General features: G+C 66.7%; 50 protein-coding genes and 2 pseudogenes (1 of these 52 running past the window's edge). 30 read left to right on the top strand and 22 right to left on the bottom strand.

All coding sequences use genetic code 11. The features are described 5' to 3' along the window. From EJI01_RS21665 to EJI01_RS21655, 3 genes are all read right to left on the bottom strand, one after another. A protein-coding gene (locus tag EJI01_RS21665; RefSeq protein WP_126839198.1) for an NAD(P)/FAD-dependent oxidoreductase crosses the window boundary here: on the bottom strand, nt 1-667 show its 5' portion. 659 nt of this gene lie to the left of the window's left edge; 667 of the gene's 1,326 nt are visible here — the first part of the coding sequence; the start codon lies at nt 665-667; its stop codon lies beyond the left edge, outside the window. Between the two features lie 76 nt (nt 668-743). Then, nucleotides 744-2,183, bottom strand: coding sequence for an aldehyde dehydrogenase family protein (locus EJI01_RS21660; protein WP_126839197.1), 1,440 nt, complete (start codon nt 2,181-2,183; stop codon nt 744-746). A 52-nt stretch (nt 2,184-2,235) separates the two neighbouring features. Further along, nucleotides 2,236-2,589, bottom strand: coding sequence for a cupin domain-containing protein (locus EJI01_RS21655; RefSeq protein WP_126839196.1), 354 nt, complete (start codon nt 2,587-2,589; stop codon nt 2,236-2,238). A 199-nt stretch (nt 2,590-2,788) separates the two neighbouring features. On the opposite strand from EJI01_RS21655, the pseudogene EJI01_RS29385 reads away from it, so the two are divergent. After that, a pseudogene (locus EJI01_RS29385) lies at nt 2,789-2,866 on the top strand (integrase); the annotation flags it as partial. A 33-nt stretch (nt 2,867-2,899) separates the two neighbouring features. Here EJI01_RS29385 and EJI01_RS21645 read toward each other — a convergent pair. The 4 genes from EJI01_RS21645 to EJI01_RS21630 all read right to left on the bottom strand — a co-directional run bounded on the left by EJI01_RS21645 (nt 2,900) and on the right by EJI01_RS21630 (nt 8,278). After that, nucleotides 2,900-3,724 carry a phosphatase PAP2 family protein gene (locus EJI01_RS21645; RefSeq protein WP_126839194.1) on the bottom strand — a complete coding sequence of 275 codons (825 nt, stop codon included), beginning with the start codon at nt 3,722-3,724 and terminating at the stop codon, nt 2,900-2,902. Further along, nucleotides 3,714-4,544, bottom strand: coding sequence for a metallophosphoesterase family protein (locus tag EJI01_RS21640; RefSeq protein ID WP_126839193.1), 831 nt, complete (start codon nt 4,542-4,544; stop codon nt 3,714-3,716). The genes EJI01_RS21645 and EJI01_RS21640 overlap by 11 nt, the downstream gene beginning before the upstream one ends. Continuing rightward, a complete protein-coding gene (locus EJI01_RS21635; protein ID WP_126839192.1) occupies nt 4,541-5,500 on the bottom strand; it encodes a diacylglycerol/lipid kinase family protein in 960 nt (319 codons plus the stop codon). Before EJI01_RS21635 ends, EJI01_RS21640 begins: the two co-directional genes overlap by 4 nt. 432 nt (nt 5,501-5,932) lie before the next feature. Beyond that, complete coding sequence (locus EJI01_RS21630; protein WP_126839191.1) at nt 5,933-8,278, bottom strand: DUF6351 family protein; 2,346 nt, start codon at nt 8,276-8,278, stop codon at nt 5,933-5,935. 196 nt (nt 8,279-8,474) lie between these two features. On the opposite strand from EJI01_RS21630, the gene EJI01_RS21625 reads away from it, so the two are divergent. Beyond that, nucleotides 8,475-9,215 (top strand): Crp/Fnr family transcriptional regulator, encoded by a 741-nt coding sequence (locus EJI01_RS21625; protein WP_126839190.1) that lies wholly within the window; start codon nt 8,475-8,477, stop codon nt 9,213-9,215. Between the two features lie 404 nt (nt 9,216-9,619). Here EJI01_RS21625 and EJI01_RS21620 read toward each other — a convergent pair whose 3' ends face one another. Next, nucleotides 9,620-10,831, bottom strand: a complete 1,212-nt coding sequence (locus EJI01_RS21620) for an MFS transporter (protein ID WP_126839189.1) — start codon at nt 10,829-10,831, stop codon at nt 9,620-9,622. A gap of 78 nt (nt 10,832-10,909) precedes the next feature. On the opposite strand from EJI01_RS21620, the gene EJI01_RS21615 reads away from it, so the two are divergent. After that, nucleotides 10,910-11,527: a TetR/AcrR family transcriptional regulator gene (locus EJI01_RS21615; protein WP_126839188.1), complete on the top strand. Its 618-nt coding sequence runs from the start codon at nt 10,910-10,912 to the stop codon at nt 11,525-11,527. A gap of 16 nt (nt 11,528-11,543) precedes the next feature. On the opposite strand, the gene EJI01_RS21610 is transcribed toward EJI01_RS21615, so the two are convergent. The 3 genes from EJI01_RS21610 to EJI01_RS21600 form a co-directional block, all read right to left on the bottom strand. After that, nucleotides 11,544-11,756 (bottom strand): hypothetical protein, encoded by a 213-nt coding sequence (locus EJI01_RS21610; RefSeq protein WP_126839187.1) that lies wholly within the window; start codon nt 11,754-11,756, stop codon nt 11,544-11,546. A gap of 227 nt (nt 11,757-11,983) precedes the next feature. Continuing rightward, on the bottom strand, nt 11,984-14,473 hold the full coding sequence (locus tag EJI01_RS21605) for a hybrid sensor histidine kinase/response regulator (protein ID WP_126839186.1): 2,490 nt from the start codon (nt 14,471-14,473) through the stop codon (nt 11,984-11,986). Next, complete coding sequence (locus EJI01_RS21600) at nt 14,470-16,173, bottom strand: SpoIIE family protein phosphatase (protein ID WP_126839185.1); 1,704 nt, start codon at nt 16,171-16,173, stop codon at nt 14,470-14,472. Before EJI01_RS21600 ends, EJI01_RS21605 begins: the two co-directional genes overlap by 4 nt. A 219-nt stretch (nt 16,174-16,392) precedes the next feature. On the opposite strand from EJI01_RS21600, the gene EJI01_RS21595 reads away from it, so the two are divergent. After that, on the top strand, nt 16,393-16,614 hold the full coding sequence (locus EJI01_RS21595) for a hypothetical protein (protein ID WP_126839184.1): 222 nt from the start codon (nt 16,393-16,395) through the stop codon (nt 16,612-16,614). A 40-nt stretch (nt 16,615-16,654) separates the two neighbouring features. Here EJI01_RS21595 and EJI01_RS21590 read toward each other — a convergent pair whose 3' ends face one another. Further along, nucleotides 16,655-17,431 (bottom strand): hypothetical protein, encoded by a 777-nt coding sequence (locus tag EJI01_RS21590; protein WP_126839183.1) that lies wholly within the window; start codon nt 17,429-17,431, stop codon nt 16,655-16,657. A 139-nt stretch (nt 17,432-17,570) separates the two neighbouring features. Between EJI01_RS21590 and EJI01_RS21585 the strand changes: the two genes are divergently transcribed. Continuing rightward, nucleotides 17,571-17,840, top strand: coding sequence for a GlsB/YeaQ/YmgE family stress response membrane protein (locus EJI01_RS21585; protein ID WP_126839182.1), 270 nt, complete (start codon nt 17,571-17,573; stop codon nt 17,838-17,840). A gap of 76 nt (nt 17,841-17,916) precedes the next feature. Here EJI01_RS21585 and EJI01_RS21580 read toward each other — a convergent pair whose 3' ends face one another. The 4 genes and pseudogenes from EJI01_RS21580 to EJI01_RS21565 form a co-directional block, all read right to left on the bottom strand. Next, a complete protein-coding gene (locus tag EJI01_RS21580; RefSeq protein WP_126839181.1) occupies nt 17,917-19,665 on the bottom strand; it encodes an adenylate/guanylate cyclase domain-containing protein in 1,749 nt (582 codons plus the stop codon). Between the two features lie 99 nt (nt 19,666-19,764). Beyond that, nucleotides 19,765-19,926: pseudogene (locus EJI01_RS21575) on the bottom strand (cupin domain-containing protein); the annotation flags it as partial. 114 nt (nt 19,927-20,040) lie between these two features. Then, a complete protein-coding gene (locus EJI01_RS21570; protein WP_260602572.1) occupies nt 20,041-21,000 on the bottom strand; it encodes a tripartite tricarboxylate transporter substrate binding protein in 960 nt (319 codons plus the stop codon). Between the two features lie 156 nt (nt 21,001-21,156). Then, nucleotides 21,157-22,401, bottom strand: a complete 1,245-nt coding sequence (locus tag EJI01_RS21565) for a CaiB/BaiF CoA transferase family protein (RefSeq protein ID WP_126839180.1) — start codon at nt 22,399-22,401, stop codon at nt 21,157-21,159. A 107-nt stretch (nt 22,402-22,508) separates the two neighbouring features. On the opposite strand from EJI01_RS21565, the gene EJI01_RS21560 reads away from it, so the two are divergent. After that, nucleotides 22,509-23,390, top strand: coding sequence for an SMP-30/gluconolactonase/LRE family protein (locus tag EJI01_RS21560; RefSeq protein WP_126839179.1), 882 nt, complete (start codon nt 22,509-22,511; stop codon nt 23,388-23,390). An 8-nt stretch (nt 23,391-23,398) separates the two neighbouring features. On the opposite strand, the gene EJI01_RS21555 is transcribed toward EJI01_RS21560, so the two are convergent. Further along, nucleotides 23,399-24,310, bottom strand: coding sequence for a LysR family transcriptional regulator (locus EJI01_RS21555; protein WP_126839178.1), 912 nt, complete (start codon nt 24,308-24,310; stop codon nt 23,399-23,401). 100 nt (nt 24,311-24,410) lie between these two features. Here EJI01_RS21555 and EJI01_RS21550 point away from each other — a divergent pair, with 100 nt between their 5' ends. The 12 genes from EJI01_RS21550 (at nt 24,411) to EJI01_RS21495 (ending at nt 36,966) form a co-directional block, all read left to right on the top strand. Continuing rightward, on the top strand, nt 24,411-25,502 hold the full coding sequence (locus EJI01_RS21550; RefSeq protein WP_126839177.1) for an LLM class flavin-dependent oxidoreductase: 1,092 nt from the start codon (nt 24,411-24,413) through the stop codon (nt 25,500-25,502). 18 nt (nt 25,503-25,520) lie between these two features. Next, nucleotides 25,521-26,483, top strand: coding sequence for a flavin reductase (locus EJI01_RS21545; RefSeq protein WP_126839176.1), 963 nt, complete (start codon nt 25,521-25,523; stop codon nt 26,481-26,483). A gap of 20 nt (nt 26,484-26,503) precedes the next feature. Beyond that, nucleotides 26,504-27,691 carry an acyl-CoA dehydrogenase family protein gene (locus EJI01_RS21540; RefSeq protein WP_126839175.1) on the top strand — a complete coding sequence of 396 codons (1,188 nt, stop codon included), beginning with the start codon at nt 26,504-26,506 and terminating at the stop codon, nt 27,689-27,691. Nucleotides 27,692-27,700: 9 nt separating this feature from the next. Next, nucleotides 27,701-28,834: an acyl-CoA dehydrogenase family protein gene (locus tag EJI01_RS21535; RefSeq protein WP_260602571.1), complete on the top strand. Its 1,134-nt coding sequence runs from the start codon at nt 27,701-27,703 to the stop codon at nt 28,832-28,834. Further along, a complete protein-coding gene (locus tag EJI01_RS21530) occupies nt 28,831-29,592 on the top strand; it encodes an enoyl-CoA hydratase/isomerase family protein (RefSeq protein ID WP_126839173.1) in 762 nt (253 codons plus the stop codon). Before EJI01_RS21535 ends, EJI01_RS21530 begins: the two co-directional genes overlap by 4 nt. Nucleotides 29,593-29,595: 3 nt before the next feature. Next, a complete protein-coding gene (locus EJI01_RS21525) occupies nt 29,596-31,722 on the top strand; it encodes an acetate--CoA ligase family protein (RefSeq protein WP_126839172.1) in 2,127 nt (708 codons plus the stop codon). After that, a complete protein-coding gene (locus tag EJI01_RS21520) occupies nt 31,719-32,477 on the top strand; it encodes an SDR family NAD(P)-dependent oxidoreductase (RefSeq protein WP_126839171.1) in 759 nt (252 codons plus the stop codon). Before EJI01_RS21525 ends, EJI01_RS21520 begins: the two co-directional genes overlap by 4 nt. Continuing rightward, complete coding sequence (locus EJI01_RS21515; protein ID WP_126839170.1) at nt 32,474-32,854, top strand: VOC family protein; 381 nt, start codon at nt 32,474-32,476, stop codon at nt 32,852-32,854. Before EJI01_RS21520 ends, EJI01_RS21515 begins: the two co-directional genes overlap by 4 nt. Further along, nucleotides 32,851-33,381 carry a nuclear transport factor 2 family protein gene (locus EJI01_RS21510; protein ID WP_126839169.1) on the top strand — a complete coding sequence of 177 codons (531 nt, stop codon included), beginning with the start codon at nt 32,851-32,853 and terminating at the stop codon, nt 33,379-33,381. Before EJI01_RS21515 ends, EJI01_RS21510 begins: the two co-directional genes overlap by 4 nt. A gap of 4 nt (nt 33,382-33,385) precedes the next feature. Next, on the top strand, nt 33,386-34,555 hold the full coding sequence (locus tag EJI01_RS21505) for an acyl-CoA dehydrogenase family protein (RefSeq protein WP_126839168.1): 1,170 nt from the start codon (nt 33,386-33,388) through the stop codon (nt 34,553-34,555). Between the two features lie 129 nt (nt 34,556-34,684). Further along, nucleotides 34,685-35,743 carry a DUF3500 domain-containing protein gene (locus EJI01_RS21500; RefSeq protein WP_185879002.1) on the top strand — a complete coding sequence of 353 codons (1,059 nt, stop codon included), beginning with the start codon at nt 34,685-34,687 and terminating at the stop codon, nt 35,741-35,743. Nucleotides 35,744-35,826: 83 nt separating this feature from the next. Next, nucleotides 35,827-36,966: a hypothetical protein gene (locus tag EJI01_RS21495; RefSeq protein ID WP_126839166.1), complete on the top strand. Its 1,140-nt coding sequence runs from the start codon at nt 35,827-35,829 to the stop codon at nt 36,964-36,966. On the opposite strand, the gene EJI01_RS21490 is transcribed toward EJI01_RS21495, so the two are convergent. Continuing rightward, nucleotides 36,947-37,960 carry an AraC family transcriptional regulator gene (locus tag EJI01_RS21490; RefSeq protein ID WP_126839165.1) on the bottom strand — a complete coding sequence of 338 codons (1,014 nt, stop codon included), beginning with the start codon at nt 37,958-37,960 and terminating at the stop codon, nt 36,947-36,949. The two genes, EJI01_RS21495 and EJI01_RS21490, sit on opposite strands and share 20 nt — an antisense overlap. A 201-nt stretch (nt 37,961-38,161) precedes the next feature. On the opposite strand from EJI01_RS21490, the gene paoA reads away from it, so the two are divergent. From paoA to EJI01_RS21445, 9 genes are all read left to right on the top strand, one after another. Then, nucleotides 38,162-38,809: an aldehyde dehydrogenase iron-sulfur subunit PaoA gene (gene paoA, locus EJI01_RS21485; RefSeq protein ID WP_126839164.1), complete on the top strand. Its 648-nt coding sequence runs from the start codon at nt 38,162-38,164 to the stop codon at nt 38,807-38,809. Then, nucleotides 38,806-39,756 (top strand): FAD binding domain-containing protein, encoded by a 951-nt coding sequence (locus tag EJI01_RS21480; RefSeq protein ID WP_126839163.1) that lies wholly within the window; start codon nt 38,806-38,808, stop codon nt 39,754-39,756. Before paoA ends, EJI01_RS21480 begins: the two co-directional genes overlap by 4 nt. Before the next feature lie 2 nt (nt 39,757-39,758). After that, nucleotides 39,759-41,969, top strand: coding sequence for an aldehyde oxidoreductase molybdenum-binding subunit PaoC (gene paoC / locus EJI01_RS21475; RefSeq protein ID WP_126839162.1), 2,211 nt, complete (start codon nt 39,759-39,761; stop codon nt 41,967-41,969). Between the two features lie 160 nt (nt 41,970-42,129). Then, the gene (locus EJI01_RS21470; protein WP_126839161.1) at nt 42,130-42,702 is read left to right on the top strand and encodes a hypothetical protein; all 573 of its coding nucleotides are present in this window, start codon (nt 42,130-42,132) and stop codon (nt 42,700-42,702) included. A 16-nt stretch (nt 42,703-42,718) separates the two neighbouring features. Continuing rightward, entirely contained in the window at nt 42,719-43,621 is a 903-nt protein-coding gene (locus tag EJI01_RS21465) for a helix-turn-helix domain-containing protein (protein WP_126839160.1), read from the top strand. A gap of 130 nt (nt 43,622-43,751) precedes the next feature. Next, the gene (locus EJI01_RS21460) at nt 43,752-45,434 is read left to right on the top strand and encodes a thiamine pyrophosphate-binding protein (protein WP_260602570.1); all 1,683 of its coding nucleotides are present in this window, start codon (nt 43,752-43,754) and stop codon (nt 45,432-45,434) included. Between the two features lie 30 nt (nt 45,435-45,464). Beyond that, nucleotides 45,465-46,442 carry a tripartite tricarboxylate transporter substrate binding protein gene (locus EJI01_RS21455; RefSeq protein WP_126839158.1) on the top strand — a complete coding sequence of 326 codons (978 nt, stop codon included), beginning with the start codon at nt 45,465-45,467 and terminating at the stop codon, nt 46,440-46,442. Nucleotides 46,443-46,483: 41 nt separating this feature from the next. Further along, complete coding sequence (locus tag EJI01_RS21450; RefSeq protein ID WP_126839157.1) at nt 46,484-46,801, top strand: NIPSNAP family protein; 318 nt, start codon at nt 46,484-46,486, stop codon at nt 46,799-46,801. A gap of 75 nt (nt 46,802-46,876) precedes the next feature. Then, nucleotides 46,877-47,692 (top strand): SDR family NAD(P)-dependent oxidoreductase, encoded by an 816-nt coding sequence (locus EJI01_RS21445; RefSeq protein ID WP_126839156.1) that lies wholly within the window; start codon nt 46,877-46,879, stop codon nt 47,690-47,692. A gap of 40 nt (nt 47,693-47,732) precedes the next feature. On the opposite strand, the gene EJI01_RS21440 is transcribed toward EJI01_RS21445, so the two are convergent. From EJI01_RS21440 to EJI01_RS21430, 3 genes are read right to left on the bottom strand one after another with little or no spacing between them, the layout of a single operon-like run. Further along, nucleotides 47,733-48,722, bottom strand: a complete 990-nt coding sequence (locus EJI01_RS21440) for an alpha/beta hydrolase (RefSeq protein WP_126839155.1) — start codon at nt 48,720-48,722, stop codon at nt 47,733-47,735. A 6-nt stretch (nt 48,723-48,728) separates the two neighbouring features. Beyond that, nucleotides 48,729-49,496 carry a coniferyl-alcohol dehydrogenase gene (locus EJI01_RS21435; protein WP_126839154.1) on the bottom strand — a complete coding sequence of 256 codons (768 nt, stop codon included), beginning with the start codon at nt 49,494-49,496 and terminating at the stop codon, nt 48,729-48,731. A 33-nt stretch (nt 49,497-49,529) separates the two neighbouring features. Beyond that, the gene (locus tag EJI01_RS21430) at nt 49,530-51,005 is read right to left on the bottom strand and encodes a benzaldehyde dehydrogenase (protein ID WP_126839153.1); all 1,476 of its coding nucleotides are present in this window, start codon (nt 51,003-51,005) and stop codon (nt 49,530-49,532) included. 369 nt (nt 51,006-51,374) lie between these two features. On the opposite strand from EJI01_RS21430, the gene EJI01_RS21425 reads away from it, so the two are divergent. The 3 genes from EJI01_RS21425 (at nt 51,375) to EJI01_RS21415 (ending at nt 55,126) form a co-directional block, all read left to right on the top strand. Beyond that, nucleotides 51,375-53,093 (top strand): sigma 54-interacting transcriptional regulator, encoded by a 1,719-nt coding sequence (locus EJI01_RS21425; RefSeq protein WP_409513975.1) that lies wholly within the window; start codon nt 51,375-51,377, stop codon nt 53,091-53,093. A gap of 129 nt (nt 53,094-53,222) precedes the next feature. Further along, nucleotides 53,223-54,257, top strand: a complete 1,035-nt coding sequence (locus EJI01_RS21420; RefSeq protein ID WP_126839151.1) for an RNA methyltransferase — start codon at nt 53,223-53,225, stop codon at nt 54,255-54,257. A 26-nt stretch (nt 54,258-54,283) separates the two neighbouring features. Then, nucleotides 54,284-55,126, top strand: a complete 843-nt coding sequence (locus EJI01_RS21415) for an ATP adenylyltransferase family protein (protein WP_260602568.1) — start codon at nt 54,284-54,286, stop codon at nt 55,124-55,126. Nucleotides 55,127-55,131: 5 nt separating this feature from the next. On the opposite strand, the gene EJI01_RS21410 is transcribed toward EJI01_RS21415, so the two are convergent. After that, a complete protein-coding gene (locus EJI01_RS21410) occupies nt 55,132-55,992 on the bottom strand; it encodes a hypothetical protein (protein ID WP_185879001.1) in 861 nt (286 codons plus the stop codon). Nucleotides 55,993-56,291: the final 299 nt, after the last annotated feature.

Raw genomic sequence — 56,291 nt, 5'->3', positions numbered from 1 at the left:
GACAGAACGAGGATGCCCAGGCTCCTCCGGCAAGCACCGCGACCTTGGTGCGGATCGTTCCATTCTCGGTGACCACTGCCGAGAGCCGACCGCCCTCAGTCTCGACGCCCCGCGCCGCGCAGCCCTGGTGTACCGTGCCGCCAAGTCTCATGACGGCCCGCGCTACGGCAGGGGCAGCACGGGATGGGTCCGCAATGCCGTCGGTAGGAGCAAAGACACCGCCTTTCCAAGGCTTGCCGGTCGCCCGACCGCGTTGCGCCGCCTCGTCCGCGGTGAGCATCTGGGTTTTCACGTCGACGGTGCGCGCAAACTCCCCCCAGCGAGCCCAGCCGGCCAATTCCTTTTCGCTGTTACTGAGATAGAGCAATCCGCATCTCTGGAACCCCGTCACTTCGCCGGTTTCTGCCGCGAATTGTTCCCACAGGTCCAGGCTCTTTGTTGCCATCGGCAATTCGCGAGCATCTCGGTTCTGCTGACGGCACCAACCCCAGTTCCGGCTCGATTGTTCAGCGCCGACACGCCCCTTTTCCACGAGCGCGACCTTCATCCCGCGCTTTGCCATGTAGTAGGCAGCAAAAACTCCGATGATGCCGCCGCCAATCACGACCACGTCGGCGTGCGTCGGCAGATCCAGACTGGACTCGACGGGAAATAGAGGTGCAGGCATTCGCGGGATGTCCGTTAAGGGTCAGTGAACTGAAAACATGTTTGCTTTCACTTGTCGACAGATCTTGGAGGCGAGATCAATAGCCAATGACTGCCTTGGTTTCAAGATATTCCTCGAGCCCGTGAACACCGTATTCGCGGCCGTTGCCTGACCGCTTGTATCCGCCGAACGGGGCATGGCTGCTCCATGCCGGGTAGTTGATATGCACTTGGCCGGCGCGGAGCTGCGCCGCCACCCGCTGTGCCCGCTCCCGGTCACCAGACTGCACGCTTGCACTGAGACCATAGACCGTATCGTTCGCAATCGCGATGGCTTCAGCCTCATCTTGGTAAGGCATGATGACCAGCACGGGGCCGAATATCTCTTCCCGCGCCACTCTCATATCGGGCGTCACATCGGAAAACACCGTCGGCCGAACAAAGTAGCCTTGCGCCAAACCGACAGGCCTGCCCAGACCGCCGCAGATCAGCTTGGCGCCGTCGTCGATTCCGCTGGCGATCATCGCCTGCACCCTTGCGTATTGCGCGGCATTCGCAATCGGACCCATCGATGTCTTTTCATTGCGCGGATCACCGACCGTGATACCAGCCGCGGCTGCAACTGCCAATGCTTCCACCTCGGCCAGGCGCGACGCGGGCACTAGCATCCGCGTCGGTGCACTGCATGACTGGCCTGCGTTGCGCATTCCTGCCAGCACGCCCTTTGCTACTCCTTGTTCGAAATCAGCGTCGTCGAGAAACAAGTTAGGCGACTTGCCGCCCAATTCCTGCACGACGCGCTTGACCGTCACCGCAGCCGCCTGGGCCACGAGGACACCCGCACGGGTCGATCCTGTGATGGAGATCATGTCGATATCGGGATGCGCCGCCAACGCGGCACCGACGACCTCACCCGTGCCACCGACCAGGTTGAACACACCGGGCGGCGCGCCGGCATCGTGCATCACTTGCGCGAAGAGCTGCGCGCTGTACGGCGACAGTTCGCTGGGCTTCAGGACAATCGTGCAGCCGGCAGCGATCGCCGGCGCGACCTTGGCGGTGAGCTGATACAGCGGCCAATTCCATGGCGTGATCAGCGCGCATACGCCGATCGGCTCTTTCGAAATAGCGATGCCGCCCTCGATGGAAAGAAATTTGTAGCGTTGCAGCACTTCCATCTGAGCGCGAACATGCGCGATCGCAAAAGGCACATGGGCGGTTCTGGCGAATCCAATGGGCGCGCCCATCTCCGTCACGATGGCTTGCGCGAACAGTTCCGCACGCTCTTCCAGCAGCGCCAGAATTCGGCCCAGCAGCGCAAGCCGCTCGTCGACCGTGCTTCGTGAGAACGTTTCAAAAGCGCGTCGGGCTGCAGCGACGGCAAGGTCGACATCCATCGACGAACCGGCTGCGACATGCCCAACGATCTCTTCGGAAAACGGATCGACGACCGCGATGCTTGCGGCACGGGTACGGTCCTGCCAGGACCCATCAATGTAAAAACGGGAGTCCTCCCAGCTGTGCTTATCGGCTGCCATGGTCAAGCTTTCCGTCCATGGATAGGTTGGCTGTCAACAGAGCACTTTCCGGTCAGGCGGTAACCCACACCTTGCGGACGGTTTCGATGGTGCGCCACGTCCCGACATAGCCCGGCTTCATGATGAAGCAGTCGCCGGCCTTGTAGGTCAACGGAGGTTGACCTTGCTCCGTGATCTCCACCACGCCAGAAAGGATCAGGCAGAACTCCCACGTGTCTCCTTTGATGGAGTGATTGACGCCGACTGTCGACTCGAACACACCCGCACGCACCTTGCCGTCTTTCGCACTGTCGATGTCCCAGTTGCGGCATACGACATCGCCCTCGATGACGCGTTCCGCCGGCGGGCGGTATTCACGCGGCTCGCCGAGTTGGTCGAAGTCGAAGGGGACAAGAAGCTTGGACATGTGAAACCTGTTCGCATTGGTCGGATGGTGGGCCTATGCTAAAGAAAGCACTGCCGCGTTGATGCCGAAGCAGGTACCAGGAAAAGTGAGATATGCGTGATTGCGAGCGTCCATCAGTGGATCGTGCCGCCCATGCCATGGACTTTCTCGAAGCTTCGCTTCGGGTACGCGATATTTGCCATGGCCGAGCAGTGGACCAGGACACACCAAGCTGGAAAGCACGGTCCGGTACCTGAGGATCGAGGTCGACGACGCGCTGGAGATTTCAGAACAGACTGCAAGAGCAGGGCGTCAAGGCGCCGCGATGCGCTCAGGGTTTCGCGAGCCGCCGTTGTCTCGCGAACTCCAGGCTCGCCACGCAGACACATAGCCACGACAGGCCCGAGAGCAGGCCGGCTGCCACGTCGCTCGCAAAATGCACCCGCAGGAACACACGGCTGCAGGCGGTGGTCACGACCAGTGCCACCGCGAGCATCGCCGCAGCCGGATGCCAGCGGGCGGGCAGCACGCGCAGCAGGACGTAGAGCAGCATGCCGTAGGCCACCATCGCGCCCGAGCTGTGCCCGCTCGGAAAGCTGAAGCCGGTGGCCTGCGCCAGTGCGGCGTCGTGCAGCGGCCGCGCACGCTCGAACACCTGCTTGAGCAGCGGATTTAGCACGGCATTGCCTGACAGCGCGACCACCCAGCCCAAGGCAAGCAGGCGCTCCCTCTTGTGCCACAGCCACGACACCACCAGCGCACCGAGGAAGACCAGCACCAGCGGATCGCCGAAGTGCGTGAGCAGGCCGAACGCACGGAGTGCGGCGGCAGGCGTGTGCTGCGCAATCGCATCGGCGAGCACCTGGTCGGCCAGGCCCATCGTGCGACCCGGGCCGACCCGATCGGCGATGGCAGCGAACAGGCTCGCGGTGCCGAGGACCAGCGCGAAGCCGATAGCGAGGCCGGCGAGCAGCCACGCGAAGGTGGGCGCGCTGCCGGCCTCGGCCCGGCTTCTCCTCGCATCGCGCCAGCGCAGCAGCACCCCGGCGAGCCCGCCCGCCAGCACGGCCACCAGCAGCCCGGCCAGGAACGCGGCCAGCGCATGCTGCCCCAGCTGCTGCGCGAAGCCGATCAGCGGCGATGTCTCAACCGGCATGCTTCGACGCCGGCGCCTCGGCAAGCGCGAGGGTGTGGGTGGCCGCGATCTCGAAGCGCGCCCCGTCGGCTGCGCAGTCCCAGCGCTCTATCACGCAATGGCGCGAAAGGCGGTCGGTGCAGCGAATCAGGTTGACCGAATTGGGTGCCCCGCGGCGTACCCGAGAGGACACCGCCGTGCCGGCCTGGATCGCCCACAGTGCACGCGTGCAATCGGGAAAGGCCTCGTGCAGCGGCCGCACGAAAGGCAAGTGGATGTGTCCGCCGAGCACCAGATCCGCCCCTGCCGCGGCCCAGCGCGGCACGGCAGCATCGCGTCCATGCAGGCGGTTCTTCGCATCTTCGGGCAAGGTCACTGCCAGTGGCTGGTGCACCACCACCACACGCAGCTGCTGCGCCGTGGCGCCCGCCAGCCGCGCCGCCACGCGCTCGATCTGCGCGGCCGAGACCTCACCGTCCTCGTGACGGTACCAGCGCGTGGTATTGACCGCTACGACCATGCAGTGGGCCGACTCGAACTCGGGTTCCAGCTCCGGACCGAAGGCTTCCCGGTAGCGGCCGTAAGGGTCCAGCAGCCGCGTGCCGAGCGCGAACAGCGGAATGTCGTGGTTTCCCGGAATAGCCAGTACTGCCGGCGCGCCGAGCCGATCGACGAAGGCACGAGCCGCACGAAACTGGCCCCGCGTGGCGCGCTGCGTGATATCGCCCGACAGCACCACCAGCTCGGGCCGCTGCGCGCGCGCGAGCTGCTCGAGGGCCTGCATCACCGGTCCCTGCTCGGTGCCGAAGTGCGTGTCGGAGATCTGCAGCAGCACGCTCATTGGCGCGTGACCTCCAGCTCCGGCGAGACCGCCGGACGCACCAGCCACAGCGGCTCGGGCGAGACGCGGAAGTGAAGCGGCATCTCGAGCCAGCCGATCTCGCCATCGGTCGCGACCTTGACGCGACGGCGGCTGCGCATCGGCCGCACCGTCATCGACTCGAAGGGAAAGCTCAGCACGCCGTCGACCTCGCCGAGTCGGCCGAGCGCACCGCGCGCGAGCAGTCCGAGCATCGCAAAGACGCCCAGCGGCTTGAGGGCGACGGCCGCCAGCTGCCCCCGCTCCGGGGCATCGGCTTCGGGCAGGCCGACCTGGTGCAGTTGCAGCGCGTTGTTGGCCACGAACAGGGTCTGGGTGCGGATGTCGCGCTGCTGCCCGTGCCACGACATGTGGAGGTACCACGGCCGGTGGCCGCGCACCAGCGTGAGCAGCCCCGACCAGAAGGCCACCCAGCGATGCCGGCCGTATTGGGCCTTGAAGGCTTCGCGGTCTTCCAACAGCTTGGCATAGAGGCCGAGGCTCGCGTTGACCAGGAACACCCGGTCGTTGACCAGGCCCACCTGAACGGCGCGCGGCACTTCGTTCAGCAGCACCTGCAGCGCCTGGCCGGTATCGCTCGGAATGCCATGCGTGCGGCTGAAGTAGTTGAAGGTGCCCTGCGGCAGCACGCCGAACGCGCAGCCGCTGCCCAGCGCGGCCTGCGCCACCGCGTTGATGGTGCCGTCACCGCCCGCAGCCACCACCACGCCCTGGGATGCGCGGGCGCTCTCGACCGCCTCGCGTGCACACGCCTGCAGGGCGCGGGGGCCGTCAACCTCGTAGATGCGGTGCTCGCGGCCCGCTGCGGCGCAGCCGGATTCGATGGCCCGACGGGCGTCGCCGGCCGCGCCATTGCCCGAACCGGCGTTCAGCACGATGAGCAGTGGCGGATGGAGGGCGATGGCGAGCGGGGTCATCGAGCGAGGGGCATTGGCGGGAGGTCGCGCAGTTCACTGCGGTGTGGAAGACGCTTTTTAGCGCATCGGCGCTCCTGACTTCGCCGGCAGGGCAGCATCGGTCATCGTAGGAGCCCGCGCACGCCGGTTTCGCCGCGACGCTGAGTTGCCCTGATGTGCCCGACAACATCCTTCACGACTCGCTGCGCTTGATCTGAATAGTCGACCTGGTCCGCGGCCGCGGCAGCCAGGAAGTTCTCGAGGCCGACGCCGAGGGTTTCGATATCGCCGGTCTCAGTCCAGAGCTTCCAAACGACAAAGCAGGTTGTGATCGCATGGGCGCACAGCTCGCCGCAGCGGGATGCCCTGAAACACGGCGCGGCCCGCCGCCTGCAATCGATTGTTGCCTTGAGGCTTCCTGCTGAGAGGTCCAGTCGATGCCCAGGCAGGTGGTCAGAAGGCCACTGAACTCGGCTCGGGACCGATCGGCACGCCACTCGGTCCAGCGTTGAAGTTGGTGAACTGCCATTCAGGGGTTTGGCCGACGCCCGGCTTTGACCAGTCGCAAACGCCGAGCGGCAAGACCGCCGCCAGTCTGGCCTGTTGCGCCGGCGAAAACACGGTGGCGCCGTAGTCAGGGTCAGCAAGGGTCAGGGGCTTGAGCTGACATTGATAGATGTCCTCGGACACGGGGCCTCCTGCAACCTGGCGCGGCGAAAGCGTGGGCCTCAATGGGCAAGCCGGGTCGTTCAATGCAAGCTCTGCCGCCAGCTCCGCATCGGTGCCGCCCGGTGTTGCGAAGCAGCCATCCTTGGCATCGGCAGGCTTGTTGGCAAGAACTTTTGTCTCGAGGGACGCGGGGCTCTTGTCCGCCTCGATAGAGGCGAGCCAGCGATCCATCATCCTGAACGATTGCGCTGCAAGTGCCGCCCCGCCGAAACCGCTGCTGCCACGAAGGATGTGGTTGCCATGCCCGCCATTTGCCTGATCCAGACGCGCCCGTGCCTGGAAGCTGCGCCACGTCATGTGGATGTCCGCTCCTAGTTCAGGACGAAGGTCGATGATTGGAACCTTGGCAAGATTCCTTGCACTGCTGTGCAGGCCACTTCGATAGATCTGCGGAAAGACATCAGGCGATGATCTGAATCGAGCGGCGGGGACCGTCGGCGCAGTGACCACGCCTCCGGTCCATGCCATGTCGGCGGTAAAGGCACCAATGCCTTCATTCAATTGAACGAACTCTTCCGCGGTGATGGCGCCCTCTCGGAGTGCCTTGAGGCCGTATTGAACGCCGGTATTGTCGTAGGGAAGTTTCGGCTTGATGCTGCCGTCGATGTCCGTCACCGTACCAAAGATCGCGATCATCATGTCGTGGATAGAGCAGCGAACGCCGTTGGGGCGCGTTCCGGGCACATAGACCAGAGATGCCGGAAAGCCGGCCCCGCAATTCGCTGGAAGAGTCGGGTTTTGCGGGTTGATGAACGAGTTGTTCCAGGTCTTGCAGTAGGTCGAAGGGTGTCCATTGACGGCGGCACGCGCCGCATCGGCCAGAGCGCTGCCGCTCGGCGTCTGATAGTAGCGTTCCAGCAGTCCGCAGTCTCTGGTCTCGATCCAGGTAGACACTGCGTCCGGGTAGCTCACTCCTGTTTGAAGGCCTTGAAGCAGCCCAGGCATCACGGAGGCGATGACCGTCTGCATCATCGATCCGCCGGAGCCGCCATCAGACATCGTGTACCGGATCTCGCCATAGGTGTCGATGATGTGCTCCTTCACCATCATCATGTTCTCTGCCGCCAACAGTTCGTTGTTGTTGTCGTTGTGATTCGTGAGCTGGGCACTCGCGACCATGAAACCCGCTGCGAGCGCGTTTTCATCCCATACGAATCCGCCGAACGGGCTCAGCGATGCGTCTTGCTGGAATCGATTGCCGGATGCCGATGCCCCGAACTTCCAGTGAAGCTTGCCGTTCCAGCCCGCCTGCGGAGCCCAGGGCTCCCAGGGTTGGGCGGGATCGAAGTACGCGAGCACGGAGTAGGTGCCGCGGCCGAAGGTTCCTTTCTCGAGCCGCAGCAGCCGCTTCGCGACAACGCCGCGATCATTTGTGAAGTCGGCGATCTCCGCGTTGGAAGGCCGCGCGGCGGGCTGGTATTCGACAAAGCAGGGATTGGCCCCCGATATCGTCAGCGTGCAGCCGGAGCCCTGCTTCGCCTGAGGTTCGTAGTAGTAGATGAACTTGGCCGGGGCGTTGCATTGGTCGTCCGTAGGATCCGAGTCAAGGCCGTTGACTCGCGTGGGAACGCTGTCGGAAAGACCTGTGCCTTCGACGGTAAGCATCACTGCCTTCCCATCCTTCGTGCCGCAGATCCACGGCTTGACCTGGGGGCCGGCGAATATCGGCCCGCCACGAGGGTGGTTGGTGAGCGAAAGCCTTGCCCCCTTGCCGTTTGCACCCGTGGCGGTAACGGTGTTGCTGCCGTTGTTAAGCCCGGTCAGCACCCCCAGCATTCTGCCGCTCGATCGGATGGCGAACTTCGATGTCACGTCCGCGCCGTTGAGGTCGACCTTGATGCCCGCGGCGCTCGAACCGGCGGGCACAACCACCTCAATGTAGGCGTCGCCGTCGCTGACGAGGTCGGCGCGATTTGAAAGTGTCTTGACGGCGGACGGAACGGCTGTCGATGAAGCCGGCGGGTTCACCGGCGGAAAGAAGCCCCCCGAGCCGCCCCCGCCGCAACCGCCCAGCAGCGCGGCTGCTGCAGCCAGCGCTGTTGTCCATCCAGTAGGTAAGTTGCGTTTCATCAGCGTCTCCGTATAGGTTGGCAACGCTCAGGACGCGTCGCTACCGGCATTGAAGTGATCTACACATCTGCCGTCTGTTGCCGCGTTGACATTTCGAGGGTAAGTCCCATGTCTTCGATGCGGCGAAATCGCCGGCGCGCTCCCGCGGAACCGCACCGGGCAGGGCAGAATAGTTCCGCTTGCTGGGAGTCCGACCATGTCTGCCGATGCCGAACTTTCGATCTTTTTGCGCGACGCCAGATGGGCGAATGGACTCAGGCCTCAAGAGCTGCTGCTTGTGCAGCAGAGCCTCGTCGACCGATGCTTCGATGCGGGCGCCATCGTGACGATGAAGGGGGCGCCTGCCGATCATTGGATCGGCGTGGTAAGCGGCATGGTGAAGGTCGACACCATGGAGGTCGATGGCCGCACCACCACATTCATCGGGGTATCGAAGGGCGGCTGGCTAGGCGAAGGATCTGTACTGAAAGACGAGCCCCGTCCGTACGAGATCGTGGCTCTTCAGGAGAGCCGGATCGCCTTCATGCCGCGCTCGACCTTCCTCTGGCTGTACGAGAACAGTCTCCCCTTCAACCACTTTCTGATCGCCCAGCTCAATGCGCGGCTGGGGCAGTTCATTTCCTTGGTTGAGAAAGCACGGATGGCAGAGACGCCGGCGCAAGTCGCATTCGGTTTGGCGAGTCTGCTCAACCCGCTTCTCAATCCGGCAGCCGACTGCAAAGTGCGAATCTCCCAGGAAGAACTCGGAAAGCTGTGCGGCTTGTCTCGTCAGATCGTAAGCGGTGCATTGAGGCGCCTGCAAATCGCCGGGGTCGTTTCTCTCGAGTATGGCGGCGTGAGAGTACTTGATGTTCCAGCACTCAATCGATCTGCCGGCATCATCCCGCCGGCGTCAGAGGCGGGCGCGAGACCGAACTTGAGCACCCTCGATAGTTGACTGGCGCGTTCAAGAAGGTTCGGTGCGGTTGATGATCTGGACTAGCAGACGACGATATCGTCGAGCGGCGCCCGTCAAAAAAGGTCCGAAGGCCTAGGGCCTGTTAACGCTATTTGCGGGGATCGCGTTGCCCAGCCAAGGGGCTGGATGCAAGGCGCCCGTGCGCAGCAAGGCTTGCGCCTTGTAAGCGCGGGCAACGCCGCAGACGGCCCCTTGGCTGGGCAACCCGAAGGGAAGGCCTGCCAGGGCGCGCCACTCGGCGTTGCGCTCCTTGTGCGTGCCGACGCACGCACGGCGTCGCGCGCCTTGATTGGCCCGCCCTGGCAGGCCTTCGCGACCCCGCAAATAGCGTTAACAGGCCCTAGTCGTGGAGCGCGTCTCACGTTCCGAACGTCACCGCAGTATCAGGCGCATGCCGGGAGCCGGTCGCCGATACGGTGCGAAACCGCAAGACTGCGCTGGCCGCACAGCGCGGTGAGAAAGGCAACGCCGCCGGCCGCAACCGAAACCCAGAATCCCTGACCGGGGCCGAAGGCGTCGATGACCCAGCCGGAAGCGAAAGAGCCGATGGCCATGCCGATGCCGATCCCTGTCATCACCCAGGTGATGCCTTCGGTGAGCTTGGCGGCCGGGACCAGCCGCTCGATCAGACCGAAGGCCGTGATGAAGGTGGGCGAGATCGCTGCGCCGCTGACGAACAGGGCGAGTGCCAGCATCGGAACGTTGCCCACGAAGAGCAGGGGCACGGTGGTCGCTGCCGCGACGGCGATCGCGATGGCGAACTGGCGCGAAAGCGGCATCTTGGGCTTCAGGGCGCCGTACACCAGGCCGACGAACATGGAGCCGAGGGCATAGCCGCCAAGCACCAGGCTGGCCGCGGCCGCGTTGCCGAATTCAGCCGTGAGCGCAATGACGGTCACCTCCGCCGTACCGAAGATCGCGCCGATGGCCACCAGCGCCAAGGTCAGGATCTGGACCGGGCGCAGTTGGATGGTCGCCGTGCCGCCGCTCCTGGCCGCCGGTTGCACCTTGGGCTCGGTGCTCTTCTGCAGGATGAAGGCCGCGGAGCCGAAGGCCAGGAACAAGGTCGATGCGAGCGGGCCGGCCTCCGGGAACAGCGAGACGCTGAGACCGACGGCCAGCGCCGATCCAGATATGTACACAAGCTCGTCGGCGACCGACTCGAAGGCGAAGGCCGTGTTGAGCTGGGGGGTGCCGCGGTAGAGCTCCGTCCACCGCGCCCGCACCATGGCCGGCATGCTGGGCATCGCCGCGGCGAGCAGCGCGAACGCGAACAGCATCCAGGCCGGTCCGCCGAGATGCGTCGCGGCCATCAGTCCGATGAAGCCCATCACCGAGAGCGTGGTCGCCGGCGTCAGGATGCGGCGTTGGCCGAGCCGATCCACCATGCGGGATATCTGCGGCGCGACGAGTGCGTTGGTGAGCGCGAACGTGGCGGCGACCGCACCCGCGAGCCCGTACGCGCCGTACGTCTGGGACAGCATGGCGACGATGCCGATCGTGGACATGGCAACCGGCAGGCGGGCGATGAAGCCGGCCGCTGCAAAGCCCTTGGCTCCCGGCGGCTTGAAGATCTCGCTGTAGAAGTTGAGCATCGGCAAACTCCTGGAATGGCATAATGACATACGCAGTGTATGTCAAAAACATACGCCGCGTATATGAAAGGAAAAGCAATGGCGCACAGACCGCGCAAGGAGATGCTTGCCGAAACCCGGGCCAAGCTCGTGGATGCGGCGCGCCAGGCGTTCGGTTCGGTCGGCTATGCGGCCGCTTCGATGGACGACTTCACGGCCGCGGCCGGGCTGACGCGCGGCGCGCTCTATCACCACTTCGGCGACAAGAAGGGGCTGCTTCAGGCAGTCATCGCCGAGATCGACGACGAGATGTCGCAACGCCTGCGCGCCATCTCTGCCAAGGCGAAGGATCCGTGGCGCGGCTTCGTCGACGAGAACATCGCCTACATCGAGATGGCCCTGGAGCCCGAGATTCGGCGCATCGTGATGCGCGACGGCCCCGCAGTGCTGGGCGACCCTTCGACATGGGCGAGCCAGAGCGAATGCAACCGCTCGATGACCGAGAGCCTCAGGGCGCTGAAGAAAGACGGCTTCATCATCGACGTCGATCCCGAAGGTGCTGCCCGTCTGCTCAGCGGCGCCGCGCTGCACGCGGCCCAATGGATCGCCAATGCGGACGATCCGGCGGCCACGTCGAAGCGCGCTGTGAAGGTGTTCAAGGCTTTGCTGGACGGGCTTCTCATCAAGGGCGCCAAGCCGTCGGGGCGGCAGCGGTAGTCAAGGCCGCAACGGTCTACTCCAACGCGGCGTTCCGGTACTCTGCCAACGTCGTGCGGCGGAAATCGATCACCGGCACCAGCTTGTCATCCGAATCCGGAAAGCGGGCGCGGATGTTGGCTTCTTCGCGGACCCAACATCCGCGGGAAGTCGTGCCATCCCACGACGTCAGGTAGCAAAGTCGATAGGGTGCAATGCATTCGTCATGGGCATCGGTCAACTGCAGCATGTGGAACCGGCTTCCCTGCGCCACGAATAAAACGCTGGGCTGCGTGTCGCAGCCGAGAACGAGTGTGCAAGTGGCGACACACGCCACGACTGAAGATGCCTTCATACCTGGCCCCAGTCGATGTCGGGAAAAGATCGATTGAGCGCTTTGGTATTGGGGTAGTCAACCCCTCGATATGACGGGGCCACGCTGCCGTCCTCAGGCCGTAGGCACTCAAAGCTTCGGCTTCACGAGCCCGGCTGCGTTCTCGTCCGCGTTCCCTTGCGCCCCTCGAGATAAGCAGCCAGGCGCATCCGTTCCTGCTCGAACGCGGGCATGCCGGCGAGCACCGCCTTCCAGTCGCCGATGCGGCTGGCGCGCTCGATGTTCTCGCATGCGGCTGCGAACGCGGCCGCACCGACCATCTTGCCGGCGCCTGCCATGCGGTGAGCGAACTGGGTGACTTGCGCGAGGTCGCCGGCGGCCACCGCTTGCCCGAGTCCGGCCGAGTCGTCCTCGCAGGTTCGCCGGAAGGCTGCAAGAACCTCGCCCACCATCGACGCGTCGCCGCCGCATGTCGCCGTAAGGAGCGCCTGGTCGATCGGGCTGACCGAAGGGGCGGCCTCCGGAATCGAGCCGGCGGAAGCGGCGGACTGCGACGGGACCTGGGGAAGCGGCAGCCACCGGTCGAGCTTTTCGGTCAGCTGCGCCAGTTCCACCGGCTTGACCAGGAAGTCGTCCATGCCGGCGGCCAGGCAGGCCTCGGCCTCCCCCTGCAGCGCGTTGGCGGTGCAGGCGACGATCGGCACGCGCTCGCGCCCTGCGTCGGATTCCAAAGCGCGGATGCTGCGCGCCAGTTCGTAGCCGTCCATGCGGGGCATGTGGCAGTCGGTGATGACCAGCCCGAAGCGACCCGACTTCCACAGCTCAAGGGCCTGGACGCCGTCGTCGGCGGTTTGGGCGGCATAGCCCAGCGTTCGCACCTGGCGCAGCAGCAGCATGCGGTTGACGGGGTGGTCGTCCACCAGCAGCACCAGCGTTCCTTCCGTCTCCGCCTGCGCGGTGCCGGGAGCCATGCGGCGCATGGCCGTGGCCGCCGGAAGAGGGCGCGCGCTGTCGGCGTCGCTGCCCGGCGGGGACTCGGCGACGGGCAGCGACAGTTCGAGGGTCATCGTCGTGCCCTTGCCCCGAGCGCTGTCCAGGCTGATCGAGCCCCCCATCATCTGCGCCAGCTGCCGGGAGATGACCAGCCCCAGGCCGGTGCCACCCGGCCGCCGCCGCGCCTCGTCGCCGTCTGCCTGGCTGAACGGCTGGAACAGGCGCTTCTGGTCCTCGGGCGAGATGCCGATGCCGGTGTCCTTCACCTCGAAGCGCAGGCTTTCCTGCCCATCCGCTCGCCCCAGCCATTGCACGTTGATGTCGATCCAGCCCTCGGAAGTGAACTTGATCGCATTGCTGACGAAGTTGTTGAGGATTTGGCGCAGGCGCACCGGATCGACCCGCAGCGCCGGACTGATGCGCGGGTCGACCATCCGCCGCACGACCAGGCCTTTGCTGCTGGCGTTGCCCAGGTAGATGCTCTGCACCTCCTCGATCAAGCGCTTTATCGAAACCACTTCGGGGCGGACCTCCAGCTTGCCGGCCTCGATCTTCGAGAAATCGAGGATGTCGTCGATGATGCGCAGCAGCGACCGGCTCGATTCCCGCACGAGCCCCAGCGTCTCGCGCTGCTCGGCGTCCAGCTCGGTCAGGCTCAGGAGTTCCAGCATGCCCAGCATGCCGTTCATGGGTGTCCTGATCTCGTGGCTCATGGTGGCCAGGAAAGTGCTCTTGGCGCGGTTGGCGGCTTCCACCTCGGCGCTGCGCTGCGCCAGGGCCGCATTCAGCCGCTCGATCTCACGCTCCTTCTTCTTCCTTTCCGTCACGTCTTCCGACATGGTCAGCAGCCAGCGCGGCTGGCCGGCCTCGTCGAGGATCGGAATCTTCTTCGCATGGAGGACACGCACGCTGCCATCTCGGGTATGCAGGGTCTCCTCGGGGATGTCCACTTCCCGGCCCAGCGCCAGCGCTTCCTTGTCCTTGGCCGTGAAGAAGTCGGCCTCCTCTTTGGAACTGACGAAGTCGCGAGCCGTCTTGCCCAGCAGCTCCTGCTCGGTGCGCCCCAGCAGTTTCTCGACGCTGCGATTGACGCGGACAAGCTTCAGATCGTCGGCGTTCTTGACGAGGACTTGATAGGGAATGTGCTGGATCACCGAGTTCAGGAAGGCATTGGCTGTCTCCAGTTCGGCGGTGCGCAGGTGAACGTGCGCCTCCAGGTCGGCGTTCAGGGCACGCAGGTCGTCTTCCACCTGACGCAAGGCCGCCATATGCTGCCGTTCGGCAATCGCTCGCCGCACCGAGTAACCCAGCCGGCGCAGGCGCCGCTTGATGACGTAGTCCGTGGCGCCGGCCTCCAAGCACTCCACCCCCTCCTCCTCGGGCAGCAACTCGGCAGTCACCACGATCAGAAGAGTGCCCGGATGCTGCTGCAGCACCTGCCGCAGCAGCGCCATGCCGCCGACTTCGTAGTCGCACAGCACCAGGTCGAAGGCTTGCCGCTGCAGGGCGGCGATGAAGTCCTCCCGGGTTTGCACCCACGCGATGTCGCAGGCCAGGCCCTCGGCCTGCAGCCCGGCCCGGATGCGCTCTGCATCGGCCGGGTCGTCCTCGAGATGCAGCACGCGAATCGGAGCGGTCATGTCGACCCGTCCTGTTCGCCGCGGAGCGACTCGACGACGTCCTTGAACTCCTCGCGGTTGCGCTCGCTCAGCGCGGAAAGAGCCTCGTGCGACTGCAGGATCCGCTTCTGCAGCACGGCCTGATCGCCCTCCGTGCCCAGCGCGTAGAGCTCGGGCGCGGCGGGAATGTCCTCGCGGATCGCGGCCAGGACTTGTTGCATGCTCAGTTCCTCGAACAGGGCGCGCACGGCCGGCGTCACCCCTGCGAGCACCACGCCGCCGTGGGTGACCAACTCGTGCACCGTGCCGAGGCAGGTGCTGTCCATGTACTCGCAGCCGGAGAGCTCCAGCACCAGGGGGCGCCCCGCGCCCAGCACCGCCAGGGCCGTTTCATGGAAGGCATCGCAATGCATCCAGCTGGCCCGGCCGCGCAGCGCAAGGTAGGCTGCATTGTCTGTTTCGCCATAGAACACCACCTCGCCCTCGGGTCGCGGCGCGCCGGATGCGGCAGCCGCGGGGAGCTCGACGCCATTGTCGAACCAGGAGGCGCCCGCGTGCGCGTCGATGAGCAGGATGGTCACGTCATCCCGGTCCGCTCCCGCGGGTGCGTCACCGTGAAGCTGGGTCATCGCTTCCTGCGCACTCGAGAGCGGCCTGGCGAGCACCTGCTGCAGCAGCTGCAGCTCGCGCTCCGACCCGGAGGGCAGGAGCCCATCGGTGTAGAGGAGGATCCGGTCGCCCGCCAGGAGCCGGAGACGCGCCTGCCGGAAACGCGCGTCCGGCGCCAGTCCAAGCGCGGGGCCCGTGCGGCGGATCAGGCGCGTTTTTCGGCCGTCTCGTGCGTGCAGCACGGGCGGATGGCCCGCGGATGCCAGCGCGAGACTTGCGTTCGAGGTATTCAGCAGGCCAAAGACGGCCGTCAGGAACAGCCCCGGGGCGGCGTGAGCCTCGCAGATCGAGCGATTCACAGCGGCCAATACCTGCGCCGGCGGCAGCGCGAGGCCCGTCGCCGGGTCCACCAGGACCAGCCGCTGCTTGAACATCACCGACAGCATCGCCGAGGTCACCCCGTGGCCGGTGGCGTCGGCCAGATAGAAGGCGAGGTGCTGGTCGCCCAGCCGGACGACGTCGTAGAGGTCGCCGCCCACATGCTGCCCCGGGCGGTAGATCGCCTGGATGCAATAGCCTTCCATGGGGGGCGGGCTGCGAGGCAGCAAGGCGCGCTGGATCACTTCCGCCCGCTCGAGGTCGCGGCGCAGCACTTCGGAGGCCTCCTCGAGTTCGCGGACCTTGCGCTGCAGCTCCCGGTGCAGCCGCTCGCGCTCGGCCAGCAGATGCCGCCGCTCGAGTGCGTTGCGCACCGCGACCCCCATCTCTTCCGTGCGCGGCGACTTCGGCAGAAAGTCGAACGCCCCCAGCCGGATCGCGGCCACCGCCGAGTCGAAGGTCTCCAGCCCCGAAAGGACGATCCACATGGCGTCCGGCACTGCCTCGCGTCCCCAGCGCAGCAGTTCCAAGCCGTCCATCCGGGGCATCATGATGTCCGTCAGCACCAGGGCGACATCCGGGTGCTCGCGCAAGACCTCCTGCGCCGCGATTCCGTCGGCAGCTTCCAGGACGGGAGAGCAGCCGAAGCTCTCCAGTGCCAGCTTCACCATCAGTCGGGCCACCGGCTCGTCGTCCACCACCAGCGCGACGGGAGGGGCAGGGTCGAGGTTCATCACATCCCCTATCAGCGACTGTGCCGTGCAACAAAGAATTCTCCGAGCCGGCGGGCGCGATGGCAAGCATTGACGCACAAGCAACCCAGCGATCGTTTCGGATGTGGCGGGTCGGGGCGCGCTCCACGGTCTAAAGCCCCGTGAATCGGGCAACCATGGGCAACTGCGAGTAGCTTGCGAAGGAGATAATTTCCGCTCGACGTTCGCGAACGGAGGACCATGCCTGACAAGAGAATGATGCCCGCCAAGCGCATCGAGGTCACCGACCAGGTTGGCAAACGGCACGTTGTGGTGAAGTACACCGAGCACCTCGACGGCGGAGCGCCCCACCAAGACGAAATCGCAACCGAGTACCGGCTTGAGACTGGGATGAGCGTCGACAAGACCGGCGCCGATACGTTCCAAACAGCGAACGGGCGGCTTCGGCTCAAAGCGCTTTAAAGGGACGAAAGCTCGGCATGCCGGGGTACAGCCGGCAGGATCAACTACACCTCTGGTTGGGGTGATGCATTCGGACGTAGTCAGCCCGGCACCACCGACCAGAATCCGGGCACACACTGGCGCGCGCGCCGTTCAGCCAGAGCTGCTCTTCATCCAGCTGCAACGAGGTCGAAGGGTCGATGTCGAAGTCGATCCGAAGCGCGCGCCCGACATCGGCATTCTCGATGGGAAGCTCCCAACTCAGGAATACCTGGGTGCAATCCTGGTCCGGCGCGAAATCGGCCACGTTGAAGCCGTCGCTGCGGCGCTTGATCACCGCGTGAGGCTGGCCGGTATCGAATATCACGGCCGTGCCCCTGGCAAGGGGGATTCGATGACCTGTAGCGGGAAAATGCAGATCCAGATCCCTGTCCTCGCTGAGGAAGAGATTGCAGAAGGCCGCACCGCCATAGCGTGCGCCGTCATGGTGGTACTTCGCGCCGCGGCAGGCCATCAGGGCGACGTCACAGGAGGCAAGCACCTCAGGCAGCTCGAGCGTGCGCGTCCAATCAGACACCGACTCCACGCACTGCCCGTATTCCGGCCAACGCGCACGCGCTCGCGCCAGAGGCAATGCCTCGACCTCGCCCGGCTCCAAACCCAGGCGCAAAGATGTCTCCCTTTGCCAATCTGCCAGCAGCCTCGCAGGGGGCGAGGGGATGTCGACCATGCCTGATAGCACGACATCACTCACGCTTCGACTGCGGATGGCGTCGCCACTCCAGAAATAGGAAGCAAGTAGGCCTCGCACGGGATGCGATCGAGGGGGGTGGCTCATCTTGGCCAGTGTAGTAAGGCTACGCCGCGGCCTGGCTGGGCTCCGCCGTGTTTCACCACTCGCGTTTGGAGGCGTTGTCCTATAGGGGCGCAACGCCCGCCGAACGACGCTGCGTCCACCCTCAACCAAGGAGCGCACCATGAATCTCATCATCTGGCTTGTCGTGGGCGGACTGATCGGCTGGGTTGCCAGCATGATCATGAAGACCAATGAGCAGCAAGGCATGATCCTCAACGTCATCGTCGGCATCGTCGGATCGCTGCTCGGCGGCTGGCTCGTGGCACCGCTTCTCGGGGCCGCGACGGTCAACCAGAACGACTTCAGCATCCGGGGCTTGCTGGCCTCGCTCATCGGCGCCGTGATCCTGCTGGCGATCGTCAACCTGGTGCGCCGCGGGCGCGTCCGCTGAGGGCGGGGCGGGTCGAGACCTGGCGCCCCGGTTGGTCTCGATGGCAAGGTCTTCGCGGAACAGGGAGCTCGTGCGTTCAGATCCCCAACCCGGCCTTGCGCAGGCCCGCCACGAACTGCTCAAGAGGCGACGGGCTGCTGTAGGGCAGAACGCGCAGCGTGAGTTCGATTGCATATTCGGGATGGATGTCCATCAGCTCGCGCCAGATTTGGTGCGCCTCCTCATTGCGACCGGTGTGGCCGTAGAGCGAGGCCAGGTAGGCGCGCGTGACGTCCGAACCCGGCATGTGGATGAGGCGGCGCTTGAAGCTCGCTTCGGCTTCTGCATAGCGCGCGAGGACGAATTGGGCACGGCCCTGCGCATGCAGCCACAGGCTGAATTGCGGGTCGAGGCGCAACGCCTTCGCGAGCGATTCGATCGCCTCCTCGTGGCGCCCCGCGAAATCCAGGATGATGCCCAGCGTCCCGTAGCTCTGGGAGGAGTTCGGGTCTAGCGCGACCGAGCGCCTTGCGGCGCGCTCGGCCTCGTCCAGCCTGCGCAGCCACATCAGCGCATTGGAAAGCGCATGGTGTGCCATGGGTTCAAGAGGGTCGCACTCGCACGCCTTGCGCGCCAGCGCCAGGTTCTCTTGCAGATCGTCGGCTGTCCGGCCGTTCCAGGCGTTGGCGTACTCGACGCCGCGGGCGATCGCCAGGAAGGCATAGGCCAGCGCCATGCCCGGATCGATCGCCAGTGCGCGTTCCAGCATCTCGCGTGTCTCTGCCAGGGCCGGCGCCGTGAATTGCACGATGCAGCTCTTCGCGCGAATCAGATAGTCGTAGGCCTCGCCGTTGACCTTGCCGCGTTCCTGCCGGCGCTCCTCCTCGTTGCCCGTGAGTCTTACCTCGAGCGTCTCCACGATCTTGCGAGTGACCTCGTCCTGTACCAGGAAGATGTCCTCGAGCTCGCGGTCATAGCGGTCGGCCCAGACATGCCCGCCGGATTCGGCATCGATGAGCTGCACGTTGATGCGCACTCTCATGCCGGCGCGCCGCACGCTGCCCTCGAGCACGTGCCGCACGCCCAGCTTGCGCCCGACCTCCTGGATATCGACGTTCTGCTTCTTGAAGGTAAATGTCGAATTGCGCGCGATCACGAACAGGCCCGAGATCTTGGAGCAGTCGGTGATGATGTCCTCGGTGATGCCGTCCGCGAAGTACTCCTGCTCCGGGTCTCCGCTCATGTTGGTGAACGGCAGCACCGCCAGCGAAGGCCGGTCCGGCAAGCGCAATGCCGGCGTTCGCGAGGACGCCGGCGCGGCGGGCGTCAGCTCGAAGGCGTGGACCGGGTGCGAAATGTTCTTCATCGGCTGCTCGCCGTGGTCGACGAAGCTCGCGCCGATCCTGTCCCGCACGGCGCCGTACACCGCGTCGGACACGAAGATGCCGCCCGGCTCGGCCACGCCGCACAGCCGGGAGGCGATGTTCACGCCATCGCCGTACACCGTGCCGTCCGCCTTCTCGATCACGTCGCCCATGTGGATGCCGATGCGAAAGAGCATGCGCCGGTCCTGCGGCAGGACGTCGATGGACGCGCCCAGCTCCCGCTGGACGACGATCGCCGCCGCCACCGCGCCGGTCGCCGTCCCGAATACGGCGAGTACCGAGTCCCCGGCCATGTCGATCACTCGGCCATGATTGGCCTCGATGCGGCTGCGGAACACGGCACGCGCCGCGTCGAGCGCGGCCACGGTGGCGCGGTCGTCGACCGTCATCAGGCGCGAATAGCCCGCGGCGTCCGCCGCGAGGATCGCCACCAAGCGCTGCCTGAGATCAGCCGAGTTCACCTGCGCCGACTCCTTGGGGGAAAAATGGCCGGTGCATATTACGCTTGTCGCGGGCAATCAGCGGCTCGGATCTGATGGGCACCCCGAGCCAGGTGCGCGTCAGCTCTTAGGCTTCGCGTATTCCTCTGCGCTCATCATCTCCAAGCCAACGAACGGGTCGTTGCCTTCCACCCATGCGTCGTGGCCCGGAGGAATGGTGTACGACATGCCTTCCTCGATTGCGGTCTTCGAGCCGTCGTTCATTTACACGGTGATTCGACCGCGGCCACCCTTCCGGCGACCCATTTTTCCGCCTGAGTCGCGCGGACCTTGCGTCCGCGCCGTCAATCGGGGGCGTCGCCCCTGGGCGGCCTTCGAATCACCAGGCCTAACCGCTCATTGCACCTGCTTCGGAAGGTTCAGGCTCTGCAGCAGCGGGACCCAGCGATCGTGCTCCGTGCGCACGAACTTCGCCAGCTCCTCGGGCGTACCGCCGCGCGGCTCCATGCCGATGGCGCGGGCCTTGGTAACGAACTCCGGGTCGGCGATCACCTGGTTGACCGCCTTGTTCAGACGGTCGATCGCGTCCCTCGGCGTGGCAGACGGCACGGAAAGCGAGTACCACAGCGTGGCTTCGAGGTCGTAGCCCATTTCCTTGAACGTCGGCGCCTCGGGCAGCTGGGGCAGCCTGCGGCTGTCCATCACGCCCAGCACGCGGAGCTTGCCGCTGCGGATGTGCGGCAAGGAGCCGGTGAGGGACGTCCCATGGATGTCGATCTGGCCGCCGAGCAGGGCCTGCACGGCGGGTGCATCGCCGTTGAAGGGGATATGGGTGGTACTGATGCCGACGTTCTTCTCGAAGCTCATGGGAGCGAGGTTGGTCAGGATCGCCGCACCCGGGGAGCCGCGGTTGATCTTGCCGGGGTTGGCCTTGGCGTACGCGACCATCTCCTTGATGTTGTGGTACGGCAGGTCGGCCCGGCCGACGATGATCGCCGGCTGGTAGGCGATCTGCGTGACCGGCGCGAAGTCCTTGTTGGGATCGTAGGGCAGCTTCTCGTAGAGGACGGTGTTGTTCGCCAGGGTCCCCAGCGATGACACCAGCACGGTGAGCCCATCCGGGCGCGACCTCGCCACGTAGTCTGCGGCGACGATGCCGCTGGCGCCGGGCTTGTTTTCCACGATGATCTGGGTCCCGCGCTTCGTCAGTTCGGCTGCAAGGATGCGGACGTACTGGTCGGTGCCTCCACCGGCGGCGAAGGGGACGACGATCTTGGTGGCCGTCTGCGCATGGACCGAACCCAGCGCCACGACCAGTCCGGACAGCAGTCCCGAGATGAATTTCAGATAGCTCACTTTGTCTCCTTGTTGTCCCTCAGCGGGCGGGTAAATCCTGAACTCAGTCTATGGCTGGGTGCAGCGCGCGGACGTGCAGGGAATGAAAAGCTGCTTTGTATGTCGTGCACGCGGGGCAGCGCTGCGCGGCCTATCCGCGTCGATCCGTTGAGCACTTCAACGAATGACATCCACCGTTCCGGGGACGCGGGCGGACTGATCGGCCTTCACGACGCCTGCCTCGCGCAGCGCCGCGATCTCGGCATGGCTCAACCCCGCCTCCCGCAGCAATTCCTCGGTGTGCGCGCCGTGGGCCGGTGCGGCCTGGGTCTGGCGGCGCGGCGTGTCGCACAGCTCGTAGGGCAGGCCGAAGCTGCGATAACCGGGGCGATCGCCGTTCGGCGCAGCCTCGATGACCATGCTGCTGGCCCGGAAGTCTTCGCCTGCAAGGGCATCGCTGTAGCTGCGCACGACACCCACCACGATGCTGTTGCGAGTGAGCAGGTCGACGCACTCGCGCGTGCCGTAGCGCGAAAGCCGTTCGCTCACGGCCTCCTTCATGGCCGGCCGGTTCGCGACCCGCAGCTCGTTGGTGAGGAAGCGTGGGTCGGTCGCCAGCTCGGGGCAGCCGATGGTCTCGCACAGGCGCACCCAGTGCGCCTGCACGTAGGCGGAGACGACGACCATGCCGTCGCGGGTGCGAAAGATGTCTGCTGCCGGGGCGCTCAGCGGCTGGCCGTCGCCGCTGCGGGTGGGCTCGACGCCGCGCGCCAGGTAGTCGCTCCAGTTCGGCAGCTGCAGGTTCAGCGCCACTTCCAGCAGCGAGATGCGGATGGTTTCGCCGATGCCGGTGCGCACGCGGCGGAACAGCGCGGCGAGGATGGCCTGGGCCGCCACCTGCACGGTGGCCGTGTCGATGATGGTGGCGCCCACCTTCTGCGGCAGGCCCTGCGGCTCGCCGGTCACCGACATCAGGCCGCTTTCCGCCTGCGCCGCGATGTCGTAGCCGGGCCGGTCGCGCGAAGGCGCGCTCGCGGGGAAGCCGCTGATCGAGACGTAGACCAGTCCCGGCTGTCCTTCGCGCAACGCATCGGCGCCCAGTCCAAGTGCCTCGGCAGCCCCAGGCCGCAGGTTCTGCACCACCACGTCGGCATGCGCGATCAGGCGCCGCGCGATCTCCACCCCGCGCGGATTGCGCAAATCCAGGGCAATCGACTTCTTGCTGCGGTTGTAGGCGCGCAGCATGGCGTGGCCGAAGTGGCCCGTGTGGCGCGCCATGTCGCCTTCCAGCGATTCGACCTTGACCACCTCCGCGCCGAGGTCGCCCAGCGTCATCGCGGTGCCGGGGCCCGCGATGTAATTGCCGAGTTCGATAACGCGGATGCCCTGCAGGGGCGGGGGAGGAGCGGCTCGTTCGTTCATCCGGGTCACTCTAGGAGCCGGGCGGGAGCACGGGAACGCAGGAAGCGCAAAGCTGCTTTGCAGGGCGCGCCATCGGCGGCGCCGGATCGCCGCCAAACTTCGAGCCCATGACGACCGTGGAGATTCGAAGGATCGGCGAGACGAAGGACCTGCTCGGCGAAAGCCCATGCTGGCATGCGCGCACGCATTCCGTGTGCTGGATCGACTCGCTGGCGGGAACGCTACGGCGGCTGTGGCCTGCCGCCGGGGAGGCCGAGCAACACGGCCTGCCCGCGCCGGTCGGCTCGATCGCGCCTTGCGAAAGCGGCTCGGTGGTCGCGGCGCTGAAGAACTGCTTCGCCCGCTACGACTTCGCCTCGCGCAAGCTGGAGATCCTGGCCCGCATCGACATCGATCACCCGGACGTGCGCCTCAACGACGGCAAATGCGACCCCTGGGGCAACTTCATCGCCGGCACCATGCACATCAACCGCCAGCCGGGCGACGCTGTCCTCGGCGGCCTGTATCGGCTGCGGCCCGACTGCTCTGTGGAGCGCATTGCGGATGCATTCGGGTTGACCAACGGTCCCTGCTTCAGCCTCGACGGCCGCACGCTCTACGTGGCCGACAGCGCGGTCCGCACGATCTGGGCCTATGACTACGCGCCGGAAGGGCCGTTGTCCAGGCAGCGCGTCTTCGTGCAGACCGAGGATTACGGCTCCGGCCCCGACGGCGCGACCGTGGACGCCCAGGGCTTCCTCTGGACCGTGCTGACCCGGATCGGAAAGATCGCCCGCTTCGCGCCCGACGGACGGCTCGACCGAATGGTGGAACTGCCGGCCACCCATCCGACCAGCCTCTGCTTCGGCGGACCGCAGTTCGAAGTGGCCTATGTCACGTCGATCTCCAGGAGCACGCATCTCGCGGGCCTCCGGCCGCAGGATGGCGGCCTGTTCGCGCTCAGCGGGATGCCGGCCGCCGGAATGCCGGCGCACCGCTTCGCGGACTGAGGCCGGCCTCAGGCGGCATCGCCTTCGCGCAGCGCCTCGGCGATGAAGTCGACGAAAGCGCGCACCTTCAAGGGCAGCGCGCGGCTCTGGCGGAACACCGCGTAGATCCCGTTGGAGAACCCGCGCACTGCGAACCGGTAGTCGGGCAGGAGCCGCACCAGCGAGCCGTCCTGGATGCAACTGCGCACCGTGGGCTCCGACAGCAGCGCAATGCCCATGCCGCCGATGGCGGCCAGCCGCAGCAGCTCGCCGTTGTTCGAACTGAGCACCCCCCGGATCACCAGCTCCTGCTGCTCTCCCTGTTCGTCGATGTACTTCCAGGTGGTGGCCTCATGCTCGCGTCGGTACGTGAGGCATCGAACCTCCGGCAGGTCGCGCGGATGCCGGATCCGCTTGTAGACCTTCATGAAGGAGGGGCTGGCCACCAGCACTTCGTCGCTGCTGAGCAGCCGCTTGATCACGAAGCTCGAATCGTGCGACTCCCCGGTGCGGATGTCGATGTCGAAATCCTGCTCCACCAGGTTCACCGGGTGTTCGGAAAGTTCCATCTCCAGCTGGATGTCCGGATGGCGCTCGGCGAAGCGCGGCAGCAGCGGCGCGATCACGCGCAGGCCGATCTGCGTGCGCGAGTGGATGCGCAGCCGCCCCTCGGGGAGGAGCTTCGAGCTGCGCGCGGCTTCTTCCGCCTCCGCCATCGCCTCCAGCACCACCTCCGCGCGCGTCAGGAAGGCCTGTCCCGCCTCGGTGACCTTGAGCTTGCGGCTGGTGCGGTCCACCAGTTGCACGCCCAACTCTTCCTCCAGCGCGCTGATGCGGCGCGAGATGGTGGCAGGGGAAAGACTGAGGCTGCGCGCCGCCGCCGAGAGGCTTCCCTTCCTCAAGGTGGTCACGAAGATTCGCAGCGAGTCGAGGGCCTTCATTTCAGAAACCGCAAAGAAGGTGTGCGCGGCGTGGTGCGCAGGGCAGGCACCCCGTTCCTAAGATCGCTCCACGCAACCAAAGCCAACCAGGAGCCTCGTCATGGATTTCGGAATCTTCATTCTGATGCAGCAGCGAAACAAACATAAGACCTCCCACCAGATCCTGCGCGATGCCGTGGAGCAGACGCGGCTGGCGGACGAACTGGGCTTCGGCGGCGCCTGGTTCGCGGAACATCATTTCAGCAACTACGGCATGTGCTCGTCGCCGCTCACGATGATCGCGCACTGCGCCGCCGTCACCCGCAACATTCGCCTGGGCACCGGCATTGTCGTCGCACCGCTGTACACCCCGGCCCGCCTGATCGCCGACGTCGCGATGGTGGACCAGCTGTCCGACGGCCGCCTGAACCTGGGCATCGGCTCCGGCTACCAGCACTTCGAGTTCGAGCGCTTCGGCGTTTCGCTGGAGACCTCCAAGCAGCGCACGCTGGAGATGCTGGACATGCTGGAGCTCGGCCTGAAGGAGCCGAAGTTCGCCTACGACGGCCAGTTCTACCAGCAGCCCGAGAGTGCGATCAGCCAGCGCGCAGTGCAGCAGCCGATGCCGCCGTTGTGGGTGACCAGCGTGGACCCGACCTTCCTGGCCCGCGCCGTGCGTGGCGGCCACCACGTGTTCGTCTCCGGCGGCGACGGCGGCGTGGAGAAGCTGCAGGCCACCCGCGCCCTGATCGACAAGGTGGCTGTGGGTGAAGGCAAGAACCCGGCCCAGGTGCCGGTCGGCGTGCTGCGCGCGGCCTACGCCAGCGAGAACAAGGCCGAAGTGGATCGCTACCTCGATTGCGCCCGCTACCAGCGTCGCGTGGCGCTCAGCCTGAAGCGCCGCACGGCGCAGATCGGCGAGGACTACCAGGTGGCCGAGACGATGGTGGAAGGGGAGCCGACCCTGGACGAGATGCGTGCCCTGTTGCCCGTGGGCTCGGTGGACACGGTGATCGAGCGGGTGGTGCGCGAGATCCGCGCCATCAAGCCCGTGCACTACTGTTTCCAGACGCAGATGGGTGACTTCGACCACCCCACGATGCTGAAGCACCTGGAGCTGTGGGCCAAGGTCATCATGCCCGCCGTGCAGCGCGAGATTGCCAACGACCCGCCGCACGTGGCCAAGCCGGCCACCGAGGTCGCCGCCGCCTGAGGCGCGCAGGTATACGCCATGACCAGCACGACCTTGCACCGCGATGCCATCGAACCGACGCTGTTTCGACAGCTGCTCGGCTGCTTTCCGACGGGCGTGGCCATCATCACGACGCGTACCGCCGACGGACAGCCCGCAGGCCTGACCTGCAATTCCTTCAGCTCGGTATCGCTGGAGCCGCCGCTGGTGCTGTTCAGCCTGCGCAAGGCAAGCAGCTTGCTGGGCGCGTTCGCCGAAGCCGATGCGTTCGCCATCAACATCCTGTCCGAGCGCCAGGATGCGCTGTCGAGTCGCTTCGCCTCGAGCAAGATCGCGGACAAGTTCGAAGGCGTGGCCTGGCGCTCGGGGCCTCTCGGGATGCCGGTCATCGAAGACTGCCTCGCCAGCTTCGAGTGCAGCGTCCACGCCCGTCATGAGGCCGGCGATCACGACGTCTTCATCGGAGAAGTGAAGCACATGAGCGGAGGCCCCGCCGACCAGGCGCTGGTGTTCTACAAGGGCGCCTACATGATGCTGGCCGAGTCGCTTCGCACGCTGGTGATCCAGGGCCGGCTCGGCTCGGCCGATCTCGATGAAGCCTACCGCACGCTGTATGGGACGCTGCTGCGGCTGGCGTGCGAGCGAGCCGCCGAAGGCGAGATCGATGCGATCGAGGCCGCCGTCGACGGCATCGAGCGACATCAGGCCACGGAATCGCTCGACCAGCGCATCGAGTCGGCAAGCCGCTTCTTCTCCGCCATCGCGGCCGCCGGCCACAACGAGGCCCTCACGCTGATGGCGCAGACGATGACCACCATCCTGCGCGAACGGATGACGCACGTCATCCGGATGCGGCCGCGGCCGGACTTGTTTCCGCTTCGGCGCAAGGTCGTGCTCTGCCTTCGCCGGCGTGACGCGGACGGGGCCGCTGCCGCCCTGGACGAACTGATCACGAAGCTGCGCACGGGCGGCGACGCGGCCGCCGAGCCCGGCGGCCAATAGACAACAGGACTGGAGACAACATGTCGAACACCGAAATCGCCGATGGCGAGGCGGATGCTTACGCCGCGTTCCGCCGCGAGCTGGAGGACTTCGCCCGCAGCGCCTGCCCGCCGGAGATCCGCGCCGTGGTCGCCGCGGGCCAGAAGGTCACCAAGCGCGAATACCTGGGGTGGCAGAAGATCCTCCATGAGAAGGGCTGGGGCGCGCCCAGCTGGCCGCGCGAGCACGGCGGCACCGGCTGGGACATCCAGCAGAGGTTGATCTTCGAGGAAGTGATGGCCGAGGCCGATTGCCCGCCGCTGTACCACCACGGTCTGGGTCACATCGGCCCCGTCATCATCCGCTTCGGCACCGCCGAGCAGAAGGCGCGCTTCCTGCCGCGCATCCTGGATGGCTCCGACTGGTGGTGCCAGGGCTACTCGGAGCCGGGCTCGGGCTCGGACCTCGCGTCGCTCAGCACCAGCGCGCGGCTGGACGGCGCCGACTACGTGATCAACGGCCAGAAGATCTGGACCTCGCACGCGCACGAAGCCAACATGATCTACATGCTGGTGCGCACCTCGAAGGAGGCGAAGAAGCAGGACGGCATCTCGCTGATCCTGGTGCCGATGGACAGCAAGGGCATCACGGTGCGCCCCATCCGCACCATCGACGGCTGGCACCATCTGAACGAGGTGTTCTTCGACGAGGTGCGTGTGCCCGCCGCCAACCTGATCGGCGAGGTCGGCAAAGGCTGGACCTGCGCCAAGTACCTGCTGGAACGAGAGCGCCTGCCGCCGGCGAATGTCGCGCGGCTGGAACTGGTGCGCCGGCAAGTCACGCGCGTGGTGGAAGAGGCTGCGAAGGCGGTCGTCGGCCGCCGAGATTTCAGCAGCCTGCGCTACAGGCTGTTGCTGGCCGAAGCCGACGTCAAGGGTGCGCGCGTCATCCTGGCCAACGCGACGGATGACCTGAAGCACCAGCGTCCGCTCGGCGTGCAGCCTTCGGTGATCAAGCTGCTGTGCAGCGACGTCGCCCAGCGCCTGACCTCCATCGCGCTCGATGCGGTCGGACCAGAGGCGGCCCACCGCTTTCTCGCCGATGACGGCGAGGGCGAGCCCGGCGCGACCTGGGTGCAGAACTACATGTTCACGAGGGCGAGAACGATTGCGGGCGGCACCTCCGAAGTGCAGCGCAATGTCGTCGCCAACGAATTGCTGGGAGCCTGAAAAGTGTCCATGTCATTCACGCCATTGTTTCCCGGCATGCTGCTCGATGCGGCCGACCGCTTCGCGCAGGACCATGCCGCGACGCAGAACTTCACCGATGCCGATCCGATCCGTGAAATGGGCTGGGCCTGCACGGTCGTGCCCGAAGAGTCCGGCGGCGTCGGCGGCACGCTGGCCGACCTTGGCTCCGTCGTCGAGGGCCTCGCCACGCACGGGCTGCACTTGCCGGTGGTGGAGACCTGTGCCGTCGCACCCATCTTGCTGCAGGCCGCGGCGCCCGAAACCGCCGCGCGCTGGCTGGAAGCCGTGTGCGAGGGCAGCGCGAAGATCGCGCCGCTGACCGCGCTGTCCGCATCGCTGGACGACATCGCGGTGCAGGCGAAGCAGCTGGACATCGGCTACGAGCTGACCGGGGCGGTCCAGGGCGTCGATGTGTCGCTGGAGGCCACGCACTATCTGGTGCCCGCGGTGCTGCAGGGCACGGGCGAGGCGGCGATCTTCCTGGTCGACAGGGAGCGCATCCCCGCGCCCGCGACGAGCTACCGCACGATGGAAGGGCGGCGCGGCGCCGACTTCCGGCTGGAGCAGCTGACAGTGCCGGCGCTGGCCTGCATGGCGCGCGGCGCCGAGGCGCAGCGCGCGCTGGTCCAGGCCGACAACGCGGCCCTCCTGCTGACGGCGGCGGACACCGTGGCCGCGCTGGCCGCGCTGATCCAGCAGACCGTGGACCACCTGAAGGAGCGGCGCCAGTTCGGCGTGACGCTGTCGTCCTTCCAGGTGCTCAGGCACCGCACGGCCGACATGTACGTGCGCTACCTCGGCGCCAAGGGCCTGCTGATGCACGCCTTCCGGGAATACGAGAGCGGCGCGGCCGGCCTGCGCCGCACGCTGCGCCTGATGAAGGTGGCGCTGGCGGACAGCGCAAGGGCTTGCGCGGAAAGCGCGATCCAGATGCATGGCGGCATGGGCGTGAGCGAGGAGGTCCTGGCCACGCGCCTGGCCCAGCGCCTGCTGGCCTCCGAATTCCGCTACGGCGACCGCCTCACCCACGCGGCGCGGCTGCTCGCGCCGCAAGACCCCGATGCCCCGGCGGACGAGTCGCCGACTCGCGCCGCAACCCACCTTTCCAGGAGTTCGCCATGAACGTCAGCCTTGAAGTTTCCGAGTACGTCGCCGTCGTGCGGCTCGACAAGCCGCCGGTCAACGCACTGGACCGCGCGACGCGGCAGCGCCTGATCGATGTGTTCGACGAGGTCTCCGAACGCGCCGACATCCGCGTCGCCATCCTCACCGGCACGGGCAAGTATTTCTGCTCCGGCGCCGACCTGAAGGATCGCCCCGACGCCGACAAGCCCGGCGACTTCCTGGGCCACAACCGCCTGACGCGGGAGACCGGCAACGCGATCCGCGAGTGCGCCAAGCCAGTGATCGCCGCCGTCAATGGTCCGGCCTTGGGCGCCGGCTTCGGCCTGATGGCCGCCTGCGACATCTTCCTGGCCTCCGAGGACGCGAGCTTCGCGATGCCGGAGATCAACGTCGGACTGGCCGGTGGGGTGTCGATGCTGCGGACCATGTTCGGCCGATCCTTCACGCGTCGCATGTTCTTCACCGGCATGCGCGTGCCCGCCGCCGAGTTGTACCGCCGGGGCGTGCTGGACGAAGTGCTGCCGCCGGACCAGCTGCTGCCCGCGGCCCTGCGCCTGGCGCAGGAGATGGCATCCAAGAGCCCGCTCGCGCTGGCCTACGCCAAGCAGGCCGCCAACATGATGGACCTGATGCCGCAGCGCGACGGCTACCGCTTCGAGCAGAACATCACCATGGCGCTGTCCAAGACCGAGGACGCCAAGGAAGCGCGCCAGGCCTTCCTGGAAAAGCGCCCGCCGGTCTACAAGGGACGTTGAGCCATGACCGTCGTAGAAGTGGGAAGGGGCCTGGACGCGCTGTTCCAGCCGCGCTCGATCGCGATCGTCGGCGCCTCGGAGGACGTGACCAAGATCGGCGGGCGGCCGCTGCAGTTTCTCCTGAAATACGGCTACCGCGGCGCGATCTACCCGATCAACCGCAAGGCCGGCACGGTGCAGTCGCTGCCCGCCTACGCGAGCGTGGCGGACCTGCCGGAGGCGCCCGAGCTGGCCGTGGTGGCGGTGCCGCCCGAGAGCGTGCTGGATGCGATCAAGGACTGCGCGAGCCGAGGCGTGCGCGCGGCGGTCATTCTCTCCGCCGGCTTCTCCGAGATGGGCGAGGAAGGCAGCCGGCTGCAGGCCGCGATCGGCCGGGTTGCGAAGACATCGGGCATGCGCATCGTGGGGCCGAACTGCCTGGGCTCCATCGGGGTGGCCGAGAAAAGCATCGCGACCTTCTCGGTGGCGCTGGAGTCGGCCATGCCCGCCGCGGGGCATGTCGGCATCGTCTCGCAAAGCGGCAACCTCGGCAGCTACACCATGCGCCTCGCCGCCGAACGCGGCATCGGCATCAGCCGCCTGCTCACCACCGGCAACGAATGCGATGTCGACATCGCCGACGGCATCGCCTCGCTGGCCAGCGACCCGGCCACCTCGGTGATCCTGTGCTGCATGGAAACCTGCCGCGACGCCGGCAAGCTGCTGCGGGCGATGTCGATGGCGCGCGAGGCCGGCAAGGCCATCGTCGTGCTGAAGGTCGGCGTGTCGGCGGCCGGCAGCGAGGCAGCCGCATCGCACACCGGCGCGTTGGCAGGCTCGGACGCGGTGTTCGACGTGGTGCTGCGCAATGGCGGCGCCATCCGGGTGCCGGGCATCGAGCAGCTGCTGGACGTCGGCCACGCGATCTCGGTGGTCGGCGCAGCGCGCGTTCCGAAGGGCAACCGCGCTGCGCTGGTGACGGCCTCGGGCGGTTTCGGCGTGCTGATGGCCGATGCGGCGAGCGTGCAGGGCCTGGCCTTGCCGAAACTCTCCGCGCGCACGCAGGCGCGCATCCTCGCCGTGCTGCCGTTCGCATCGGCTGCGAACCCGGTCGACATGACGGCCCAGGTGTCGAGCCGGCCGGAGCTGCTGGTCGAGGTGCTGTCGGCGGTGGCGGAGGATGAATCCTGCGATGCCGTGATCCTCCAGTCCGCGTATGCCTTCCAGCTGCCGCGGCTGCGCGACATCTACCTCGCCGCGCTGGAACAGGTGCGCCGCGACCATCCCTCGCGGCTCATTCTTCTGTGCTGCAAGCCGCCGCGCGACACCATGGCGCAGCTGAACGAGATGGGGTTCCCCACGGTTGAAACCATCGATGCGGCTTGCTCGACGCTGGCAGCGCTGGTGCGGCTCGGCACGCGCGGCGAACCCGCCGCGACGGCTGCGCCGGCGGCATCGGACGAAGTGCTGCCCGACGAAGCCTTCGTCAACGAGGCGAATGCGAAGGCGGTGTTGGCGCAGGCGGGGCTGCCCGTGCTCAAGGAGATCACGGCTGCGAGCCGGGACCAGGCGCTGGCGGCGGCGCGCGAGATCGGATTTCCGCTCGTGCTCAAGATCGTCTCGCCCGACATCCTGCACAAGACCGAGGTCGGCGGCGTCGTGGTCGGCGTGCGCTCGGAGGTGCAGCTCCTGGACGAGTACGACCGCTTGCTGGCGCGGGTCGCGCAGAAGGCGCCGCGGGCGCGGATCGCAGGCGTGCTGGTGGCGCAGATGGCGCAGGGCGGCATCGAGCTGATCCTCGGGACCAAGAAAGACCCGGTCTTCGGACCGGTGGTGATGGTGGGCCTGGGCGGGATCTTTGCCGAGGTGCTGCGCGACGTGGCGCTGCAAATCGCGCCCGTCAGCGAACAGCAGGCGACGCAGATGCTGCGCTCGCTCAAGGCCTTCCCCTTGCTCGACGGCGCGCGCGGCCGGGCCAAGGCGGACGTGGCGGCTGCGGCGCGCGCCGTCGCGGCGCTCTCGCAATTCGCCGCGCGGCACGCCGATGTCGTCGCGGAGATCGACATCAATCCATTGGTGGTGATGGACCAGGGGCATGGCGCATTCGCGCTCGATGCGCTGCTGGTGCCGGAAACGAAAGGCAAGCAATGAATGCATCTCTCGAAGGCCGCGCCGGCTTCATCAGCGGCGCCGGCCATGGCATCGGCCGGGCCGCCGCGCTCGCCATGGCCAGGCTGGGCGCCACGGTCGGCGTCAATGACCTGAAGCAGGAGTTCGTGGAAGAGACCGTCGCCGAGATCCTCAGACTCGGCGGCAAGGCGATCCCGCTGCCGCAGGACGTCTCGACCCGCGACGGCATGCGCGAAGCCGTGCTGCGCTTCGCGCGCGACGCCGGCCGCCTGGACGTGATGGTCAACAACGCCGCCTGGGTGCGCTACCAGCCGCTGGCGGAGATCACGCCCGAGGTGATGGACCGCATGGTCGACATCGGCTTCAAGTCGGTGATCTGGGGCATCCAGGCCGCCGCCGAGGCGATGGACCCGGAGCGCGGCGGCTCCATCATCAATGTGGCGTCCATCGCTGCCTTCAAGTCGCCGGCCCGGTCGGTGGTGTATAGCGGCCTCAAGGCGGGCGTGCTCGGGATCACCCGCGCCGCCGCCGCCGATCTGGGTGCGCGGCGCATCCGCGTCAATGCGGTGGCGCCGGGCGCGGTGCCGACCGAAGGCACGGCGAAGCACCGCAATGCGGAACTCGATGCGAAGCGCATCGCGCGCACGCCGCTCGGCCGGCTCGGGACGGTGGAAGACATTGCCGACGCGATCTGCTTCCTGGCCGGCGACGGCTCTCGGTTCATCAGCGCGGATGTGCTGCGCCTCGACGGCGGCGCGTCGGAGACTTCGCTGTGAGCGCGACGCACAGCGCTCCTCAACGGCTGCAGAACGTGTACGTGGTGGCGCAGCGGCCGGCCGAAATGCATTCCTTCTACGAATCCGCGCTGGGGCTCAAGCTCAAGTTCCAGGACAGGGACCGCTGGTTCCAGTACGGCGTCGGCAACACCAGCGTGGCCGTGGCGTGCCAGGATGAGGCGGCGCCGGCGACGTCCGGGCTCGTGATGGTGTTCGAGGTGGAGGACTTCGCCGGGGCCGAGGAACGCATCGCCGGCGCGGGCGGCCAGGTGCTCGGCATCCGTGACATGGGGGCGCACGGCGCGGTGATGTCGCTGCGCGACCCCGAAGGCAACGTCGTGCAGCTGTTCAAGCGAGCGGCCGCTCCGGCGCAATGAGTTCCGCTGCGCAGCTGCAGGCCCTGCTCGATCGCGAGGCGATCCGGGAGTGCCTCCATCGCTATTGCCGCGGCATCGACCGTGCCGACGAGGCGGCGCTGCGATCCGCCTACTGGGAGGACGCCACGGACTGCCACGGCGCCTGGAAGGGCAGCGCCGCGGGTTTCATCGATCAAGCATTGCAACGCCTGCGCCTGGGCGGCCGGCGCGTGCACCAGGTGAGCAATGTTTCCATCGAGCTGCATGAGGATCGCGCGGGGGTGGAGAGCTGCTTTCTTGCGCTGCAGGCCGCTGCCGGGAACCCCAGGCAGACCTTCTTGTGCGGACGCTACGTCGACCGCTTCGAACGCCGGCACGGCGAGTGGCGGATCGCCGCCAGGACGGTCGTGTACGACTGGATCGAGGAGCGCGAGCGCCCGGAGCTCGCGCTCGCCGATGAGGACCTGTTCGGTGCGCGACAGCCGGTGGGTTGCGCAGCGCCCGGGGATTCGGTGTATGCGCTGCTGCGGCAAGTCCGCATCGGATAGACACGTGATCCGTCACCCTGAAAAATTTGGAGCCCTGCTCGCCGAAGTGCGCCAGTTCGTCCGCGCCGAGTGCTTGCCTCTCGAGGAGGAGGTCGACCGCAACGACGAGATCCCCGAGGCGCTGGTGCAGCGCATGCGCGAGATCGGCCTGTTCGGCCACAGCATTCCCGAGGCCTATGGCGGCGCCGGCCTGACCACCGAGGAGCTGTCGCTGGTGAACATCGAGGTCTCGCAGGTGGCGACTGCATTCCGGGCGCGCTTCGGCGGCAACACCGGTATCGCGTCGGAGTCCATCGTGGTCGACGGCACGCCCGGGCAGAAGAAGACCTACCTCCCGCGGCTCGCCAGCGGCGAGATGACCGGCTGCTTCGCGTTGACCGAGCCGGAAGCCGGCTCCGACGCGACGGCACAGAAGACGGTCGCGGTGCGCGACGGCGACAGCTTCCTGATCACCGGGAAGAAATGCTTCATCACCAATGCACCGATCGCCGACCTGTTCACCGTCTTCGCCAGGACGGACCCGGACGCGAAAGGCGCCAAGGGCATCACCGCATTCCTCGTCGAGCGGGGCGCGCCGGGCTTGTCGACCTCCGCGCCCTGTCGCAAGCTGGGCCAGCATGGGTCCCCGGTGGGCGAGGTCGTGCTGGACCGGGTCAGGGTTGCAGCCTCCGCCATCGTCGGCGGCATCGAAGGGCAGGGCTTTCGCACCGCCATGAAGACGCTGAACAAGCAGCGCATCAACCTGGCCGCCCTGTGCACTGGCCCTGCGATCCGGCTCGTCGAGGAGATGGCGAAGCACGCGCAATCGCGCCGGCAGTTCGGGCAGCCGATCGGCGAGTTCCAGCTGGTGCAGCAGATGATCGCCGAGAGCAACACGGAGGTGCATGCGGCGCGTGCACTGGTGCTCGAGACCGCACGCAAGCGGGACGACGGCGCCGACGTCACGATGGAAGCATCCATGTGCAAGCTGTTCGCCTCCGAGATGTGCGGCCGCGTCGCGGATCGGGCCGTGCAGGTCTTCGGCGGCGGCGGCTACATGGCCGGCAATGTGGCTGAGCGCTTCTACCGCGATGTGCGCCTGTTCCGGCTCTACGAGGGAACGAGTCAGATCCACCTGGTCAACATCGCCAAGCGAACCATCGCGCTGGCTGCACAGGAAGCGGCGAACGCCTGAATCCCATGCTCACCTCGCATCGAGCGAATGTCGAATGATGTTCCGCCGATGCTCTCCGACTCGACTCGCCATCCGGACTCAGGCATTCTTGCACCTGTTCATTGGTCATCTCAAGTAGAAAGACCGACCATGCTGCTGCGCACTCTCCCCGCCTGGATGAGCTGCTGGACCTTGCTCGCCGTGGTCCCCCTTGCCGCCGCAGCAGCCGACACCAGCCGCGCGGCGCAGGCGATGACGGCCGCGGCGCGGGCGCTGCTGGGGGCGACTCCGGCCGGGCAGCGGCCGGAGCTGCTGCGGCCGTTCACGCTGGAGGCGCGTGCCGATTGGAACTACACGCCGCGCAGCCGGCCCGGCATTGCATTCAAGGCCATGGAGGATGCACAGCGCCGGGCGGCGCAGCAGTTGCTGGCCGCGGCCTTGTCGGAGCCTGGACTGGTCAAGGTGCAGGCCGTCATCGCATTGGAAATCGCGCTGCGCGAAATCGAATCCTTCGGCTTCTCGCGCGATCCGGAGAACTACGCCATCGCGTTGTTCGGCACGCCGGACTCCACTTCGCCCTGGGGCTGGCGTATTGAAGGGCATCATCTCTCGCTGCACTTCACGCTGGCCGACGGCCAGGTGGCGGCCACGCTGCCGCAGTTCTTGGGTGCCAATCCGGCGCAGGTGCCGCGCGACATCGCCAACAAGGGCCCGCGCAAAGGCCAGCGCGCGCTGGGCGAGGAGGAAGACCGCGCCTTTGCGCTGCTGGCCGCGCTCTTGCCGGCGCAGCGCCAGCAGGCCATCTTCAGTGACCGGCCGTTCGGCGACATCGTCACGCGCAATGCCGCCCAGCTGGACCCGTTGGCACCTGTGGGTGTGGCCTTCAGCGCCATGGATGCAGCGCAGCAGGCCTTGCTGCTGCGCATCATCGAATCGCTGGCCTCGGTGGCCGAATCTTCGTTGGCACAGCAGCGACTGGAACGCGTGCGTGCGGGTGGCCTGGACGGCATCCGCTTCGGATGGGCCGGCGCCACCGAGCCCGGCCAGCCGCACTACTGGCGCATCCAGGGCGCGCGCTTCTTGATCGAATGGGACAACTCGGGCGGCAACCACATCCACAGCGTATGGCGCGACTTCCAGGGTGACTGGGGGCGCGACGTGCTCGGCGAACACTACGGCCGCGCGCGCGCAAGCAGCCACCGGCACTGAGCGTCGCGTTCTGGTGAGGTGCCTGGGCGTTGGGTCGGGCAGAAGGTGTGCTGCGGCGCATCGGTCTGGTACAAAGCTTCCCCATGACCGTCCCGCTCGCGGCTTCGATCGTCGATCTCTTGCTCGGCTCGGCGCTCGGACCTTCCGACGAAGCCGCGAGCAATCGCTGCTCGCTCGAGGGCTTCACGTGGGGACTCAATCACGAGGGCGTGACCGAGGTCGGCATCCGAAAGCTCGAAGCGACGGCGCTCAGGCTTGCGGCAGGGCCGCTTGTGCTGGAGATCGGCCATATCGTCGTGCACAACCTGTTGGGGCAAGTGCGGACCGAGGCCGGCACATCGCGTCTGTCCGTCGTCGAGGCGGCAAAGGCCGAGCTGTCGGGCGTGAAGCTGCTCGGCCCTTTGATCGTGTCGCCGCAGATCAAGAGGGTGCATGACGCCTTGCAGGGGCGAATCGGCGTGGCGCCACCTACCGATACTGCAACAGGCGGCGCAGGCGCCGACAGATGGTGCTTCGGTCCACTCGCTACAGCCGACGGCACGATTCGCGGAGAGATCACGGACGCGCACTTGCTGTTCGACGCCGAGGTGACGGTGCCGATACGGCACGGGGAGGTCGACTTCAACGACGCCACTGTCGAGCATGTGGGGCCGGATTCACGCATGGGCGTGAGTCGACTCGGGCTCTATGTCGACGCCCCGAACGGGCGTAGCTATCTCTATCAGTTTGCGTCGGCGCCGCTTGTGGGCGTGGAGTTCGAGCGGCGCGGCGCTTTGCTGAGCCCGTGGGTTTCCGAGCGCGGCAAGCTGCGGCTGCAGTCCTTTGTCGAGGCGCTGCTGCGCCAGGCCGATGGCGGCCGGAGCCAGGGCCTCACGCAGCAGGCACGTCTTCTCCTGGGGCGCACCGCGCTTTCTGGTGACGTGCAGCTTGGCGATGGACTCTTCGCCGTGCCCGGCATGCAAGCCCACACGGAGGGGCGTACCGACGGTCGCAATGCGATCGGACTCCACTCGGAAGCGGTCGGTAGCGGCTTGACTTTGGAGATGGCTTCGCTATCTGTCCGCGACGCGGTGGCGAGGTGGGCCGGCATCCATCTGAGCTGCGACAAGATCATGGCGCGGCTGAAGCTCCAGCTTTTTGCCGGAGATCCGCAGATGCGCTTCGTTCTCGAACTTCAGAACGGCACAGTTGCAGGACCGCGGCTCAATCTGCGCCGTCCCTGACGTGTGTACCTGGCTGACTCCCGGCATTGCGCCCGCGCGCGGAACTTGACGCCGCGTCAGCGCCATTGGTTTCGCTTCGCAATGCCGCGATATCGCGCTTGGGCGGCACTCCGAACAAGCGACCATACTCGCGGCTGAACTGCGATGGGCTCTCATAGCCGACCTGGAATGCCGCACTCGCCGCGTCCAGGTGCTCGTTCAGCATCAACCGTTTCGCTTCGTTGAGCCGCAGCCATTTCTGGTATTGCAGTGGGCTCATCGCGGTAAGTTGTCGAAAGTGATGGTGAAAGGTTGGGGCACTCATCTGTATGCGGGCTGCGAGTTCTTCGATACGAAGCGGGGTGGCGTAGTTCGCCTTCAGCCAGTCGATGGCCTTTGCAATCCGATGACCCTGGTTGTCCACGGATGCGATCTGGCGCAGCAGAGGCGCCTGATCGCTCGTCAACAGGCGATAGTGAATTTCTCGCTGGACAAGAGGCCCGAGAACCGGGATGGCTTCCGGCTCGTTCAGCAGATCCAGCAGGCGCCTGAAAGACTCCAAGAGGACCGGCGTGACCGAGCCGATACCTACGCTTCTTCCGACAGAGCGATCTCGGGGAAGCGGCAATCCGCCCTGCGCGATCAGTTCGGTCAGCATGCGGAGGTCGATCTTCAACGTCAGACCCAGGCAAGGTCGGTCGGGACTGGCAACGATCACCTCCGAGCTGGCCGGCAGATCCAGCGATGTAATTAGGAAGCGTGAGGCGTCGTAGGGATACGCTTGGCCGCCTATCAGCATCTGCTTGGTACCTTGAACGACGAGGACGATGCACGGCTCCACCATGCAGAAGAAGGGCCCCGACGGCACTTTGCGCTGAAAGAACGTGAGATTCGGAATCGGGGTCGCGCAATCTTCCTTTCCCATTGCCCATTGCATGATGGTGCGAGCCAGCTGCTCATGCGGGGTCGCGGGCGGTGCGCTTCGCTGTCGTGCCATGTCGTCGTGAAGTGTCATGCGCGCAAGAAAATCTCTTGAACGCTACCTTACTCCGAACGGCAGAACTTGCCCCACGGGACGCTGCGACATCATCGGATTAGGCAAGAAAACAAGCGAAATGTTCTATCGATCCCGTACGAGCTCTAGAAGAATGGCGAGCTTCGCCCACGGCGAACGAACCGGCACCACGTACCCGAACTTCGAACGACAGGAGCTGACATGGACAGTCCCACGACCCCCTTGATCTCGCGACGCGACGCCCTCATTGCCGGCGCCGGCGCCGCCGCCGCCGCGGCGGTTTCGTCTTCTGCGCCTGCCGCGGCAGCGCAGCCTGTGCCCTCGGCGGCGGCAATACCCCGTGCGAAGCTATCGCTGAACGTCAACGGCCAAGCCCGTTCGCTCGAGCTCGATACGCGCACGACCTTGCTCGATGCGCTGCGCGAACACCTGAACCTGACCGGCACCAAGAAAGGCTGCGACCACGGCCAGTGCGGCGCCTGTACGGTCATCGCCGACGGAAGGCGGATCAATTCATGCCTGACGCTCGCCGTCATGCACGAGGGCGCGCAGGTCACCACCATCGAAGGACTGGGCACGCCGCAGCGCATGCACCCGATGCAGGCCGCATTCGTCAAGCATGACGGCTACCAGTGCGGCTACTGCACGCCCGGCCAGATCTGCTCCGCGGTCGCCGTCCTCGACGAAATCAAGCAGGGGGTCCCGAGCCACGTGAGCACGGATCTCACCGCGCGACCTCTCCTGTCGGCCGACGAGCTGCGCGAGCGCATGAGCGGCAACATCTGCCGCTGCGGCGCCTACTCCAACATCGTCGATGCCATCACCGAAGTGGCCGGGAGCAGAACATGAAGCCGTTTACCTATGAGCGTGCACATTCTCCGGCGCAGGCTGCGGCGGCCGTCGCCCGCAGCCCGGGTGCGAAGTTCATCGCCGGCGGCACCAATCTGCTGGACCTGATGAAGCTGCAGATCGAAGCGCCGACGCACCTGGTCGACGTGAACGGTCTTGCCCTGGACAAGATCGAAGCGGCGCCCGAGGGCGGCTTGCGCGTTGGCGCCCTGGTGCGCAACACCGACCTGGCCGCCGACGAACGCGTGCGACGCGACTACGGCGTGCTGTCCCGCGCGCTGCTGGCGGGCGCCTCCGGCCAGCTGCGCAACAAGGCGACGACGGCGGGCAACTTGCTGCAACGCACGCGCTGCCCCTACTTCTACGACACGGACCAGCCGTGCAACAAGCGCCAGCCTGGGAGCGGTTGCAGCGCCATCGGCGGTGTCACTCGCCAGCAAGCGGTGATCGGCGCGAGCAAGGCCTGCATCGCAACCCATCCGAGCGACATGGCCGTCGCGATGCGCGTGCTCGACGCGACGGTCGAGACGGTACGCCCCGATGGACGCACGCGCGTGATCCCGATTGCCGATTTCCACCGCCTGCCCGGCGACACCCCGCACATCGAGACCGCGCTGGAGCGGGACGAGCTGATCACCGCCGTCACGCTCCCGCGGCCGGTCGGCGGCACGCAGATCTACCGCAAGGTCCGCGATCGCGCCTCCTATGCCTTTGCGCTTGTTTCCGTCGCGGCGATCGTGCAGCGCGACGGCTCGGGCCGGGTGGCACTGGGCGGCGTGGCCCACAAGCCGTGGCGCCTCGAGGCTGCGGAGGCCGCGCTGCCGCAGGGCGCGAAGGCGGTGACGGCGCAGCTGCTGGCCGGTGCAGAGCTGTCCCACGAGAACGCATTCAAGTTGCCATTGGCCGAGCGCACGCTGGCCGCCGCCCTGCTGCAAGCGAGGAGCTGATCATGAAGTTCGACACACCCGCCACGACCAATCCGATCGACCAGCTCAAGGTCATCGGCAAGCCGACCGACCGGATCGATGGACCGGTGAAAACCACGGGCTCCGCCCGCTACGCCTATGAACGCAACGCCGAAGCGCCCGACGCCGCCTACGGGTACGTGGTGGGCGCCGGCATCGCGAAAGGCCGCATCGCCTCGATGGACCTGAGTGCCGCCCGCGCGGCACCGGGCGTCCTGGCCGTCGTCACGGCGCGCAATGCCGGCAAGCTCGGCAAGGGCGACTTCAACACGGCCAAGCTCCTGGGCGGGCCCGAGATCGATCACTACCATCAGGCCGTCGCGCTCGTCGTGGCCAATACCTTCGAACAGGCGCGCGCCGCGGCGCAGCTGGTGCGCATCGACTACACGCGTTCGCCGGGCCGCTTCGACCTGAGCGCCGAAATGGCGGCGGCGCAACTGCCCAAACCGAACCCGTTCTCTGGCGAGCCGGAAACGAAGGCGGGCGACTTCGCCGGCGCATACGCCGCGGCCCCGGTGCAGCTCGATGCGACCTACACCACGCCCGACGAGTCGCACGCGATGATGGAGCCGCATGCGTCGATCGCGGCCTGGAAGGGCGAGAAGCTCACCATCTGGACATCGAACCAGATGATCGCCTGGGGCGTCGGCGACGTGGCCAAGACGCTCGGCATCCCCAAAGCCAATGTCCGGCTGGTCTCGCCCTTCATCGGCGGCGGCTTCGGCGGCAAGCTGTTCGTGCGCACGGATGCGGTGCTTGCCGCGCTGGGTGCGCGAGCGGTCCGCCGGCCCGTGAAGGTGGCACTGCAGCGGCCCTTGATGATGAACAACACCACGCACCGGCCGGCAACCATCCAGCGCATCCGCATCGGTGCCACGCGGGAGGGCAAGATCACCGCCATCGCCCACGAGGGCTGGTCCGGCGACCTTCCGGGCGGGCAGGCGGAGACCGCGGTCAACCAGACCCGGCTCCTGTACGCCGGCGCGAACCGCCTGACGACCACGCGGCTGGCGGTGCTGGACTTGCCCGAAGGCAATGCCATGCGCGCGCCCGGCGAGGCGCCGGGCATGATGGCGCTGGAGATCGCCATGGACGAAATGGCGGAAAAGCTGGGTCTCGACCCGGTCGAGTTTCGGGTGCGGAACGACACGCAGGTCGATCCCGAGAAGCCGGAGCGCCCGTACTCCCAGCGCAGATTGATCGAATGCCTGCGCACCGGGGCCGAACGCTTCGAATGGAGCAGGCGCAACGCACGACCGGGGCAGCAGCGTGACGGACGCTGGCTTGTGGGCATGGGGGTCGCCGCGGCTTTCCGCAACAACCTGCTGACAAAGTCGGCCGCGCGCGTTCGCCTGGACAACCGTGGCATGGTCACCGTGGAAACCGACATGACCGACATCGGCACCGGCTCGTACACCATCATCGCGCAGACCGCTGCCGAAACGATGGGCGTGCCGCTGCAGAGGGTGCTCGTGCGCCTCGGCGATTCGGCGTTTCCCGTCTCGGCCGGCTCCGGCGGGCAGTGGGGTGCCAACAACTCGACCTCGGGTGTCTACGCGGCGTGCATGAAGCTGCGCGAGGCCGTGGCGAGCAAGCTCGGCATCGCATCGGGCGACGCGGAGTTCTCGGACGGCATGGTGCGCGCCGGCGAGCGCACGGTGCCGCTCGCCGAGGCCGCCGGCGCGAACGGCCTGGTTGCCGAGGACGGCATCGAGTACGGCGACCTCGACAAGAAGTACCAGCAGTCGACTTTCGGCGCCCACTTCGTGGAGGTCGGCGTCGACGCCGCGACCGGCGAGATACGGGTCCGGCGCATGCTCGCCGTGTGTGCCGCTGGGCGCATCCTGAACCCCAAGTCCGCCCGCAGCCAGGTGATCGGCGCCATGACGATGGGCGTCGGCGGGGCGCTGATGGAGGAACTGTCACTCGACAAGCGGCATGGCTTCTTCGTCAACCACGACCTGGCGGGCTACGAGGTGCCGGTACACGCGGATATTCCCCACCAGGACGTGATCTTCCTGGACGAGACGGACCCGATCTCTTCACCGATGAAGGCCAAGGGTGTGGGCGAGCTCGGCATGTGCGGCGTCGCTGCTGCGGTGGCCAATGCCGTCTACAACGCGACCGGCATTCGCGTGCGGAACTATCCGATCACGCTCGACAAGCTGCTGGATCGCCTGCCGCCGGTGGCTTGAGCCGCAGCAGGGCGGCCCGTCCCTGCAAGCCATATCGCTGAAGCAAGGCGCGTTGTCCTCGTTGTTCGGCGAAACGCGCGAACCCCGCTGCGGCGAGAATGTGCCACCGCTGGCCGGGCATTCGGCCGCTGATGGCTGGGAATCGACCCCCTGATGAACCTTGAGCTTTGAGAAACTGCACCTCGCGGGGCCGGACCTGTCGAGCTACGAACTGGGCAAGCCCATCGTCGCCCGTGATCGAGGTCGCCTTCTCGGCTCGGTGGACCCGGTCGAAGTAAGCGCCGACAGGTCGGAAGTTCGCATCAGTCGCTTTCTGCCTTCGCCGTCTGTCAAAACCGAGCAGCGCAACTTCGGCCCGCTCTTGCTGGTCGAGGTCACCATGTTCCTGGCCGAGCGCTTCCCGAGCATACAGAGCGTGCACTTTACGTTGACCCGGGAAATAGAGATGTACGGCGACGGCATGATGGTCGCGGCCGCACGGATCGAGCTGCTAAGGAGCATCGGTGCGACAAACGTTCATGCTCGACCGAAGCCGGATCCGAGCAAGCCCGGCAACTTCGTGCTTCAAGGCGTCTGGCTGTACACAGAAGACAACCTCGGCGCTCTCCGGGCAGCACTGACCACCCAGCGCGCGCTCTATCGCGAGCACCTGCGCCGCGTCCGAGCGGACAAGCGTCCGGTTCAGCTGCTGCGTCGCTTGCAGCAGTGGTGGTCGAACGATGGTCCCAGATGAGGTGAATCGATCATCCATGGCAAGCTCCCTCGCGCACACCACGGCTACTGCCGATTTCCCGGTCTTCGACAGCTCAGACTTCAGCGGTGAAGCAGGTGCATTCCATTTCGATCTCGTACGGCTCGAGGACCGTCCGGACATCCCTCGCGGCTTCCCGCACCGTCACAACTACTATCACCTGCTGTGGATGAGCGAAGCGGCGGGCACGCACCTGCTCGACTTCGAGACCTTCGATGCGCGCGCCAACACGGTGTTCTTCGTCTCGCCCGGCCAGCTGCACGCCTGGGCCTCTGCCGTGCGGCCGAAGGGTTTCGTCATCAACTTCAGCACCGAGTTCTTCGTGCAGATGTTTCCGCGCTCCGACGACATTGCGCAGTACCCCTTCTTCCACATCGCCTCCGACGCGCCCGTGCTCTACCTCGATCAGGCCCAGCACGACGAACTGCTGCCGCTGCTGCTGGAGATGGAAAAGGAAATGCTTGGCCGGGCGGAGGCGCGCCTGGACATCGTGCGCTCCTACCTGCTCGTGCTGCTGACCCGTTTGCGGCGGCTCTATCCGGCACGTGCCGCCGACGGCGCCTCCCCCCAAAGCTACTCGCTGACCAAGCGCTTCAAGCTCCTGATCGACCAGCACTACCTCGACTTCGGTCCGCTGCGCGACTATGCAGAACGGCTGCATGTCACGGAGCGCCAGCTCAACGATGCCGTCAAGCGCACGCTCGGCAAGACCGCAGGCGAACTGGTTCACGAGCGCCTCGTGCTCGAGGCCAAGCGGCTGCTGTGCAACACCGACATGGGAGTCGCCGAGATTGCTTTCCACCTTCACTTCGAAGACCATGCCTACTTCAGCCGCTTCTTCAAGAAGCGCACGCAGCTGACACCCGGCGAGTTCAAGAAGCGCTACGGCACATTCCGCTAGCTGGCCCCTAGTCCGGCCGGTCGAAAAGTACAAGACGAGCTCGCAATCGTCCTACCGCCTAAGGCGCCCGGCCGCCTAAAGTTCATCTCTCTTCAACTCCGCCGCCGCGATGGCGGTCCGATGGCTGACGATGAACGATTCCCCCAAGCTCCGTACCGGCGGCCAGCTGATCGTCGATGCGCTTCTTGCGCAGGGCACAGACACCGTGTTCTGCGTGCCGGGCGAGAGTTACCTCGACGTGCTGAACGCGCTCCATGCGCAGCAGGATGCCGTGCGCGTGGTGGCCTGCCGCCACGAAGGCGCCGCCGCCTTCATGGCCGAGGCCCACGGCAAGCTCACCGGCCGGCCCGGCATCTGCATGGTCACGCGTGGGCCGGGTGCCACCAACGCGAGCATCGGCGTGCACACCGCCTTTCAGGATTCCACGCCCATGATCCTGCTGATCGGCCAGGTCGGGCGCGACATGATCGAGCGTGAAGCCTTCCAGGAGATCGACTACCGGCGCATGTTCGGCCCTTTCGTGAAGTGGGTGGCGCAGATCGACGACGTTGCGCGCGTGCCCGAACTCATGGCGCGTGCCTATTCGGTGGCGATGTCCGGGCGCCCCGGTCCGGTGGTGCTGGCGCTGCCCGAGGACATGCTGACCGACTCCGCCTTTCCCGCCGCGGCACCGCGCGTGGAAGTGCCGCAAGCGCATCCCGAGCCCGCGGCGATGCTTCGTCTGCGCGACCACCTTGCCGCGGCGCAACGGCCGCTGCTGCTGCTCGGCGGACCGGGCTGGAGCGCGCCGGGCCGCGACGCGATCGAGCGCTTCGCCGTGCAGAACGGCCTGCCCGCGGCCTGCGCGTTTCGACGGCAGGACCTCTTCGACAACCGCCATCCGCAGTATGTCGGCGAGCTCGGCATCGGCGTCAATCCCGAGCTCGCCAAGGCGGTGCGCGAAGCCGACCTGCTGATCGCCGCGGGCACGCGATTGGGCGAGATCGTCACCAGCGGCTACGCGCTGCTCGAAGTACCGGTACCGCGCCAGCGGCTGGTGCACGTGCTGCCCTGCGCCGAAGAGCTCGGGCGCGTGTACCAGCCGGCTCTCAAGATCCTGAGCAGCGTGGCCCCCTTCGCGCAGGCCGCAGCTGCGATGCCGCCGGTCGACCCGGCACCGCGGGGCGCTTGGCTCGCACAACTGCGCGGAAACTACGAGCGCTATATCGCGCCCTCGACGCGCCGGGCGAAGCTCGACCCCGCCCGCGTCATCCAAACCCTGCGCGACACGCTCGAGCCCGACGCGATCCTCACCAACGGCGCCGGGAACTACAGCGCCTGGGCGCACCGCTATTACCCGTTCTCGCGACCGCACACCCAGCTTGCGCCCACCAGCGGCGCGATGGGCTACGGCGTGCCGGCGGCCATCGCGGCCAAGCTGCAGCATCCGTCGCGGCAGGTGATCTGCCTGGCCGGCGACGGCTGCTTCCTGATGACTTCGCAGGAGCTCGCGACCGTCAAGCGCCATGCGCTGGCGATCGTCTTCATCGTCTTCAACAACGGCATGTACGGCACCATCCGCATGCACCAGGAAGTGAACTATCCGGGCCGGCCCATCGGCACCGACCTGTGCAATCCCGATTTCGTGCTCTACGCGCAATCCTTCGGCCTGCATGCCGAGCGGGTGGAGCGCAGCGAGGACTTCGCGCCCGCGCTGCAGCGCGCCCTCGCCGCTGGCGGCGCGCTCATCGAGCTCGCGATCGAGCCCGAGATCCTGACGCCGCGCGCCACCCTGAGCGAGCTGCGCGAGAAGGCGCTGCGCGCCGCGTCCTGACCGACCTTTCTTTACCAACAGGAGACAGACATGAACAAACTGCTGCGGGCCTCGGCCCTGGCGGCACTGGGCGCATGCACGCTGATGCAGGCCCATGCACAGGGCCCGGCCGATTTCCCGGCGCGCCCGATCCGGATCGTGGTGCCCTTCGCTGCCGGCGGCGCCACCGACGTGATCGCCCGCGTGGTGGGACAGAAGATGTCGGACCAGCTGGGCCAGCCCGTCGTGATCGACAACAAGTCCGGAGCCAACGGGAACATCGGCGCCATCGCCGTGGCTCGTGCCACGCCCGACGGCTACACGATCCTGATGGCGACCTCGAGCCACGCGATCAACGCGACGCTCTACCGCAAGCTCGACTACAGCCTGACGAAGGACTTTGCCGCGCTGTCGAACCTGGCATCGGTGCCGCTGGTGCTGGTGGTGAATCCCGGCGTGCCGGCGCGCAGCGCGCCAGAATTCGCGGCCTTCGCGAAGGGGCAGGGCGACAAGCTCAACTTCGCCTCCGGCGGCACCGGCACGGCGGCGCACCTCGCGGGCGAGCAATTCAACACCCTGGTCGGCGCCCGCATGCTGCACGTGCCCTACAAGGGCGGCGCGCTGGCGCAGACCGACCTGATCGGCGGCCAGGTGCAGGCGATGTTCGCCAATCTGCCCGAGGTGCTGACGCAAGTGCAGGCCGGCAAGCTGCGGCCGCTGGCGGTGACCGGCAAGGCCCGCCGCGCCAGCCTGCCAGAGGTACCGACCTTCGCCGAAGCCGGCTACCCGCAGATGGACGCACGCTCGTGGTTCGGCCTCTTCGCGCCAGCCGGCACGCCGGCGCCGGTGGTGGCCAAGCTGTCCGCATCGATCGCGCAGGCGGTAGCCGACCCGGCCGTGCAGGCGCGCCTGAAGGAACTCGGCGCCGATGCCATCGGCGACAGTCACGAAGTCTTCCAGCCCTTCGTCGCGCAGGAAGTGAAGCGCTGGGGCGCAATGGTCGAACGCTCAGGCGCGACCGTGGACTGAATGAGAGAACCCTCCAGAATCCGCAAGAAAACCGAGAACACATGCTCTACGACGTACGTACCTACACCTGCCGCCCCGGCACGCTGAAGCGCCATCTCGCGCTGTATGCCGAGCACGGCTTCGACACCCAGCGCCGCCACCTCGGCGAACCGCTCGCCTATCTGCAGACCGAAACCGGCAACGTCAACAGCTACACGCACATCTGGGTCTTCGCAGATGCGGCGGATCGCGCCGGCAAGCGCGCGGCGATGCAGCGCGACCCTGCCTGGGCGAGTTATCTCGAGAAGAGCGCGCAAGCCGCCTATCTCGTGTCCCAGGAGACGAAGCTGATGGTGCCGACCTCCTTCTTCAAACCGTGACATCGCGCTGCGCGCACGCGCGGCCTCGGCAGCCGCAAAGACTGGCGTCACACTTCCTGTCCACGGAGAACAAACATGCAGAACTACCGCCAACTCTTCGATCTCACCGGTAGGACGGCCGTGGTGCTGGGCGCGGCCTCGGGCATCGGCCAAGCCTCGGCACATGCACTGGGCGCGATGGGCGCGCACGTGGTGTGCGCGGACCGCGATGCCGATGGCGCGCAGGCAACGGCCGAGCAGATCGCGCAATCGGGCACGGGCTCCGCCGAATGGCGCAGCACCGACGCAGCGAGTGGCGCGGACATCGCCGCCCTGGCCGCGCACACGCTGGCGGCGCGCGGACGCATCGATGTCGCGGTCGCAACGCCGGCGCTCAACATCCGCAAGCTCATCGTCGACTACACGGACGAGGAGTTCGACCAGGTCGTGAACCTGAACCTGAAGGGCGCCTTCCATTTCATGCGTCGCTTCGGCACGCCGATGATGAAGCAGGGAAGCGGCAGCCTCATCCTGTGCTCGTCGATGCGGGCGGTGACGATCGAACCCGGCCTTGGAATCTATGCAGCCACAAAGGCCGGCATCGCGCAGATGGTCAAGGGCTTCGCGTCCGAGGTTGGAAGCTACGGCGTGCGCGTCAACGCGGTCATGCCCAGCATCATCGAGACCCGGCTGACCGCTCCGCTCAAGGAGCGTCCGGCCATCTACGACACCTACGCGGCCCACACGGTATTCAATCGCTGGGGGCAGCCGTCGGAGGTGGGTTCGGCGGTGGCCTTTCTCGCATCCGACGCGGCCAGCTACATCACGGGCAGTTCGCTGTCGGTGGATGGCGGGTGGACCGCGATCGACGGCCCGCCCACGGGCCTGACGGCCACGCGACCGTCCGAGTAGGACGAAGGCCGCCAGCCAATGGATGGCATGACAGTCTCCTTCAGTGACCGGGGTGGGAGCGGGGCGACAGTTGCGTGCGCAGCCACGCCGCCAGGTCGGCCATCACCTGGGTGCCCAGCGTCGATACCGCGGTGAAGTGAATGCAGGCGTGGATGGCACCGGGGTAGTGGCGGTGTTCGGTCGGCACGCCCGCCTGCGCGATGCGCAGCGCCAGCGCATGGCCTTCGTCACGCAGCGGATCGTGGCCCATGGTGGCCAGCCAGGTGGGCGGCAGCGTGTCCAGTGCCTGCGAATGCAACAAGGCGAAATCGGAATGCCGCGCCAGCGCTTGGCGCCCGCCGAGGTAGCAGTCGACAAACCATTGCATGACGCCGGTGGTGAGGAACTTGCCCTCGCCGTTCTCGACCATCGAAGGGCTCGGCTCGCTGTAGTGCTGGGCGACGGGATAGACGAGGCCCAGCGCACGCGGCGCGATCGCGCCGGCTGCACGCAGCGCCGCCACGGCGGCGAGCTGCGCGCCCGCGCTGTCGCCGGCCAGCGCGATGCGCGACGGATCGGCGCCGAGCTCGTGCGCGTGCGCGGCCACCCAGCGCAGCGCACAGGCCACGTCGTCCGCCGCCGCTGGAAAAAGATGCTCGGGCGCCAGCCGGTAGTCCACCGCCACCACCACGGCGGCCACGTCATGGCACAAGGTGCGGCAAACCTTGTCGTGGGTTTCGAGGTCGCCGATCACGAAGCCGCCACCGTGCACGTAGAGCAGCAAGGGAAGCGGCCCCTGGGCGTCGGGCTGGTAGATGCGCAGCGTCAACCGGCTGCAGGGTCCGTCGATGACGCGGTCGTTCGCCGACGCGATGGCCGGCGCCGGCAGCCCCAGGCCGGCGGCCAGGTCGCGGTAGATCTGGCGCGCCACCGGCGGCGGCAGCGACTCCAGCGGCGGATTGCCTTGGGCGGCGGCTTGCGCCAGAAAGCCGGCCAGCGCCGGGTCGAGAGGCGCCGTGTCGAGCACGGTGGGGATGGAAGGGTGGGTCATTGCAGGTCAGATGTAGGTCGATGCCAGCCCGCCGTCGACCGGGATGGTGGCGCCGCTGATCCAGCGCGCCTGGTCACTGCACAGCCACGCGATCACCGGCGCGATCTCGTCGGCGAAGCCGGGGCGCAGCATGCGGTGCGCATCGGCCTGCACCCGCTCCTGGCCGAGCATGCTCACGAAATCGCCCAGGATCGGCGTGAACACCGGACCCGGCGCGACGCAGTTCATGCGCACGCCGTGTTCCAGAAACCATTTCTGCGACTGCGTGGCACTCCAGACGATCAGCGCTTCCTTGAAGTACTGGTAGCAGCTCTCCTGCGGCACGGGGTGGTCGCGCAGCCAGTGGGCGCCGGCCTCGAAGCCTTGCGCGGCGGCCAGGGCCTTGTGCGGCTCCAATCGCTGCGGCCATTCGGCGCCGAGGATGGAGGCCACGTTGACGATGGAACCGCCACGCGGGATGCGTGGCAGCGCCTGTTCGGTCAGATGGCGCAGCCCCAGGTAGTTGATGTCGGCGACCAGCTTGACCGGCGCCGTGCCGGGCACGCCGGCGATGTTGCACAGTGCGTCGAAGCGCTCGGGCAATTGCGCCACGGCGGCATCGATGGCGGCGACAGAACCCAAGTCGGCCTTGACGAAACCGTCGAGCGTGAGGCTGGGGTCGTTGCGGTCGATGCCGATGATGCGGGCGCCGGCAAAGCGCGCGACGCGCACGACCTCGGCGCCGATGCCCGACGACACGCCAGTGACGACGATGGTTTTTCCTTGAAGCTGCATGAAATGTCTCCTCGGGGGTTCAGTCGATGGCACTCAGAACGGATAGGGATGCGGCGCCTGCTTGATGGTCAACCACTGCCACTGGGTGTATTCCTCCCAGTCGGCCGGGCCGCCCACGCTGCTGCCGTTGCCGGCGATGCCGGGGCCGCCGAAGGGGTTGACGCACTCGTCGTTGACGGTCTGGTCGTTGATGTGAACCATGCCGGAGTTCAACTGCGCGGCGATCGCCATGGCCCGTCCGATCGATGGCGAGATCACCGCCGAGGCCAGGCTGCCCTGGTGGTTGTTGGCCAGGGCCACGGCCTCCTCGTCGCTCTTGAAGGTGATGATGTTGGCGACGGGGCCAAACACTTCTTCGTCATACGCGCGCATGCCGGCCTTCACGCCCGCCAGCACCGTGGGTTTGTAGAACAGGCCGTCGCTGCTGCCGCCGGCCAGCAACTGCGCGCCGGCGGCGATGCTGTCCTGCACGATGGCGTGCACGCGGTCGCGCTGCTTGGCGTCGATCAGCGGGCCCAGGGCCACCTGGCCGCTGGCGCCGTCGCCCACCGGCAGGTGCTGGGCCTTCGCGACAAGACGCTGCGTCAAGTCGGCGGCGATGCTCTCGTGCACGATGATGCGATTGGTCGCCATGCAGATCTGCCCCTGGTGCAGATAGGCACCCCAGGCCGCATTGCTCGCGGCCACGTCGAGGTCGGCGTCTTCCAGGATGATCAGCGAGTTGGCGCCGCCCAGCTCCAGCGTCACCTTCTTCAGATGACGCCCGGCCAGTTCGCCGATGCGCCGGCCCACGGCGGGCGAGCCGGTGAAAGCGATCATCGGCACCTGCGCATCGGTCACCAGGGCTTCGCCGGCGGCGGCGTCGCCGGGCAGCACCTGCAGCAGGCCGCCGGGCAAGCCAGCCTCTTCGAACACGCGGGCGATCATGAAGCCGCCGCTCACCGGCGTGCGCGAGTCGGGCTTGATCACCACGCCGTTGCCGGCCGCGAGGGCCGGCGCCACGGCGCGAATGGTGAGGATGAGTGGAAAGTTGAAGGGCGAGATCACGCCCACCACGCCACGCGGCACGCGCCGCGCCAGGCTGGTGGTGCCGCTCGCGCTCGGCAGGATCTGGCCTTGTGCCTGCAGTGGCATCGCCGCCGCCAGATGGCACAGGGTGATTGCCTCGCGCACCTCGTGCTGTCCCTTGGGCAGGATGGCGCCAGTCTCCCGGGCGACGTAAAGCGCCAGCTCGTCGAAGTGCTGCTGGAACAACGCCGCGGCCCGTTGGAACACCGCGGCCTTCTCGCGCGGCGCGACCTGCGCCCAGCTTTTCTGCGCGCGCGCCGCGGCGGCCGTGGCCAGTGCCACATCCTGCGCGTCGGCGATGCCGACGGCCGCCATCACCTGGCCCGTGGCCGGTTCGACGACGTCGCGCACACCGCCTGCGGACGCGATCCACCCGCCATTGAACACCTTGCCGGCCCAGGCCGCCGCATCCAGGAACGCCAGCTTCTCCGAAACACCCATGACTCACCCCTTGCGTAAAAGTTGATCGGCCGGCCGCGGGCGGAAATGCCCGCGGCAGTGCCTTCTTTTCGCAACGGGCGTACCAGCGGCGCCGCGGCGGGGTGGCACGACGCCATGCGCGAGGCCGGTTTTCATTGGGGATTAGGGGAATTCCCGGATCCCTTGATAGTTATCGTGAATAACTGGTTTACCCTGATCGGCGCCTTCATCAAATGATCAAAAATCGGCCGCTCGTTTCACCAATCGATGAGCTCGGAATTGACCAAACTCACTGCCTCGCCGGTCCCGGAGCGGATCTCGCTGGCCGACGTGGCGCGCGCCACCGGCGCTGCGCTGGGCCGGTTCGACGGTGCCGAAGTGGCGCGTGCGATGAGCCGCTTCGAGGCATCGCATGTGGGCAGCGAAGAACACCCGACGATTGCCGACATCAGCGAATGCCTGTTCTTTTCGCCCGGTGACGGCCGCATCTGGCTGCAGGATCAGCGCATGGTGCTTCTGCACACCGAGGCGCTGGGCTCTCTGCGGCGCGAGCTGATCGACAGCCTGGGCCAGGAGAAGGCCCGCGGCCTGTTCACGCGCGCGGGCTATGTCAGCGGCGCGCGCGACGCGCAGCTGGTGCGCGAGCATTGGCCCGAGGCGGAGCCGGCCGCGGCCGCCATGGCCGGCACCCGCCTGCATGCCCTGGAAGGCCTGGTGAAGGTCGAGCTGGTGCACGCGCGCTACGACCCCGAGACCTCGGACTACGAGGGCGAATTCCTCTGGCACCACTCGAGCGAAGACGACGAACACATCGCGGCCTACGGCATCGGCGGCTCGCCGGCCTGCTGGATGCAGGTGGGCTATGCCACCGGCTACGTCAGCACGCTGTTCGGGCGGCTGGTGGTGTTCCGCGAGGTCGCCTGCCGCTCGATGGGCGAGAGCCAATGCCGCGTGATCGGCAAATCGGCGGAGCGCTGGGACGATGTGGAAGAAGACATGCGCTACCTGCGCGCGCGCGACTTCGTCGGAGTGTCTCGGTGCGGCGGCGCAGCGCCGCAAGCCGCGGAGTTGCCCACGTCGCCGCGCAAGAGCGACGCGATGGTTGGCGCGTCATCGGCCTTCAACGCGGCCTGCCACCTGTTGCATCGCGTGGCGCCGACCACCGCCACTGTGCTTTTCACCGGTGAGTCCGGCGTCGGCAAGGAAAAGTTCGCCAGCATGCTGCACAACATCAGCCCGCGGCGCGACAAGCCCTTCATCGCAGTGAATTGCGCCGCCATTCCGGAGACGCTGATCGAGTCGGAGCTGTTCGGCGTGGAACGCGGCGCCTACACCGGCGCCGGCGCAGCGCGGCCGGGACGCTTCGAGCGCGCCCACGGCGGCACACTGTTCCTGGACGAGATCGGCACGCTGAGCTACGCGGCCCAGGGCAAGCTGCTGCGCACCCTGCAGGAGGGCGAAGTCGAGCGCGTGGGCGGCACGCGCAGCGTACAGGTGGACACGCGCGTCATCGCGGCCACCAACGTCGATCTGCGCCAGGCCGTGCGCGAGGGCAAGTTCCGCGACGACCTGTTCTTCCGGCTCAATGTCTTTCCCATTCACCTGCCGCCGCTGCGCGAGCGGCGCGATGACGTGCCTCTCTTGATGAGCCATTTCCTGCAGCACTACGGCCGCAAGCACGGCCGGCAGGTCGCCGGCTTCACGCAAGCCGCCGTCAAGGCGCTTCTGAACTACGACTACCCCGGCAACATCCGCGAACTGCAAAACCTGATCGAGCGCGCTCTGATCGTCGCGCCCGAGGGCGGCCTGCTCGAAGTCCACCACCTGTTCACGAGCGGCGAGACGCTGGATAAGAACGTGCTGTCGGTACGACCGGATGGCCACTTGGCTGGCGCGGGCGCTGCCGACGCCGCGCCTCCGCAGGCCAGGCCTGCGAGTCACGCCGTGCCGGACCACGTCGGCTCCGGTTCATTGGGACAAGTGGAAGAAACGCTGATACGCCGTGCGCTGGAACAATGCGGAGGAAACCTCTCCGCGGCGGCGCGCATGCTGGGCGTCACGCGTCCCCAACTTGCCTACCGTGCGCGCAAGCGCGGCATCACGGGCTGACGACCGCCTCCCAGCGACTCGCGCCGACGTTGCACAATCCGTCGCATGTCGACCATCACTCTGTACGTTTGCGCGCCAGCGCGACTGGACCACTGACGTGTCCAGGAGTCCATTTGCGCCGGGCAGTGCATGCGAATTCCCGAACTGAAACGGCGGCTGCGCGAAGCCGGAGCGGGCCCGAGCCACGAGCACCGGATCTTGCGGCTGTGGTCCCATGCGCTACCCCGAAACAGCGGCAAGCGTCGACCAGAGAGCTTCTTTCCGTCGTCGCTGCTGGCTGCCCTGCCGTCCATCGAAGCTGAGCTTGCGGGGCTGGCGCGCATCCATGCGGTCCACCCCGGCGCCGATGGTTCCGAGCGGTTGCTCGTCGCCCTCGCGGATGGTCAGACCGTGGAGAGCGTGTTGCTGCCTCGGGACGGCCTGTGCGTCTCGTCGCAGGTCGGGTGCGCCGTCGGATGCCGGTTCTGCATGACGGGCCGCGACGGATTGCTGCGCCAACTGGGAAGCGCCGAGATCATTGCCCAGGTCGCCCTCGCGCGCGTACGCAGGCCGGTACGCAAGGTGGTGTTCATGGGCATGGGCGAACCGGCCCATAACCTGGACAACGTGATGGAGGCGATCGACCTGCTCGGCACGGTGGGCAACATCGGCCACAAGAATCTGGTGTTCTCCACCGTGGGCGACCCTCGCGCATTCGAGAGACTGCACCAGCAGCGCGTCAGACCGGCGCTGGCACTCTCATTGCATACCACCAAGGTTGAGCTGCGCAGAAGACTCCTTCCGCGCGCTCCGCACATGAGTCCCGAGGAGCTGGTCGCCGCCTGCGAACGCTATGCAAGAACCACCGGCTACCCGATCCAGTACCAGTGGACGCTGCTGGAAGGTGTGAACGACGGGGAAGAGGAGATCGAAGGCATCGTCAGACTGCTCTCGGGTAAGTACGGCGTGCTGAACATGATCCCGTTCAACGCGGTGGATGGCGTGGCGTTCGACCGCCCGTCGTGGGAGCGTTGCGAGCAGATGGCTCGCACGCTGCACCAGCGGGGCATTCTGACGAAGCTGCGCTATTCGGCCGGCCAGGACGTCGACGGCGGGTGCGGCCAGCTGAGGGCGCGCGCAGCCGAAATACAGGTGCCGCTTCGAAGGGCCGAAGACTGGCGTTAGGCCCGACCCGGGTCGAGAATGACCGCGTGTTTTCGCTGTCCATCGTCCAACATGCAATGCTGCGCGCCCTGGCAGACGGTGCACTGCAGCCGATCGAGACTCAAGCCGTTCTCCTCGACAGCGATGGCGTCCGGTTCGTCTTGCGCACGGTGTCGAGCCTCGCGCGCAAGGACAAGGCGCGCCATGCCGCGGCGGCCGCGGATCCACTCGGCGACTACGACCGTTCTCTGTTCGTAGCCGACCTCGCGCCCTCGCACTACGTCCTGCTGAACAAGTTCCAACTGCTCGCCGGCCATGTGCTGCTCGTCACGCGCCGCTTCGAACGCCAGGAGTGCCTCCTTAGCGTCGAGGATTTCGCGGCGCTCATCGCTTGCCTGAGCGAAGTCGATGGACTCGGCTTTTACAACGGGGGCGTCGAAGCCGGGGCCAGCCAGCGGCACAAGCACCTGCAGCTTGTGCCGCTTCCGCTCGCAGACGAGAGCCCGGACGAAGTACCGATGGAGCGGGTGCTCGGCAGCGGCTCGCTGCTGCCGTTCAGGCATGCGTTCGCACGTCTGGCGCCGCAAGCGACGGCGCCCGAGCTGCATGCCCTCTATCGCGAGTTGCTTCACCGGTGCGGCATTTCAGCCATCGCCGGCGAAGAGGGCGAGCTGCAATCGGCGCCTTACAACCTGCTGGTTCGCCGAGGCTGGATGCTCGTCGTGCCGCGTTCGCGCGCATGCTTCGAATCGATTCCCGTGAACGGGATCGGCTTCGCCGGCTCATTGTTCCTGCGTTCGCAAGAGGCGCTGGACCGCGTCCACGCAATAGGGCCGATGCAGGTGCTGCGCGCGGTTGGGATGCCGCAGGACGTGCCTCACGACGCGTGACGAGCTCAGCCGACATCCGGCGCGGCCAGCTGCGCAGGGTGGCTGCCGAGGATCTGCTCGATGGTCCTGACCGACTGGGGGTGCCCGAATTTCCTGTACGGAAAGTAGCGGGGGCCGACGTAGATCTTCTCGATATCGGCCGGCACGTCAGCGAACGCGGCGGAATAGGCGCCATGAACGAAGAAGGCATTGGCGCCCGAATGGGAGTTGCAGCACACCAGCCGATAGCCGAATCGTTCGAACAGTTTGGCGAAGCTGGTCAGTGAAGCGCCGAAGTAGTCATCGCCTTTCCAGCTGTGCTTCGCGTCATAGACGATCTGGAACTCCACGGGCGGCGGGAACTTGCCGTTGTATTCGACGATGAACAGCTTCGGCTCGAGCCCGCTGGCCAACAGTTTCTCGGCAAAGTAGATGTCGTTGCCGTCCAGGTCGAGCGAGATGACGTCGATATGGGTCGACGAAATCCTGCTCAGCCCTTGCTGCACCAGCGGCAGGATGTTGTCCAGCGTGATCCAGTCGCGGAGGTAGGCGAACCGGTCACTGTTCGGGTCAATGCTGATCCTGAGAGTGTCGCCGCCGACCCAGAAGCCTTTCCAGCCCAGCGAAGCCAGGATCAGCGTGTTGTTCTCCGTCCCGTCGCCGACACCGAACTCGATGTAGACGCCTTTCTTCAGGCAGTCGATTCGCTTCAGGATCTCGAGGGTGAGGCCATCCTCATCGGTCTGGGAGAAGCACTTCTTTCCGTAGCGGTTGAGCGGATTGGGATGATCGGTCCGGGCCGATCGGGTCTGGTGGTGGAGCGTGAGGTCGAACAGTCCGCTGATGGCGGCTCCGACCTGGCGTCCCTGAGTCGACAGCACCTGCATTCTTGTTCTCAGGTTGTTGAAGAGGCGCATGGCTGGGTGTCCGAAGAGTTGATCTGCTCCAAAGAACGGCCCTGGCCAACCAAAGCGACGAAGGGCGCCCGCTACAACTTGTTCGCTGCCATCTCCCAGGCCGACGCTGGGAAAGTGAAATCGAAGTATTCGAATTACAACTCTGCGCCCCCTCGAGCACAAGTTCGCATCCGCGATGGAGCCTCACTCACAACGCGTCCTCCTGCCCGAGGACGCTTTGGCGCCGGCGCGATTTCGGCTGAGGTAGCTGCAGGCCGCCGCGAGCACGG

Source organism: Variovorax sp. MHTC-1, from assembly GCF_003984645.1.
In the GTDB taxonomy this organism is placed as follows: domain Bacteria; phylum Pseudomonadota; class Gammaproteobacteria; order Burkholderiales; family Burkholderiaceae_C; genus Variovorax.
Note: the sequence above shows the minus strand (reverse complement) of the source record. Positions and strands in the feature narration are given on the sequence as shown.

What these genes read in the sequence shown, in the direction of transcription:
- EJI01_RS21630 (WP_126839191.1), bottom strand. Translation starts at nt 8,278, where the DNA reads ATGAAACGCAACTTACCTACTGGATGGACAACAGCGCTGGCTGCAGCA.
- EJI01_RS21550 (WP_126839177.1), top strand. Translation starts at nt 24,411, where the DNA reads ATGGATTTCGGAATCTTCATTCTGATGCAGCAGCGAAACAAACATAAG.
- EJI01_RS21440 (WP_126839155.1), bottom strand. Translation starts at nt 48,722, where the DNA reads ATGACCCACCCTTCCATCCCCACCGTGCTCGACACGGCGCCTCTCGAC.
- EJI01_RS21620 (WP_126839189.1), bottom strand. Translation starts at nt 10,831, where the DNA reads ATGCTCAACTTCTACAGCGAGATCTTCAAGCCGCCGGGAGCCAAGGGC.
- EJI01_RS21585 (WP_126839182.1), top strand. Translation starts at nt 17,571, where the DNA reads ATGAATCTCATCATCTGGCTTGTCGTGGGCGGACTGATCGGCTGGGTT.
- EJI01_RS21495 (WP_126839166.1), top strand. Translation starts at nt 35,827, where the DNA reads ATGACCGTCCCGCTCGCGGCTTCGATCGTCGATCTCTTGCTCGGCTCG.
- EJI01_RS21450 (WP_126839157.1), top strand. Translation starts at nt 46,484, where the DNA reads ATGCTCTACGACGTACGTACCTACACCTGCCGCCCCGGCACGCTGAAG.
- EJI01_RS21590 (WP_126839183.1), bottom strand. Translation starts at nt 17,431, where the DNA reads ATGAGCCACCCCCCTCGATCGCATCCCGTGCGAGGCCTACTTGCTTCC.
- EJI01_RS21615 (WP_126839188.1), top strand. Translation starts at nt 10,910, where the DNA reads ATGGCGCACAGACCGCGCAAGGAGATGCTTGCCGAAACCCGGGCCAAG.
- EJI01_RS21595 (WP_126839184.1), top strand. Translation starts at nt 16,393, where the DNA reads ATGCCTGACAAGAGAATGATGCCCGCCAAGCGCATCGAGGTCACCGAC.
- EJI01_RS21460 (WP_260602570.1), top strand. Translation starts at nt 43,752, where the DNA reads ATGAACGATTCCCCCAAGCTCCGTACCGGCGGCCAGCTGATCGTCGAT.
- EJI01_RS21410 (WP_185879001.1), bottom strand. Translation starts at nt 55,992, where the DNA reads ATGCAGGTGCTGTCGACTCAGGGACGCCAGGTCGGAGCCGCCATCAGC.
- EJI01_RS21425 (WP_409513975.1), top strand. Translation starts at nt 51,375, where the DNA reads ATGAGCCGCTTCGAGGCATCGCATGTGGGCAGCGAAGAACACCCGACG.
- EJI01_RS21525 (WP_126839172.1), top strand. Translation starts at nt 29,596, where the DNA reads ATGACCGTCGTAGAAGTGGGAAGGGGCCTGGACGCGCTGTTCCAGCCG.
- EJI01_RS21540 (WP_126839175.1), top strand. Translation starts at nt 26,504, where the DNA reads ATGTCGAACACCGAAATCGCCGATGGCGAGGCGGATGCTTACGCCGCG.
- EJI01_RS21555 (WP_126839178.1), bottom strand. Translation starts at nt 24,310, where the DNA reads ATGAAGGCCCTCGACTCGCTGCGAATCTTCGTGACCACCTTGAGGAAG.
- EJI01_RS21565 (WP_126839180.1), bottom strand. Translation starts at nt 22,401, where the DNA reads ATGAACGAACGAGCCGCTCCTCCCCCGCCCCTGCAGGGCATCCGCGTT.
- EJI01_RS21625 (WP_126839190.1), top strand. Translation starts at nt 8,475, where the DNA reads ATGTCTGCCGATGCCGAACTTTCGATCTTTTTGCGCGACGCCAGATGG.
- EJI01_RS21530 (WP_126839173.1), top strand. Translation starts at nt 28,831, where the DNA reads ATGAACGTCAGCCTTGAAGTTTCCGAGTACGTCGCCGTCGTGCGGCTC.
- EJI01_RS21420 (WP_126839151.1), top strand. Translation starts at nt 53,223, where the DNA reads ATGCGAATTCCCGAACTGAAACGGCGGCTGCGCGAAGCCGGAGCGGGC.
- paoC (WP_126839162.1), top strand. Translation starts at nt 39,759, where the DNA reads ATGAAGTTCGACACACCCGCCACGACCAATCCGATCGACCAGCTCAAG.
- EJI01_RS21480 (WP_126839163.1), top strand. Translation starts at nt 38,806, where the DNA reads ATGAAGCCGTTTACCTATGAGCGTGCACATTCTCCGGCGCAGGCTGCG.
- EJI01_RS21510 (WP_126839169.1), top strand. Translation starts at nt 32,851, where the DNA reads ATGAGTTCCGCTGCGCAGCTGCAGGCCCTGCTCGATCGCGAGGCGATC.
- EJI01_RS21435 (WP_126839154.1), bottom strand. Translation starts at nt 49,496, where the DNA reads ATGCAGCTTCAAGGAAAAACCATCGTCGTCACTGGCGTGTCGTCGGGC.
- EJI01_RS21535 (WP_260602571.1), top strand. Translation starts at nt 27,701, where the DNA reads ATGTCATTCACGCCATTGTTTCCCGGCATGCTGCTCGATGCGGCCGAC.
- EJI01_RS21600 (WP_126839185.1), bottom strand. Translation starts at nt 16,173, where the DNA reads ATGAACCTCGACCCTGCCCCTCCCGTCGCGCTGGTGGTGGACGACGAG.
- EJI01_RS21490 (WP_126839165.1), bottom strand. Translation starts at nt 37,960, where the DNA reads ATGACACTTCACGACGACATGGCACGACAGCGAAGCGCACCGCCCGCG.
- EJI01_RS21655 (WP_126839196.1), bottom strand. Translation starts at nt 2,589, where the DNA reads ATGTCCAAGCTTCTTGTCCCCTTCGACTTCGACCAACTCGGCGAGCCG.
- EJI01_RS21605 (WP_126839186.1), bottom strand. Translation starts at nt 14,473, where the DNA reads ATGACCGCTCCGATTCGCGTGCTGCATCTCGAGGACGACCCGGCCGAT.
- EJI01_RS21635 (WP_126839192.1), bottom strand. Translation starts at nt 5,500, where the DNA reads ATGACCCCGCTCGCCATCGCCCTCCATCCGCCACTGCTCATCGTGCTG.
- EJI01_RS21455 (WP_126839158.1), top strand. Translation starts at nt 45,465, where the DNA reads ATGAACAAACTGCTGCGGGCCTCGGCCCTGGCGGCACTGGGCGCATGC.
- EJI01_RS21560 (WP_126839179.1), top strand. Translation starts at nt 22,509, where the DNA reads ATGACGACCGTGGAGATTCGAAGGATCGGCGAGACGAAGGACCTGCTC.
- EJI01_RS21430 (WP_126839153.1), bottom strand. Translation starts at nt 51,005, where the DNA reads ATGGGTGTTTCGGAGAAGCTGGCGTTCCTGGATGCGGCGGCCTGGGCC.
- EJI01_RS21520 (WP_126839171.1), top strand. Translation starts at nt 31,719, where the DNA reads ATGAATGCATCTCTCGAAGGCCGCGCCGGCTTCATCAGCGGCGCCGGC.
- EJI01_RS21645 (WP_126839194.1), bottom strand. Translation starts at nt 3,724, where the DNA reads ATGCCGGTTGAGACATCGCCGCTGATCGGCTTCGCGCAGCAGCTGGGG.
- paoA (WP_126839164.1), top strand. Translation starts at nt 38,162, where the DNA reads ATGGACAGTCCCACGACCCCCTTGATCTCGCGACGCGACGCCCTCATT.
- EJI01_RS21545 (WP_126839176.1), top strand. Translation starts at nt 25,521, where the DNA reads ATGACCAGCACGACCTTGCACCGCGATGCCATCGAACCGACGCTGTTT.
- EJI01_RS21610 (WP_126839187.1), bottom strand. Translation starts at nt 11,756, where the DNA reads ATGCTGCAGTTGACCGATGCCCATGACGAATGCATTGCACCCTATCGA.
- EJI01_RS21445 (WP_126839156.1), top strand. Translation starts at nt 46,877, where the DNA reads ATGCAGAACTACCGCCAACTCTTCGATCTCACCGGTAGGACGGCCGTG.
- EJI01_RS21465 (WP_126839160.1), top strand. Translation starts at nt 42,719, where the DNA reads ATGGCAAGCTCCCTCGCGCACACCACGGCTACTGCCGATTTCCCGGTC.
- EJI01_RS21640 (WP_126839193.1), bottom strand. Translation starts at nt 4,544, where the DNA reads ATGAGCGTGCTGCTGCAGATCTCCGACACGCACTTCGGCACCGAGCAG.
- EJI01_RS21660 (WP_126839197.1), bottom strand. Translation starts at nt 2,183, where the DNA reads ATGGCAGCCGATAAGCACAGCTGGGAGGACTCCCGTTTTTACATTGAT.
- EJI01_RS21500 (WP_185879002.1), top strand. Translation starts at nt 34,685, where the DNA reads ATGCTGCTGCGCACTCTCCCCGCCTGGATGAGCTGCTGGACCTTGCTC.